Here is a 46,836-nt window from a genome sequence, read left to right as displayed (position 1 = left end):
CGGTCTTGCGTTTCCGACTCTATCAGATCCTCGCGGCTCCGATTTTCACCGGTGCGATCTGGCCTTTCGGCTTTCTCGCGGTTCCAACCTTACCAGATCCGTTTCCGTCTCCGGCCCCCTGTTGGAGCGGGGTCGACCGCTTCGCTTTCGCTTTTCGGCCTTTCCGACTTTAGCAGATCTTCTTTCTCGCCGAGATCGGTTCGAATTCCGTTCTGTTTCCCCGTCGGAGGGGGTTGTTCGCGCCTTTCGGCGTGATCACTACTTTAGCGGAATTCCTCGTTGACGCCTAATCAGGTCGATCGCGCCGAGGGAATCGAATTTCGGCATGCGAAATCGAGCCCCGCGAGGGTCCGTGCAGTAGTGGTGTGCCGCGAAGCGGCGGGATGGCTGCCGCAGAACCGTTCCAGCTCATCGGCAACTCGGAGAACACTACGGATCGGGCAAGGTCGTGTCAACTTGCGTCAGGCAAGGTCACTCAGGCGGCCCTCGGCATCCGGCTGGGTGTCCTCGACGCGGCGCAGCAGGCGCGTCAACACCTCACCGAGGATGCGGCGTTCGTCGCCGTCGAGGTCCTGGAGAAGCTCCTCCTCGAAGACCGTTGCCAGGCGCATCGCCTCCCGCCACTTCTCGCGGCCCTCGTGGGTCAGCTCGACGATGACGCGGACGCGGTTGGCCTCGTCGCGTTCCCGGGTGACCAGCCCCTCGTTCGCCATGCGGTCGATGCGGTGGGTCATGGCGGCCGGCGTGAGACCGAGGTGCTTGGCGAGTTCGCCGGGGCCCATCCGGTAGGGAGCGCCCGAGACGACGAGGGCCTTGAGGACCTCCCATTCCGCGTTGCTCAGGCCGAGAGTGGCGGTCTGCCGTCCGTAGGCGACGTTCATCCGCCGGTTGAGGCGCTGAAGTGCGGAGACGACCTGTTCCACCTGGGGGTCGAGGTCCTGGAACTCGCGCTGGTAGGCCGCGATCTGCGCCTCGAGGCTCGGCTCGGTGGCGTCGGGTGCCGCATCTGAGGGCTCTGGCATGCGGCGCAGTATGGCACGAAAGTCATTGGCGTTGAAGTTCTTCGTCATGTAGTCTTTAGCTTCGAACTTTAGGGTCGAAGTCTTGAGGGTGTGACTGTCCGGTCTTGGACGGAACCTCGGCGACGGCTTGGGGGGTTCCTGCTTCGTATTCGACTTTCGACCTGACCTAGGTAGGTGAGTGTGACCACCGCGATGGGCGCCGCGCTGCGCCGGATCCAGCTGGGGAACGCGCTGAGCGCGTTCGGCAACGGCTTCACGGTTCCGTATCTGTACGTCTACGTGGCGAACGTGCGGAATCTCGGTGCGAGTACGGCCGGTGTGGTGCTGGCGATGCTGGCGGTGTCCGCGCTGGTCGTGCTGCCGCTGACCGGGCGCGCCATCGACCGGCGGGGGCCGCTGCCGGTGGCCGTTGTGGGGACGTTCTCCGCTGCCGCCGGTGCGCTGGGGATCGGGCTGTCGGCGACCGAGCCGATGGTCATCGCGTCGGCGGTCGCGCTGGGTGCCGGTATAGCGGTGATCCAGCCGGCTCTCGCGACGATGATCGTGTGGTGCTCGACGACGGTGACGCGGTCGCGGGCGTTCGCGACGCAGTTCTTCCTGAACAACCTGGGGCTGGGCGTCGGCGGACTGGTCGGCGGGCAGCTGGTCGATCCGGCGCATGCGTCGAGCTTTGTGCGGCTGTTCGCCATAGAGGCCGTGATGTTCCTGGTGCTGGGAGCGGCGATCGCGACCGTACGGCTGCCGAAGGTTCCGAAGGTCGAGGACGCGGTGCCGACCGAGGAGCGGGCCAAGGGGGCCTGGCGGGCGCTGTTCGGCGACCGGCGGATGGTGTGGCTGTGCGTGCTGGGCTTTGTGCTGTTCTTCGCCTGCTACGGGCAGTTCGAGTCGGGGCTGGCGGCGTACGCCACCGAGGTCACGCGGATCGACCCGGCGACGTTGGGCATCGCGCTGGCGGCCAACACGGCGGCGATCGTGGCGGCGCAGTTCGTGGTGCTGAGGCTGGTCGAGCGGCGGCGCCGGAGCCGGGTGATGGCGCTGGTGGGGATGGTCTGGACGGTGGCGTGGATAGCCGCCGGGCTCTCGGGGCTGGTGCACGGTGCCCAGGCGGTGGCGACGACGCTGCTGATATCCACGTACGCGCTGTTCGGTGTCGGTGAGTCGATGCTGGCGCCGACGGTGGCGCCGCTGGTGGCGGATCTGGCGCCGGCCTCGCTGATCGGTCAGTACAACTCGGCGTTCGCGCTGGTCAAGCAGCTGGCGCTGGCGGTCGGTCCGGCCGTGGGAGCACTGATGGTGGGCCACGGGCTCTCTGTGGCGTACATCGCGATGCTCGTGCTGTGCTCCGTGGGGATCACCGGGCTGGCGCTGTGGCTGGGGCGGATGCTCAGCCCGGCGCAGGACCAGCCGCACCGGGCGGCGGCGGCCGTTCCCGCGCCGCGGGCCGAGGCGGAGGCCGTGGGCGCAGCCGCGTAGCTGTGACCCTGCCGCGCCCCTGCTACCCCCGCGGCAGGGCGAATTCGCACCACACCGCTTTCCCTCCTCCTGGGGTTCGGCGCGAACCCCAGGAGGAGGCGATGGTGGCGATGATGGAGATGCCGCGGCCGGCCTCGTCGGCGGGTTCGGCCCGGCGGCGGCGCGGGAGGTGGTCGTCGCCGTCGGTGACCTCGATGATCAGGCGGCGGTCCGTCCGGCGCAGCCGGAGCCGCATGGGCGGGGTGCCGTGCTGGAGGGAGTTGGCGACCAGTTCGCTGGCGGCCAGGACGCCGAGGTCGTGGAGTTCCGGGGAGAAGCGCCAGGAGGCGAGGACGCCGGACGCGAAGGCGCGGGCCCTGGGTGCGGCTTCGGTGCCGCCGTGGAGTTCGAGCGCGGCGTTGTGGAACAGCTCGGCGTCATGGCCCGTACGGGCCGGGTTCTGGATGACGAGGATGGCGACGTCGTCGTCATGGGTGGCGGTGATGCCGAGGGAGCGCAGCAGGCGGTCGCAGACGATGTCGGGGGCGCCGGTGGCGCCGGCGAAGGCGCGCTCCAGGGCCTCGACGCCGTGGTCGATGTCCTTGTCGCGGCGCTCGACGAGGCCGTCCGTATAGAGGACGGCGCTGCTGCCGGGGCCGAGCGCGACCGAGCCGGAGGTGTGCAGCCAGCCGCCGGTGCCCAGGGGCGGGCCGGTCGGTTCGGCGGCGCGCCGGACCGAGCCGTCCGGGTCGCGTACGAGCATCGGCAGATGGCCGGCCGAGGCGTAGACCAGACGGCCTTCGTTGGGGTCGTGGACGGCGTAGACGCAGGTGGCGATCTGGCTGGCGTCGATCTCGGAGGCCAGTCCGTCCAGGAGTTGCAGGACCTCGTGGGGTGGGAGGTCGAGGCGGGCGTAGGCGCGGACCGCGGTGCGGAGCTGGCCCATGACGGCGGCGGCGCGCACCCCGCGGCCCATGACGTCGCCGATGACCAGGGCCGTACGGCCGGCGCCGAGGGTGATGACGTCGTACCAGTCGCCGCCGACCGCGGCGTCCGTGCCGCCGGGCTGGTAGGTGGCGGCGACCCGCAGATCGTCGGGCTGTTCCAGTTCCTGGGGCAGGAGGGAGCGCTGGAGGGTGACCGCGGCGGCGCGCTGGAGGGCTTCGCTGGCGCGCAGCCGTTCGGCGGACTCGATCTGGTCGGTGACCTCGGCGCCGAAGACGAGGACGCCCTTGTGCGGGGCGACGCAGGCGACCTCGGGGTCGGGTGCCGGGCCGCTGGCGGCGACCTCGATGGGGGTGCAGGTGAAGGTGTAGTAGCCGTCGCGGGAGCGGTCGCCGCCGGCGCCGGCCGGGACCTTGCGGGACTTGACCGTACGCGGCCTGCCGCTGCGCAGGACCTGGTCCATCAGCCGGAGCAGGCCCAGTTCCTCAAGCTCGGGGAGGGCTTCGCGGGCGGTCCGGCCGGCCGGGCGGGGGCCGAAGACGCCGGCGTATGCGCCGTTGACGTAGGCGATGCGGTGCTCGGGGCCGTAGACGACGGCGACCAGGGCGGGGATGGTGCCGAGGATGTCGTGGACGGAGAGCGCGTCGACGGTGGGCGGTGCGGCGCCGGGGGCGGCGTCCTCGGAGGAGGGGCCTTCGGCGCGGGCGGCGGGGACGGTGCCGGGCGGTCCCGCGGACGCGTCGGTGCCGTCCGCGGGCGCGGCGGAGTGTGCCGTGGGGCCCGCGGGCGGGGTGGCCGGCGGGGTGGCGCGGTCGGACCGGGCGGCGGCGCGCCGCTGTGTGCCGGGGAGTTTGGCGCTCCAGCGCGTGAAGATCACGGAGGGGTACCTCTTACTTCGCGTCGTCGCGCGGGGTCGGGCCGTCGGTATGGGGGGACGCCCCCTGGCGTGGCGGGGAGCACTGTCGGCACCCTCTGGCGGATTGCAGCAAACGTCCAGAATCCTCGTGATTGTCACTCTTTGCAGATACGAGCCCACCCATGGTCACACGTCCAGTGTGGCCGACCGGACTGTCATCCGTCAGACGCCGGGCGCCGGAGTGGAGTTCCTCGCTCCTCCCCGGTCGTCGCACCCCGGCCGGACGTGAGGTCAATTTCCCTGGTGGGGCGGCTGGTCAGCTGGCTTCGTTGTGCCGGCCGGTGCCCGCGGCGAGTTCGAATTCGGCGCGCGGATTCTCCAGCGAGCCGAGCGAGACGATCTCGCGTTTGAACAGGCCGGCGAGGGTCCATTCGGCGAGGATCCGGGCCTTGCGGTTCAGGGTGGGCACCCGGCTCAGGTGGTAGGCGCGGTGCATCAGCCACGCCGGGTAGCCCTTCAGCTTGCGCCCGTAGACGTGGGCGACGCCCTTGTGCAGACCGAGCGAGGCCACCGAACCGACGTATTTGTGCTCGTAGTTCTTGAGCGGGCCGCCGCGCACGGCCGCCGTGAGGTTCTCGGCGAGCACCTTGGCCTGGCGGAGGGCGTGCTGGGCGTTGGGCGCGCACTCCGCCCGGGGCTCGTCGGGCGAGGCGGGCTGCGGTGCCGTCAGGTCCGGGACGGCGGCGGCGTCCCCGGCGGCCCAGGCGTGTTCGACGCCGTCCACCTGGAGCGTGGCGGTGCACTTGAGGCGCCCGCGGGCGGTCAGCGGCAGCTTGGTCGCGGCCACGATGGGGTGCGGCTTGACGCCCGCGGTCCAGACCAGGGTTCTGGTGGGGAAGCGGGAGCCGTCGCTGAGCTGCGCGATGCGGTTCTCGCAGGACTCCAGCCGGGTCTCCAGCCGTACGTCGATGTTGCGGGCGCGCAGCTCGCGGACGGCGTAGCGGCCCATTTCCGGGCCGACTTCGGGCAGGATCCGGTCGGTCGCCTCGACCAGGATCCACTTCATGTCCTCGGGCCGGACGTTGTGGTAGTAGCGGACGGCGTAGCGGGCCATGTCCTCCAGTTCGGCGAGCGCCTCCACGCCCGCGTAGCCGCCGCCGACGAAGACGAAGGTGAGCGCCGCGTCGCGGACGGCGGGGTCGCGGGTGGAGGAGGCGATGTCGAGCTGTTCGAGGACGTGGTTGCGCAGCCCGATGGCCTCCTCGACGGTCTTGAAGCCGATGCCGATGTCGGCGAGGCCGGGAACGGGAAGGGTGCGCGAGACCGATCCCGGCGCGAGGACCAGTTCGTCGTACGCCACGATCATGGCCTCGGCGCCGGCCTCCTCGGCGGCCAGGGTCGAGATGGTGGCCTTCCGCTCGGCGTGGTCGACGGCGGTGACCTCGCCGATGACGACATCGCAGTCCGGCAGGGCGCGGCGCAGGGGGACGACGACATGGCGCGGGGAGATGGAGCCGGCCGCGGCCTCGGGCAGGAACGGCTGATACGTCATGTACGGCTCGGGGTCGACGACGATGATCTCGGCGGTGTGCTGCCGCAGCTCCGGTTTGAGCGTCCGCTGCAACCGCAGGGCGGTGTACATCCCCACGTATCCGCCGCCGACAACGAGAATCCGCGCCACATCGTCCGAAGACACAGCCTTCACAGAGGTTCTCCTCGCGGTGTCGACCAGGTCCGGGGCGCCACCGATCGGGCGGCCGGCCGGCGGCGCGGTCACCATCGGGCGCTGCACCCCCGGGAAGCGCAGCACTGTTCCATGACGCACCCCCGAGACGCCTTTGTCCACAGGCCGGTCGAAAAGTATGTCCGGCGCGGGCAGCGGTGCGGAGTGGGACATTCCGGCCGACCGGCGCGAAGTACGCTGGTCAGGCGGAGATTGACGCGGAGCGGGAGGGAGCGCAATCAGGGCGGATCGGCCCCGTTGGGCCGATCGGGGGGCGCAGTGTGCGGAACGCCCCCTTCAATCTTGACGCGGGCTCAACTATGTTCGTATCTCGTTGGGGTGCACCCTCTCGTCGGGTGACTCCGACCGTCAGGGCGGGGAGTCTCCGGGGGGAGACGTCATTACCGGGGGATCACTATGCACATTCAGGGCTCTCAATGGCCGGCGGCCGTCGCTGTGACCGCTGCTTCCAACGGTGCCAACGGTGCCAACGGCAGCAGCAGTGACGGCAGCGGTTCGGGCGCGGTGACCGGCGCCAACGGCCGCAGCACGCCGCTGCGGGTGGATGCCCAGCGCAATCTGGAGCATGTACTGCGCGCGGCCCGCGAGGTGTTCGGCGAGCTGGGATACGGCGCGCCGATGGAGGACGTGGCGCGGCGCGCCCGCGTCGGTGTCGGGACGGTATACCGCCGTTTCCCGAGCAAGGACGTACTGGTCCGGCGGATAGCCGAGGAGGAGACCGCGCGGCTGACCGAGCAGGCGCGGGCCGCGCTGGGGCAGGAGGACGATCCCTGGTCGGCGCTGTCGCGGTTCCTGCGGACGTCGGTCGCCTCGGGGGCCGGGCGGCTGCTGCCGCCGGGCATCCTGCGGGTGGGCGCGAGCGAGGAGCGCGGAGCGGAGAACGGGGCGGAGACGCGGGTTCCGGACGGCGGGATCGAGGCGCGGGTGCCGCAGCAGCGGGTCGCCGGCGAGACGGTCGAGCCGCGGACGGCCGCCGTCGAGGGCGGGGCCGGCGCGGTGGAGGAGACGCCCGGCGGGCAGGCGCTGCTGGAGGTCGTCGGACGGCTGGTGGAGCGGGCCCGGGCGGCGGGTGCGCTGCGGGCCGATGTCACGGTCTCCGACGTCCTGCTGGTGATCGCCACGGGCGCGCCCGCGCTGCCCGATCCCGAGCACCAGCGGGCCGCCTCCGCGCGGCTGCTGGAAATCCTGCTGGAGGGGCTGCGATCGCGCCCGGCCGGGTGAGATCCGGCAGCCGGACCCGTCCGGAGGAACCCCGGGAACGGGGTCTCCGGGCGGGGCGGCTGCTCCCGTACGCCGCGGAGGTCCCGGGGCGTGCGGAGTTTCCCGTACACGCAGATTGCCCCGTACGAGTGAACGTCAGTGCGGTCGTCCGAGGGGCTTCCTCGGTCGGGTGGTTGCCCGGGGGGCCTCTGAAGCGTGGGCCATCGGTGTGGCACGCTTACGCGGTGTTGCGGTGCGACGGCGGGTTCGGGGGCCTCGGCGATGGGTGTTGACGGGCGGGACGGGCGGCGCGGCGACGGGAGTGCCGGCACGCCTTCCGGGCAGGTCCCCGGTCAGACCGGGCCGCTGGGGGCGACGCCCCCGGCGAGGGGCCCGGAGGGGCCCAGGCCCGGCGTGCCGCCGCAGCGGGAGCACTCCCACCGGGCGGCAGGGACCTCCGGCCGCGAGCCGGCGGGCGGGTCCGCCGACGGCCCGGACGCCGGACTGCCGCCGTCCGACGGCCAGTTGATCGCCGCCATGCGCGCCGGCGACGACAGCGCGTACGAGGAGATGTACCGCCGGCACGCCGGGGCGGTGCGGCGCTATGCGCGCAGCTGCTGCCGTGACGCGCACACCGCGGAGGATCTGACCGGCGAGGTGTTCGCGCGCACGCTGCAAGCGGTGCGGGGCGGGGCGGGGCCGGATTCGGCGGTCCGCGCCTATCTGCTGACGACCGTCCGGCGGGTCGCCGCGGCCTGGGCGAAGACCACCCGACGCGAGCAGCTGGTCGAGGACTTCGCGGTGTTCGCGGTGTCGGCGGCCGGGTCGTCGCTGGACGACGCCACGCTGGATCTCGGCGCGGATGTCCGGGCGATGCACGAGGCCGAGCAGTCGATGGCGATGCAGGCGTTCCGCAGCCTGCCGGAGCGCTATCAGACGGTGCTGTGGCACACCGCGATCGAGGACGAGTCGCCGAGCGAGGTCGCACCGCTGCTCGGGCTCACCGCGAACGCCACCGCCGTACTGGCGCATCGGGCCCGGGAGGGCCTCAAACAGGCTTATCTACAGGCGCATGTGAGCCAGTCGTTGACCGCGGGCGGCGGCTGCGCCCGGTATGCCGACCGGCTCGGCGCGTACGCCCGGGGCGGGCTGCGGATGCGGGCCGAGCGGGGGCTGCGCAAGCATCTGGAGGAGTGCGCCCGGTGCCGGATGGCGGCGCTGGAGGTCGCGGACGTCAACGAGCGGATCGGGGCGGTGCTGCCCATCGCGGTCATCGGCTGGTTCGCGGCCGGGTACGCCGTCAAGGGGGCCGCCGCCGTGGTGGGGGTCGCCGGGGCGGGTGCGGCGGCGGGGGCCGGTGCGGCTGCCGCCGCGTCCGGCGCGGGGGCCGGCTCCGGCACGGCGAACGGTGCCGGCGGCGCGGCTCTGAGCGAGGGTCTGGGCGCGCCGGTGAAGGTCGCGATCGGCGCCGGGGTCGTCGTCGCGGCGGGCGCGGCGCTGGCGTTCGCACTGGCCGGGTCCCCGCAGCCGACGCCGCACCCGCAGGCGAAGCCGCACCGGCCGGTGCCGGCCGCGCCGCGGTCGCCGTCTCCGGCGCCGTCGCACACGCCGGTGGCGCCGGTGGGCGGGGCGGCGCCCGAACCGACACCCACCCAGACACCCACCCCGACACCCAGCCCTACGCCGGCGCCGCCGAAACCGACGCCGACGCCGCCGGCCAAGCCGACACCGTCCCCCGCGCCGCCGAGGCCGACACCCACCCCGACGCCGACACCCACCCCGACGCCCACACCGACGCCGACCCCGACGCCGCCCCCGCCGTCGACGCCGTACCCACTCAACTCACTTCCGTACGACTTCACGGGCGACGGCAGCACACCGGAGGTGCGCACCTTCGAGAGCGGCTGGATGTGGAAACGGCACCGGCCGAGCATTGACGGCACGGCGTATCCGCACGGCGTGAGTGTGCACGCGTCGTCCTCGGTGGTGATCGCGCTCAACCGGCAGTGCACCGCGTATGACGCCGCGGCCGGCGTCGACGATCTCGGCCTGGGGCTGGGGGCGCTGCGCTTCTCCGTGTACGCGGACGGGGCGCGGCTGTGGCAGTCGGGGGTGGTGCGCGGCGGGCAGCCGGCGGTGCCGGTGCACGTCCCGCTGGCAGGCCGCAAGACGCTGCGGCTGGTGGTCGAGCCGGAGAGCGCCGGCGATCTGGTGGCGCTGGGGGACTGGGCGCGGTCGCAGATCAGCTGCCGGTGAGGCGGGGCCGTCGGCGGTGACGGGGTTGAGGGCGTGGCCGTGGGCGGGGCCGGGCCGCAGTCGGGGCGGACCGCTGTCGGCCCGGTTGTCACGCCGGGCGTGGGGTGGGGCGTGGGCCGAGACGTGAACTGGGCGCTGGGGGCTGGGCGCTGACCGCTGTCTCGCTTTCGCCGTCCCGGCAGGGTCGCTGACCGGGGTCCGTGACGGGTCGTAGCCGCGGTCGCGGGCCGGGTCGGGGACCCGTTCGTCGGAGTCGTGGGGCGCGTCCTCCCTTGTGTCGCAGGCCGGGTCATGCGTCGGATCCCGGGGCGCGGGCTGCGTCGGATGCGGGGGCGGGGTCGGGTGCGGGCGCCGGGGTGGGGGCGGGGTCGGATTCTGGAGCGGGGACCGCGTCGGTTTCCGGGAGGAGGGGGCCGGAGGCCAGTAGGGCGGTGGCGTCCGCCGGCGTGAGGTGTGTGCCCTCGGCGTGCAGCGTCTCGTGCGCGCCGTCGGTCGCGCCGTTCAGCTCGGCGCGCAGCGCGGCGGCCGTGCGCCGGACATCCGCCTCCTCGGGGACGGGGCGCGGCAGTTGGCCGCGCCAGGTGTCCGCCGCGCCCAGCAGCCGGGCCGCGTCGCGCGGGCGGCCCGCGCCGTGCAGCGCCGAAGCCGCGCTCTCGACGACGGCGGCGACCACGGGGCGGGGGCAGTAGCGCGTCAGGCCCGAGCTCAGCGCGTCATGGCACAGGCGCAGGGCATGCGGTGCGTCGCCCGAGGCGGTGGCGATCCGGGCGGCGAGACCGGCGAGCATGAGCGTGAACTGGGGTGGCAGGGTGCCCAGATCGCCGGCGGCCCGCGCGGCCTCGCACTCCTCGTGCGCCGCCCGGGGATCGCCGCGGAGCAGCGCCATCCGGGCGCGCAGCGCGTGGTTGCAGGCCAGCGGGTCCTGTACGTGCCACTCCGCGGCCTGCTCCTCCGCCCGTATCAGCGCCTTCTCCGTGGCCGCCAGGTCCCCGCCGGCGAAGTGGAGTTCGGCGAGCCGGGAGAGGATCCACGGGCTTTCGGTGTACGCCCCCAGCTCCTGGGTCAGCGCCAGCGCCTCCTCGTAGGCCGCACGCGCCTCCTCGTATCGCCCGCAGGTCTGGCGCACCTCGCCGGTGGCCGCGGCGGCCTGGGCGAGCAGCCAGCGGTCGCCGATCCGGCGGGCCAGCGCGGTCAGCTCCCGCCGGGCCGCCTCGGCCGGCTCCAGGCCACCGGGCAGGTCGATGGTGATGTGCGTACGGAACAGCAGGGCGACGCCCAACTCCCAGTCGCCGCCCAGCTCCCGGGTGGTGGCGACCGCGCTCTCCAGCAGGGGCAGGATCTCGGCGTATCCGCCGAGGAAGTACGCGGTGAACGGCCACAGCAGGCCGGGGAACCGGGCGCTGCCCGGATGGGGGCGGGAGTAGACGGTGAGCAGGCGGTCGACCAGCGATCTCTTCTCCGGGGCGGCGAATTCGCGGTCGAGGTCGTGGTCCTGGAGCAGGAAGAGGAGCAGCAGGCGCAGGTCCGTCTGCGCCCGGAACTCCGGATCGGTGTCGCCGAGCTCCTCCAGAGCGGGGCCGAGGGCCATGATCCGCTTGACCCAGGAGGCGCCCTCCGTACGGTAGTTGCGCAGCCACCAGAACCAGCCCATGGCGAGGGCCAGCCGCTGTGCGGTGCCGGCGTCCCGTGCGGCGAGTGCGCGGTGCAGCACCGCCCGTACGTTGTCCAGCTCGGCCTCGATGCGGGCCAGCCACGGCAGCTGGTCGGCGGAGCGGATGCGGGGGCCGGCGTCCGTGACGAAGCGCAGGTAGTGGGCGGTGTGCCGGGCGTGGGTGCGGTCGCGCTCCTCGGGGCGGGCGGCGGCCTGCTCCTTGGCGTAGGCGTGGATGGTCTCCAGCATCCTGTAGCGGGGCTCGGCGCCCCGGTGGTCGACGAGCAGCAGGGACTTGTCCACCAGGGCGCCCAGCAGGTGGAGCACACCCTGGGCTTCTCCGGCTCCCCAGGCGTGATCCGATCCCCCGACGTCATCGGCTCCCTCCTGGTCGCCGCATACCGCCTCGGCCGCGGCGAGGGTGCAGCCGCCGGCGAACGCCGACAGCCGGCGCAGCAGGGCGCGTTCGGGCGCGTCCAGCAGCTCCCAGCTCCAGTCGACGACCGCGCGCAGCGTCTGCTGGCGCGGCAGTGCGGTGCGGCTGCCGCTGGTCAGCAGCCGGAAGCGGTCGTCGAGGCGGTCGGCGATCTGGCGCGCGGACAGCAGCCGCAGCCGGGCCGCGGCCAGCTCGATGGCGAGCGGCAGCCCGTCCAGGCGGCGGCAGATCTCGTCCACCGCCGCGGTCTCGTCGGTGGCGCGGAAGTCGGGGCGGACGGCCGCGGCGCGCTCGGCGAACAGCTGGTGCGCGGGCGCCGGGCGCAGCGGCTCCAGGGGCCGTACGGTCTCACCGGGGACGCCCAGCGGCTCGCGGCTGGTGGCGAGCACGGTCATCTGCGGGCAGTGCCGCAGCAGTTGGTCGGCCAGCGCGGCGGCGGCGCCGATCACATGCTCGCAGTTGTCCAGGACGAGGAGCAGCCGGCGGTCGGCGCAGTGGTCGGCGATCCGGGCCGCCGGGTCGGGGTGCTCGCCGGCCGTACGGGGCTCCAGGGCCTGGCCGAAGACGGCGGTGTCCCGGAGCCCGAGTGCGGACAGGACGGCGCCGGGGACGGCTTCGGGGGCGTCCAGCGGGGCGAGTTCGGCGATCCAGGCGCCGTCGGGGTGGTCGGCCGCCAGGGAGGCGGCCAGCTCTTCGGCGAGGCGGGTCTTGCCGGAGCCTCCGGGGCCGGTGAGGGTGATGAGGCGGGTCCGGCGGCTCCTCAATTGCTGTCGGAGCGTGGTGAGTTCGCTCTCTCGGCCGAGGAAGGAGTTCAGACGGGGGCGGAGATTGCCGCTGCGCGCGGGTGCGCCGGGGGCGGCCGTACGGCGACGGTCCATGGGCGCCCCCTCGGACTGCCCGGCTCTCCCCAGCAACCGGGCGTGCAGGTGGCGGAGTTCGGGGCCGGGGTCGGCGCCCAGCCGGTCCGCGAGTGCCAGGCGGGTGTCCTCGTAGGCGGCCAGGGCGGCGGCGCTCTGGCCGGCGGCGTCCAGGGCGCGGATCAGCTGGGCGCGGAAGGGCTCGTCCAGGGGGTGGTCGGCGGTCAACTGCCGGAGTTCGGGGAGCAGTTCCGTGGCGCGGCCGAGGGCCAGATCCGCATCGATGCGGCGGTGCAGCGCGGTCAGCCGCAGCGCCTCCGGGCCGCGGGCCGCGCTCGCACCGTCGGGGAGATCCGCGAGGGCGGGGCCGCGCCACAGGGCGAGCCCGGCGCGCAGGGTCTCGGCAGCGGCGGCGGGGTCACCGTCCTGCAATGCCCGGGTGCCGTCGGCCACCAGCCGCGCGAAGCGGTGCAGATCGACCTCGTCCGGCGCGGCGGCCAGGCGGTACGCCCCCGGCAGCGAGGCCACGGCCTCCTTGCCCAGCGCCCGCCGCAGCCGCCCGACCAGCGCCTGCAACGCGGCCGGCGCGTCCTGGGGCGGCCCGTCCACCGCCCATACGTCGTCGATCAGTGTCGCCACGTCCACCCCCCGACCGGCCCGCAGCGCCAGCGCCGCCGTCAGCGCCCGCAGCCGCGGGCCGCCCAGCGGCACCGGTCGTCCTTCCTCGCCCAGGACCTCCGTCGTGCCCAGAATCCGAACCTTCACGCGGTCATTGTCGCGGGCCGCGGCACCTCCCCGCGCGTTGTCCACAGCCCGGATCCGCGACCGCGCCGGTTATCCACAGACCGGTCGAGTTCTCCCGAGGCACGCGAACCGGAACCCGGCGCCCCGGACCGTCACCGCGCCGAACCGGCACGACGCCACGCCCGCCCGGCCTCCGACCCGACCCGGCCCGCACCGCGGCCCCGCACCGCCCCCAGCCCGCAGCGCCCAGCCCGCGGCTCAGGCTCCGGAGAGGCGTGCCCGGGGGACCACGCCCCCCGCGACCGCCCGCTGCCGCGGCGCCTCCGCGCCGGTCCAGCACGAGCCGCGCCGGGCGAGCAGCCGCCGCAGCCACAGTTCCGTGGAGACCAGCTCGGCCAGCCCGTCCAGCGGCAGCGCGGCGCCCTCGGCCGCCGCGTGCAGCGCCTTGCGCACCACCCGCGCCTCGACCAGACCCGCGTCGGCGAGCAGCGGCGCGTCGAAGAGCTGCACCAACTGGCCGACGGCGCCGCGCAGTCCGGCTCGTACCGCGGCGGTGTGCGTGAGGTGCGAGGTGGCGCCCCAGCCCGGCGGCAGGTCCCGTACGCCGGCGCCGGCCAGCACCGAGCGCAGTACGGCCGCGCGGGCGCCGGGCTGCACCCGGAGGGTGTCCGGCAGCGCACGGCAGGCGAGCACCACCTGGTTGTCGAGGAAGGGGGCGTGCAGCCGCTGGCTGCGGACCTCGGCGGCCTGCTCAAGAACCCGGTGGTCGGTGGCCTGCCGGGCCAGCGCCGCACGGGCGCGCCGCTCCCCGGGGCGGCCGGCGGCGGGCGACCGGGTCGCCGCGTCCCCGAGGCGCCCCGCCACTTCGGCCAGCGCCTCTCCCGTGAGCCAGCGGGCGGCCGGTCCGGGCCGGCACCAGGCGAGGGCGGCCAGTGAGGCGTCGACCGCCCCGCCGGCCACCGGTTCGTCGGCGAACTGCCGCTCCATGAGGCCGCGCGCCGCCTCGGTGATCCCGGTGGCGTACGGGGTGCGGGCGAGCCGGCGGGCGGCCCGGTAGACGGTGAACGGCACCAGGACGGAGTGCGCGGACGGGCCGTCCGCCTTGGCCAGCGCGGTGACCGGGCGCAGCAGATGGCGCCGCCTGCGGTCCATGAGGAGGTCGGCGAGCCGGGCCGGGTGGGCGTCCAGGACCTGTCGCGCGCCGTTCCCGACGAAGTGGTCGGCGCTGCCGGCCAGCAGCCGCCGGCGGTGGCGGCCGGCGACGGTGAGCGAGGGGCCCGGCTCGTCCGTGAGCGGACCGTTGTCGAGGTCGGCGTACGGGAGCGCCTCTTCGCCGGCGGCGACGACGACATGGTGCAGCCGGGGATTGTCGGCGATGCTGCGGGCGCGCTCCAGTTCGGCCTCGCGGTGGGGCCGGCCGCCGTTGGTGGCGCGGTCGTTGAAGGTGACGGCCAGCAGCCGCTCGCCGTGGCCGTTGAGGGTGCCGGGCTGCCCGGGGAGGCCGGCGGCCAGAAGGGCGAGCGTTCCGGAGGCGCTGCCTCCGGACAGGTCGGCGCCGATGCCGGGAGCCGGTCCGCCGCGGGCCGCGCGCCGCTCCGCGGGGCCCATACCGGGCACCGGGCCGGGGTCCAGCCCCTCCGGCCCGTCCGGGTCGGGGGCGAAGCGGGGGCCGGCCAGCCGGGCGCGCACCGCCTCGACGAGGGCCTCACGGACGCCGTCCACGGCCTGGTCCGGGGCCAGTTGGGGCGCGGCGACGGCCAGTGAGGCGGTCGGCTCGAAGGAGGCGATCTCACTCGTGCCGGCGCGCAGCACCAGGGCGTGGCCGGGCGGGATCCGGCGGACGCCCTCGTAGGGCGTGCCGGCGCCCAGCGCCTCGGGGGCGTCCGGGCAGGCCAGCAGGGCGGCCAGATGGCCGACGTCGAGGCTGGCCTCGACGAGGTCGGCGAGCGGCAGGGCGGCGGTGGCGTACGCGGTGCCGCCGGCCCAGCGGGTGTGGAACACGGGGCGGGCGCCTGCCAGATCGCCGGTGATGGTGATCCGGCGGCCCACCTGGACGACGGCGGTGTAGCTGCCCGACCAGGCGGTGAGGTGGCGCAGCGCGCCCCCTCGGGCGGCGAACAGCCCGACCCGCAGCTGGTCGTCGGTGGCGCCGCACACCCCGAAGACGGCGAGCCGGGTCTCGGGATCGGCCTGTACGACGCGGACTTCGTAGGGCCGCCAGTCGCCGACCGCCCAGAGGGGGTCCGGGTCGCCCCAGAGGAGCTGGGCGCCAACGGGCAGGACCGTGCGGCGCTCCCCGTTGGCGGTCGCGGCACTGCTCCACCCCACCAGCCAGCGCATCGCCGCCTCCACCCGATTCCCCGTCCGCCGCAGGGCCGATGGCCGCCCCGTACAGCGGATTCCCCAGCTGTTGTGCGGTCCATGCTGCCATGACAAGGGGTTTCGGGAGGTGCCAAAGGGGCCCCGTATGCGGCCGGTTAACGGGGCGGGCCGGCGGGCGCGGCGGCGCGCCACCGGGGCGGGCGATGTCCCCAGAGGCGGGCGCGGGCCGCTGCGGCGACCCCGGGTGGCCCCCCGTGTGGCCCCCGGGGCGGGCGGCGACGTGAAAGCATCACCCATCGCTTTTCGGCCAAAGTCCGTACCGTACAACCCAGTTGGAGACCGGCCGACGCGTCGGGTGCCGCGCCGTCCGGTGCGGTGGCCGAGCGGCGACCCGGCCTCCGCGACGGTCCGGGAAGCGGGCTGCGCCTCCCGGACCGGACCGCCACCCGCGGGGAATGAGGTGGCGGTGTCCCCCAGCCCACTGGATCCAGTGCAGCGGGCCGACCCACGCAGAATTCATCGAAGCGCTCCCGCCGACGGGCAGCCAGCGCGCACGGACGGGCGCACGGGCACACGTACCCGGAGCACATGCCAATCCCCGCACCCCTGTTTGAACACGAATCTCGCCATCCGGGACACCGACTCTTAACGGTCGGGATCCGGCGAACTACTCTGGGTGGACGCATGCCCCGGGGTACCGGGGCGGCTGTCGCTGTGTCGAGGGGTGCGCATGTCCAGGGATATACGCGGGCCGAACGAAAAGCTCGGCACCGTTCTCGCCCTCGCGGGGATCAGCAATGCCGGACTGGCGCGCCGGGTCAACGACCTCGGTGCGCAACGCGGCCTGACGCTTCGCTACGACAAGACGTCGGTGGCCCGGTGGGTCTCCAAGGGCATGGTGCCCCAGGGTGCCGCGCCCCATCTGATCGCGTCCGCGATCGGCAGCAAGCTCGGGCGACCGGTGCCGCTGCACGAGATCGGGCTGGCCGACGCCGACCCGGCGCCCGAAGTGGGCCTGGCATTTCCCCGCGATGTGGGCGCCGCGGTGCGCTCCGCGACCGAGCTCTACCGCCTCGATCTGGCCGGGCGGCGGGCCGGCGGGGGCGGCATCTGGCAGAGCCTGGCCGGATCCTTCTCCGTCAGCGCGTACGCCACTCCCGCCTCCCGCTGGCTGATATCCCCGGCCGACAGCTCCGTGGCGCGGGAGGCGGCCGAGGCGCGGGACAAGGACGCCGCGGCGGCCGGCGACGCGGGGATCCCTCAGCACGTCGGCCACAGCGACGTCACCAAGCTGCGCGAGGCCGCCGAGGACGCCCGGCGCTGGGACTCCAAGTACGGTGGCGGGGACTGGCGTTCGTCCATGGTGCCGGAGTGCCTCCGGGTGGACGCGGCGCCCTTGCTCCTCGCCTCGTACAGCGACGAGGTGGGCCGCGCGCTCTTCGGGGCCACGTCCGAACTGACCCGGCTGGCAGGGTGGATGGCCTTCGACACCGGGCAGCAGGAGGCCGCCCAGCGGTACTACATCCAGGCGCTGCGGCTCGCCCGCGCCGCCGCCGATGTCCCCTTGGGCGGGTACGTCCTGGCGTCGATGTCCCTCCAGGCGACCTACCGGGGCTTCGCCGACGAGGGCGTCGACCTCGCCCAGGCCGCCCTGGAGCGCAACCGCGGTCTGGCCACGGCCCGCACCATGAGCTTCTTCCGCCTGGTCGAAGCACGGGCGCAGGCCAAGGCCGGCGAGGCGCGCGCCTGCGAGGTGGCGCTCAAGGCGTCCGAGGGGTGGCTGGAGCGCTCCCGCAGCGGCGACCCGGACCCGTCCTGGCTGGACTTCTACTCGTACGAGCGGTTCGCCGCCGACGCGGCCGAGTGCTACCGGGATCTGCGGCTCCCCCGTCAGGTGCGCCGGTTCACCGAGCAGGCGCTCTCCCGCCCCACGGAGGAGTTCGTCCGCTCGCACGGTCTGCGCCTCGTCGTGTCCGCGGTCGCCGAACTGGAGTCCGGCAATCTGGACGCGGCCTGCGCGGCGGGCACCCGCGCCGTGGAGGTCGCGGGCCGGATCTCCTCCGCCCGCACCACCGAGTACGTCCGCGATCTGCTGCACCGCCTGGAGCCGTACGGGGACGAACCCCGGGTGGTGGAACTCCGCGAGCGGGCACGGCCGTTGCTGGCGGCCCCGGCGTAACGGGCATAACGGGCGGACCGGTCGACGGCAGGACCGACGGGGGTACCGCTCGGCGCGGGGCAGAGGGGGTACCGGTCGGCGGGAGTACCGGTCGGAGAGGTGGCGGCTCAGGGACGGATTGATCGGGTGGGCGTGCGGCGGGGCGGATGGCGCGGCTGCCGGCGGGGTAGCGGTGGCGGCAGGACCGCGTTGTCAGTGCCGCCGGTCATGATGGAGTACGTCGTCGGCGATGATGCGCGGGGCCGCGGCGACGGGCAGGCCCGCGAGCATGCGGTTGGGGAGGTGCAGTGGCGGCGTACGACTGCGATGTGCTGGTGATCGGTGCCGGGATCGTGGGGCTGTCGACGGCCCATGCCCTGACGCGCGCCGTGCCCGGCATACGCGTCGTGGTGCTGGAGAAGGAGCCCGGACCGGCCCGCCATCAGACCGGACGCAACAGCGGCGTGATCCACAGCGGGATCTACTACCCGCCCGGTTCGCTCAAGGCCCGCTTCGCCCTCCAGGGGTCGGCGGAAATGGTCAAATTCTGCGCCGAACACGACATCCCCCATGAGGTCACCGGCAAGCTCATCGTCGCCACGGACCGCAGCGAGCTCCCCCGGCTGCACGGCCTCATCCAGCGCGGCCGGGAGCACGGCCTGCCGGTGCGCGAGCTGGGCCCCGCCCAGATAGCCGAGTACGAGCCCGAGGTGCGCGGACTGGCCGCCATCCATGTGGGCACGACCGGCGTCTGCGACTTCGGCGCGGTGGCCCGGCAGCTCGGCCGCCTCGCCCAGGAGGACGGCGCCCGGATCGCGTACGGCGAGGACGTCACCACCATCGCCCGCCGCCCCGGCCGGGTCGCGGTCCGTACGGCCGCCGGCACGGTCTACCGGGCCCGCGCCCTGGTCAACTGCGCCGGCCTGCACTGCGACCGCATCGCCCGGCTGGCGGGCGACGCCCCCGGGATGCGGATCGTCCCGTTCCGCGGCGAGTACTTCACGCTCGCCCCCGAGCGCGCTGCCCTCGTCCGCGGGCTGGTCTATCCGGTCCCCGACCCGGCCTTCCCGTTCCTGGGCGTCCATCTCACCCGCGGCATCGACGGCGCCGTCCACATCGGCCCGAATGCCGTCCCCGCCCTGGCCCGCGAGGGCTATGACTGGCGCACGGTCCACCCCGCCGACCTGGCCGGCACCCTCGCGTATCCGGGCGCCTGGCGGATAGCCCGCCGCCACTGGCGCTACGGCGCCGGCGAACTGCGCCGGTCGCTGTCCCGGCGCGCCTTCACGGACGCGGTCCGCCGGCTGCTCCCCGCCGCCCGGGAGGAGGACCTGCTGCCCTCCCCGGCCGGTGTCCGCGCCCAGGCCGTCCTCCCTGACGGCACCCTCGTCGACGACTTCCTCTTCGCCGAGACCCCCGGCATGATCCACGTCCTCAACGCACCGTCCCCGGCCGCCACGGCTTCCCTCCCCATCGGCCGGGAGGTGGCCCGCCGGGTGACGGGGGTCTTGCGGGGGTGAGCGGGGGCGCGGCTGGGGCGGCCGGGGGCTGGGACCGGGGGCGCGGCCAGGGTCTGCGGGGTGAGCGTTCGTCGTAGAGCGGCCGGGGACCGGGGGCGTGACCAGGATCCGCGGGGCGAGCGGTAGTCGTAGAGCGGCCGCCAGTCGTAGAGCGACCCGCAGTCGTAGAGGCGACCGGCCGGGGAAGAGGGCAGGTCCTCCCCGAGGCAGGTCCCCCCAGAGCAGGTCCTCCCCCTCGCCAGGGCGGCCCGCTTCCTTCCGGAACGTGCGCCCCGTGCGCCCTCCAGGCGCCCCCGTACAGATGCTCGTCCGCCGGCGCACCCCGGGCGCCGGCGCGCTACGGGCGCCTTCCCGCACAGCCCTCCCGTACGACCATCCCGACAGCCCTCCCGTGGAGACCTCCGGTACGGCCCTCCCCGATAGCGCTCCCGTCCCCTCCCCCGCCCCACCATCCGTAGAATCGACACACTGTGTCCGAGAACCGCACCACCCCCGAGACCACCGCCCCCGAAGCCGACGCCCTGGGCGCCGACGCCGCGGCCACCGCCGTGGCGCATGCTCACGGGCACGCCACGCACGCGGACGGCCGCGCTCCCGGAGAGCGGCCAGCCGCCCCGGCGCCTGAGGCCGGCGAGCCCCGCCCCCTCGGTGCCACCGCCGCCTCCGCCGCCGTGCCCCGGCGCGGCAAGCCGATGTTCCCGGACGGGACCGGCCCGGCGGCCGACCCCGCGGGCTCGCACCACGAGCGCCGGATCCGCTCCTTCCAGCCGCGCCGCAGCCGCGTCTCGCCCTCCCAGGCCGACGCGCTGCGCCGGCTGTGGTCCAAGTGGGGCGTGGACATCGACGGGCTCTCCCGTATCGACCTCGACGCGTTCTTCGGCGGGCTGCCGGTCGTCCTGGAGATCGGGTTCGGCATGGGGGAGGCCACCGCGCAGATGGCCGCCGCCGACCCGGGCACCGGCATTCTCGGCTGCGATGTGCACACTCCCGGCCAGGGCAATCTGCTCGGTCTCGCGGAGCGGAACGGCCTGTCCAACATCCGGGTGGCCAACGGCGACGCGATCATCCTGCTGCGCGAGATGCTGGCCCCCGGCTCGCTCGCCGGCCTGCGCGTGTACTTCCCCGACCCGTGGCCCAAGAAGCGCCACCACAAGCGCCGCCTCGTCCAGCCGGAGTTCATCGCGCTGGCGTCCACCCGGCTCGCGCCCGGCGCCCTGGTGCACTGCGCGACCGACTGGGAGCCGTACGCCGAGCAGATGCTGGAGGTGCTCTCCGCCGAGCCGACGCTGGAAAATCTGCACCCCGATTACGCGCCCCGGCCGGACTTCCGCCCGCTCACCAAGTTCGAGGGCCAGGGCCTGGACAAGGGGCATGTCGTCCACGACCTGCTCTTCCGGCGCCGCGGCTGAGGCCCGCTCGGGCCGCGGGCCGGCCGTATCATCCGGCCCCGTTACCGGCTCCCACCCCCGACCGACCGCCAACCGTCGCCTTCCCGCCATCCGCGCGTAATGCGGGCGCCCCTCGTTAGGGTCTATGGGTGTACCCGTCCCCGCCGCCGCTCCCCGAGCGCTCACCCGGCCCGTCCCCGTACACGTACGCCGAGCCCCCTCCCGGGCCCCGGCCGGGGCGACGGCCCGCGCCGTGGCACAGCAAGACCGTCCGCGCCATCGCGCTGGCCTCGCTGCTCGCGCTCTCCGGCGTGCTCATCATCGGCATCGTCCGCCGCCAGACCGGCACCGAAGGCTTTCTGGTCGGCCTCGGCCTGGCGGTCTTCCCGGTGCCGCTGCTCATCTCGGCGTTCTGCTGGCTCGACCGCATAGAGCCCGAGCCCTGGCGGAACCTGGCCTTCGCCTTCGCCTGGGGTGCCTGTGCCGCCACCCTGGTCGCGGTCCTGGCCAACGGCTTCGCCACCAACTGGCTGGCCACCAACATCGCTTCCGCGTCCCCCACCGAAGCCGAGACATGGGGCTCGACCGTCATCGCGCCGGTCATCGAGGAGGTGGTGAAAGCCGCCGCGATCCTCCTCCTCTACCGCTTCCGGCGCCGCGACTTCGACGGCATCACCGACGGCATCGTCATCGCCGGGATCACCGCCACCGGCTTCGCCTTCACCGAGAACATCCTCTATCTGGGCAGTGCGTTCGGCGAGGACCGGTCCCTGGGACACAGCGGGCTGGGCTCCCTCACGGCCGGCACCTTCTTCGTACGGATCGTGGTCTCCCCCTTCGCCCATCCCCTCTTCACGATCCTCACCGGCCTGGCGTTCGGGATAGCCGCGACCCGCTACCCCCGCCGCCGCGCCGCCCGCGCCGCGCTCGCCGTCCTCGGCCTGACCACCGCGATCCTCCTGCACTCCGTCTGGAACGCCGCCTCCAGCCTCGGCGACAGCGGCTTCCTCACCGTCTACGGCCTGTTCATCGTCCCCGTCCTCCTCGTCGTGACCTGGCTCGCCCTCTGGGCCCGCCACCAGGAACTCCTCTCCCTCCACGCCTACCTCGCCCCGTACATCACCGCCGGCTGGCTCGCCCCCGCCGAACCCACCGCCCTCGCCTCCCTCAAAACCCGCGCCCTGGCCCGCGACATCGCCCGCCGCACCCACGGCCCCACCGCCGCCCGCACCGTCACCGAATACACCGCCCTGGCCACCTCCCTCTCCTTCCACCGCCGCCGCGCCCACCTGACGGGCGCCACCCCGGACTTCGCCGCCCGCGAGCGCGACCTGCTGGACCTCCTGTGGCACTACCGCCCATGGGCCGAACCGGCCCTGATCCAGGCCCTGGCGAACCGGGAGGGAAACAAGGGGAAGGAGACGCCGAAGGTACGGAAGGCGGGGAACACGCGGAAGGGGAGGAAGGCGGGGGAGGACGGGCCGGCCGCCGCCTCACTCGTGGACGAGGCAGACCGATCGCCCGGTTGAGCGCGGAGGCTGGCCCCTTGCGCGGAGGCCGGCCCCTTGCGTGAGGGCCGGCGCACGCGGCCGGCCCAGGAGGTGCAGCGCGAAGAGCACTTGCCTCAAGTGCACTTGAAGGTTCTAGCGTTGTCGGCATGACGGTGATCGACAGCACCCCCGTGACGTCGCCCCCCGTGGACGCCTGCGTGTCCGCGGGAGCGGCGCATCCGCGACCCGACGGCCAGGACCGCTACACGATCAGCGAGGTCGCGGAGTTCACCGGGCTCAGGGCACACACCCTGCGCTGGTACGAACAGATCGGCCTGATGCCGCACGTGGAGCGCTCGCACACCGGCCAACGCCGTTTCGACAACAGGGACCTGGACTGGCTCGCCTTCGTCGGCAAACTACGGCTGACCGGCATGCCCGTCGCCGACATGGTCCGCTTCGCGGAACTGGTCCACCGAGGCGAGGCCACCTACGGCGAACGCCAGGACATCCTGGAACAGACCCGACACGAGGTCGCCACACGCATCGCCGCACTACAGGACACGCTCGCCGTACTCGACGCCAAGATCAACTTTTATGCGGGCGCCCGCCAGGCGCCGGAAAGGGCCTGAGCGCCACCATGGACAACACCACCGCACAGATCCGCAAGGTCGAACTGGGCACCGGCGGCCCCCTCGTCGGCATCCAGGGCTTCGGCGCCATGGGCATCAGCGCCGCCTATGGCCAGACGGACGACAGCGCAGCCCGCGACACCCTCGAAGCCACCGTCGAAGCCGGCGTCACCCTCATCGACACCGCCGACATGTACGGCGTCGGCGCCAACGAGGAATTCCTCGCGCCCTTCATCGCCGCACACCGCCACGACATCACCCTGGCCACCAAGTTCGGCATCGAATACCGCGCCGACGACCCGGGCTACCGGGCCATCCGCAACGACCCCGCCTACATCAAAAAGGCCGTCGAAGCGAGCCTGCGCCGCCTCGACGTCGAGGTCATCGACCTCTACTACATGCACCGCCGCGACCCCGCCATCCCCCTCGCCGACTCCATCGGCGCCATGGCCGAACTCGTCCAGGAAGGCAAGATCAAACACCTCGGCCTCAGCGAGGTCACCGGCGCCGAACTCCGCGAAGCCCACGCCATCCACCCCATCACCGCCCTCCAATCGGAATGGTCGGTCTTCAGCCGGGACGTCGAACACAGCGCAGTAGGCGCAGCCGCCGCACTCGGCGTCGCCTTCGTGCCCTACTCCCCACTCGGCCGGGGCTTCCTGACCGGCGCCTTCGCCGACGCCACCACAGAGCTCTCCGGCAACGACTTCCGGAAGTTGCTGCCGCGCTTCACCGGCGACAACGCCAAGGCGAACGCCGCCCTCCTCGCCCCCCTCCACAAGATCGCAGCCGACCACGGCGCCACCACGGCACAAATCGCCCTGGCCTGGGTGCACCACCGGGCCCGGACACACGGCCTGACCGTCGTCCCCATCCCCGGCACCCGCAAGCGCAGCCGCCTCCTCGAAAACGCCGCGGCCACCCGCATCACCCTCACCCCCCAAGAGCTGACCCTCCTGGAACCGATCGCCCACCAGGTGGCAGGCGACCGCTACGCGGACATGTCCCTCACCTCCGCAGCCCGCGAAACCCAGAACTGACCGGCGAACCACCCACCACCCCATCGCACTGCCGATGTGGACCGAGCGACGTTCACGAGCGCCCGAGCGTAGGCTCCATGGAGTCGACCTTGGCAGAGGACGGATTACGGAGGTTTCTGTGATGGCCGGTGTACCGACGAGCGTGGTCGCGGCGAGTGGGCTGGTGGCCGGTTACGGCGTCGCGCGGTGGACCAAGAAGCGGCCGTTGGGCGGGCTGGCGTTGGCGGCTGCCGGGGCCGTGGCGGCCAAGGGGTGGCAGGAGAAGGCCGGTACGAAGGCGGCGGCTGCGCTGAGCGGGGCCTACGTGGCGGCGTTTGCGGGGTCGCACCCGTTGGCCAAGAAGATCGGGGCGTGGCCTTCGGTGTTCGCGGTCGCGGGTGGCGTGGCGCTGGCGTCGTGGGCGGTGGCGGACCGACGGGGGTAGCGGCGCCCCCAGGGGCCGGGTTGTCGTGTCCGTGGTGCGGGGCGGTGATGGTTGCCGCCCCGCACCGGTGCTGTCGGCCCCGGCCCTCCCGGGTCGGGGAGCGGGCGTCAGGCCGATGCCTCGGTGAGGAGGGCCAGTTCGACGTCGGTGAGGGTGAGGTCGGCGTGGGCCAGGAGGGGCGGGAGCTGGGCGACGTTGCGGGCGCTGGCGATGGGGGCCGCGACGGTGGGCCGGGCGGCGAGCCAGGCCAGGGCGACGGTGGCGAGCTCGGCGCCGTGGGCGGCGGCGACCGTGTCGAGGGCCTGGAGGACGCGCCGGCCCCGATCGGTGGCCAGATACTCGGCGGCCTTCCCGGCGCGGGCGCTGTCGACGCTGCCGCCCGGGCGGTACTTGCCGGTCAGGAAGCCCGAGGCGAGGGCGAAATACGGGACCGCGGCAACGCCGTTGCGGGCGGCCACATCGGCGAGTTCGCCCTCGTAGGTGTCACGGGAGACCAGGTTGTAGTGCGGCTGGATCGCGACATAGCGGGCCAGGCCCTCGCGGTCCGAGAAGGCCAGCGACTCGTCCAGGCGCTGCGCGGAGATGTTGGACGCGCCGATCTCCCGGACCTTGCCGGCGCGGACGAGCTCGTCGAGGACGGTCAGGAACTCCGCCACCTCGACCGATTCGTCGTCGTAGTGGGTGTAGTAGAGGTCGATGTAGTCCGTACGGAGACGGGTCAGGGACTCGTCGACCGCGGTCTTGATCGTGGCGGCGGACAGGCCCTTGAGATCGGGGTGGGCGCCGACCTTGGTGGCGATCACGATCTCGTCGCGGTTGCCCCGGGACGCGAGCCAGTTGCCGATGACGGTCTCGGACTCGCCGCCCTTGTGGCCTGGCACCCACACCGAGTACGCGTCGGCAGTATCGATGAAGTTCCCCCCGCCGGCCACGTACGCGTCGAGCACACGGAAGGACTCCGCCTCGTCGGCGGTCCAGCCGAAGACATTGCCCCCGAGGGAGAGCGGGGAGACGGACAGCGAGCCGATGGTCTTGGGGGTGTGGGTCATACCGCGTTTCAGCGCCGGCGGGCGGGGAGTTATTCCCGCCCGCCGTCGGCCCGTCGCCGCAACGATCGCCTCGTCACCGCGACGATCACCTCGTCACCGCAACGCCTCGCCGGCGCAACGCCCCGGGGTGGCCCGGGCATTCCGCCCCCGCGCATGCCACGGGGGCGTGCGCCCGCACGTCAGACGCCGACCCCCTGATCGCGCAGCCACGGCATCGGGTCTATCGGGGCGCCGGCGTCCGGGCGCACCTCCAGGTGGAGGTGCGGGCCGGTGACATTGCCGGTGGCGCCGACGCGGGCGATCACGTCCCCCGTGGTGACCTTGCCGGAGGTCTTCACCATCGAGGACAGATGGCAGAACCAGAGCTCGGTGCCGTCGTCGAGGGTGAGGACGATGCGGTAGCCGTACGGACCGGCCCAGCCCGCCTTGGTGATGGTGCCGGAGTGAACCGCCTTGACCAGTGAGCCCGTTGGCGCCGCGAAGTCCTGTCCGGTGTGGTTCGCCGCCCAGTGGTCGCCGGCCTGCCCGAAGCTCGCGGTGAGGGTGTACGAGGAGACCGGGACGACAAAGCTCTTCGCCAGTTCGGCGAGGCGGGCGGCCTCGGCCGCCGCCTCCTTCTTGGCGGCAGCGGCCTGCTCCGCCGTCTTCTGGTGCACGGTCGCGTCCTTCGCAGCCTCCTGGATCGCCGAGTGCTCCGCGGTCTGGCGCGCTTCCCGGTCCGCGGCGCCCTGCCGGGCATCGGCCTGCTGGAGGATCCGGCTGCGCAGCGCCTCGGCCGCGTCCGCGCCCCGGGCGGCTTCGTGGTGGGTCACACCCGCTCGGGAGAGGGGGCCGGAGGTGCCGGCGGACGAGGTGGCCGGGTCCGCTCCGGGGGCGGACGGGGCGTCCGTACCGGCGGCCGACGACGCTTTCGCGCCCCCGCCGTCGGAGAGGAGCGAGCCGATGCCGGGCAGCGATGCGGCGTCCGGGAGCTTGCCGGCGAGGTCGTCGGCCATCCCGCCGAGGTCGGGCATCGAGATCGGCACCGGCGGCCGGCCCTCGGCCGTGGCCATCCCTCCGGCGCCGACCGCCGCGATGACGCCGACGCCCAGGACCGTTCCGCCGCGGGCGAGTCCGCCGCTGCGCTGCTTGGCCACCCGGTGCTTGCCGCGGACGGGGCGGACGGACTCCTCGGTGGGGTTCCACTCCTCCCAGGGGCCGTCGCCCTCGAAGTCGCCGGACACGCCGTCCTGGGCTGCGGCGAATCCCGGGGCGGTGGCGGGGTCTTCGTAGGCGCCTCGCCCGTCGCCCGCTTCGGGGAGATCAGCGGCGAAGCCATCAATGCCGTGGGCGCCGTCGCGGGGCCCCGGACCGGCGAAGTCGTAGGCGGACGGGGCGTGTGGGGCGGGCCTGTTGGACGCCACGGGGGCGCACTCCTTTCCTTCCTTCTCGCCTACCGGGTTAGCTGACGGGTTCGGAGCAGGAAGGTCTCCTACGGGCGCCCCCTGGCGAGAGGCGTCCGATTCACCCCAAGGTGGTGGTTCCCCGGTTCCCTTGGCACGGTGCTGCGCAATTCCAGGCAGATACGGCGGATTCAGGTGCGCCCCGTCGGGCGACCCTGTGCAGTGACGTGCATTTCCGTACGGCTCTTCACGGCTCCTTACGGCCCTGTAGACGGGCGCGCGCGAGCAGTTCGGAGTGATGCGGAACGGTGCTGGACATACGGAAACAGCGCATACGGGATTCGGCGTCGGCGCGCGGTGCCGCCACTGGCGACGGCTGGGACAACCGCGCTCCGTTATCGGACAGTAATAGAGACGGCGGCGGAATACCAAGCGTTCCCGCGAATCCGCACGGGTTTTGCCTGCGCTCCGTACGAGCTGTGGCATGGACTTTTGCCACCAGCGCAGGCGCAAGCAGGGCGAGTCGCCGGCACCGCGCCACATGATCTTGCGGTGATGGTGTGTCAGTTGTTATGCGGAGGGATGCCCCGCGAACACGGAGCGTGAGAGCAGTACCGTCGGATCATGGTCGTCAACGTCGTGAACACCGGGAACGCCGGGAACACCGTCAACAGCGCTCGGGCAGTGGCGAATCGGCACGGGGAGTTCTCCCGGCACGAGGCGCGGGGACGCTCCGCCCCCCACGAAGAGTTGACCGCACGGATCAGCCAGGACGCCGAATTCTGCGGCCTGCTGTCGGGCTCGCTGCCCGCCGGCGACAAGCAGCAGCCGAGTCTGCTGCTCGCCGCGGTCCGCTATCTCGACGGCCCGCACGCGGAGTTGGGCCCGCGCGGCGAGGCGGCCTACGGGCGCTGGCGCGAGTGGACGATCCGGCACTGGGACGAGGTCCGCGCGGTGATCATGCGCCGCGCCGCCCAGACCGACGAACCGGCCCGTTGCGCCACCCTGCTGCCGCTGCTCGCCCGCCTGCCGCAGCCGCTGGCCCTCCTGGAGGTCGGCGCCTCGGCCGGGTTGTGCCTGCACCCGGACCGCTACCGCTACCGCTACGTCGGACAGGAAGCGGAAGGTTCCGGCCCCTCTTCCGGTACCGGCCCCTCTTCCGGTTCGGGTCCCTCTTCCGGTTCCGGGCCGGACGCCGCCGGCCCCCACGGGACGCCGTACAGGGAGGCCGGCGCCCCGGACAGCCCCGTGACCTTCACCTGCCGTACGAGCGGGGCGGCGGGCGCCGGGAACGACGGCGCGGTCCCGCCCGGTGCGCTCCCCGACATCGTCTGGCGCGCCGGTATCGGCCTGAACCCGCTCGACCCGGTCGGGGAGCCGGACGACCTCCGCTGGCTCCAGGCCCTCGTATGGCCGGGGGACGCGGACCGCACGGCGCGGCTGTCGGCGGCCGTCGAGGCGGTACGGCCGGTGCCCCGCCCCCGTATCGTGCGCGGCGACCTGGTCGACGAACTGCCGGCGCTGGCCGCCCAGGCGCCGCCGGAGGCCACGCTCGTCGTCTTCCACAGCACCGTACTGGCCTGCCTTCCTCCCGCCCGGCGCGAGGAGTTCGCGCGGCAGGTGCGGTCGCTGCTCGCCGAGCGGGACGGCGGCGGGCACTGGATCTCCCAGGAGCACCACAGCGTGCTGCCCTGGATTACCGCACCGGAACACGCATCCCTCGGCCCACAGGACGCGCTGCCGCTGACGCTCGCGCTGGACGAGCGCCCGGTCGCCCTCACCGGACCGCACGGCCGGAGCCTGCACTGGCTCCGGCCCCCGCTCCGGTGAATCGGGAGTCCGCAGGACGCGCGGCGGCGGCCCTATCCCCCCAGGGGCCGCTGCACCGCCAGGAGTGCCATGTCGTCCGCCGGCGCCCCGCCCGCGTGCCGGGCGACATCCTCAAGAACCAGTTCCAGGAGGTCGTCGGGCCCGGCGAAGTGCCGGCCGCGCAACCGGCAGCAGGGGTCGTAGAACCGGCCCAGCAGGTCCCGGGCCTCGGTCACCCCGTCGGTGAACAGGAGCAGCAGCGCCCCGGCCGGGAAGAACGTCTCGTCCGAGCGGTCCGGCCAGCCGGCCACATCGCTCAACCCCAGCGGCAGCGCGGGCGAGGTGGGCATCAGCTCCCGTAGGCCGCCGTCCGGGGTGAGAAGCAGAGGGGCCGGGTGGCCGCGGTTCAGGACGCGCACCACGGCCCGGTCGTCGGCGGGGATCTCCGCCAGTACGGCGGTGGTGAAGCCCTCGTGCCGGTCGGGCCCGTCGCGGCGCCCGCCCTCCCGTTTGAGCGCGCGTTCCAGCCGGCCCGCCACCGCCTCCAGGGTGGCCTCCTGCTCCGCCGCCTCCCGGAAGGCACCGATGACGACCGCCGCCGCCTCCACCGCCTCCAGGCCCTTGCCCCGCACATCGCCGACGATCATCCGCACCCCGTACGGGGTGTCCTGCACCGCGTAGAGATCGCCGCCGATCCGGGCATCGGCCCGCGCGCCCACGTAGCGCGCGGCGACCGAGAACCCGGCCAACTGTTCCGGCGGCGCGGGCAGCACGGCCCGCTGGGCGGCCTCCGAGACATCCCGTACGGAGGCCAGCCGGGCGTCGCTCAACCGCACGACCCGGTTGATACCCAGCGCCAGCAGCGCCACCACGACGACCGTGACCGCCTCGGTCACCGACTCGTAGTAGTCCTTCTCGCCGTGGTACGTCACGACCCAGATCTCGCTGAGGACGGCGGCCACGACGGTGACGGCGGTGGCCCGCAGGGTGTAGAGGGGGGCCGCCACCAGGGGAGCCGCGGAGAGGAACGGAGCCGCGGTGTACTGGGGCGGCGTGACGAAGTCGAAGACCACGCCGCCGACGATCAGCGCGGCGGGCAGCCAGCGCGCCAGGCGTCGACCGAGCGGGGACATCTGTTCCCGGCGCGCCCGCCTCTCCCGGTCGCCCGTGCGGTTTCTGCCGCCTCGACGCATCCGCACCGGCCTCTTCCCACTCCGTCCGCCCGGCCGCGCCCCGTACAGGCTCCCCCTCCGCGGGGCACCCTCTCGTGCCGACGAACGAACACCGTCCCCCAAGGCTTGCCGGTACGGAAGCCGAGCGGCGAGTCCTCGGCGGCCGGACGGGTCAATACGGGGGCGCCGCCGCGCACCGCATTCGCCGCGCCCGCCCGGTATCTGACGCGGCGCCTGCCACGCCGTCCGCTCGCGCATCGCGCACGCATGGGACAGGAAAAGCGAAGCGCCCCGGCCGGTGATGTCCGGTCGGGGCACTGAACCGCAGGTCAGGCGGCCTGTCCTGCGAGGGATGCGGTGGGCCATCAGGGGCTCGAACCCTGAACCAATGGATTAAAAGTCCACTGCTCTGCCAATTGAGCTAATGGCCCGCACCGAGCAGCATAGCCCGAGGACGTCCCGCAGCCCGAAGGCATGGGCTATCCGGCCAATCAGCGGCGCGCCGCCGTCGGCCGAGCCGCGGTGTCCCGCGTGCCGCGAGAGGCCCGAAACAGCCGTCCCGCACGCTTCCCGTACGGGCTCGCCGGAGCCGGCCCGGGCGAGCGCGCGGGCCGTCACCGAGCTGCCGCACCCGCCCGCCCCTACGCCGCCACCTGCGCCAACGCGCAGGGCCCGTACGGCACTTGCGCACCGTACGGGCCCTGCGGGAGCTATGGCCGAATATCGGCCGTCGCGCTTCGGGGATCAGCCGTTGCGCTTCCAGCGCGGCTTGTCCTCGCGGCGGCCGAAGGAGCCGGCCGCGCTGCCCGAGCCGCGGTGGTCGTCACGCCGGCCGTACGGACGGTCGCCGCGGTCGCCGCCGGAAGACGGACGGCCGCCGGAGCGGTCGTCGCGGTTGAAGGGGCGGTCGCCGCCACCGGAGCGGTAACCGCCGGAGGCGCGCCCGCCGGAGCGGTCGTCGCGGTTGAACGGGCGGGCCGGACGGTCGCCGCGGTCGCCGCGGTCGCGGTTGAAGCCCCGGTCGTCGCGGCGCTCGAACGACCGCCCACCGGAGCGCTCGTCGCGGCGGTCGCGGTCCCGGCCGAAGCCGCCGCGGTCGTCACGGCGCTCGAAGGAACGGCCGCCGAAGCGGTCGTCGCGACGGTCCCGGTCGCGGTCCCGGCCGAAGCCACCGCGGTCGTCACGGCGCTCGTCACGGCGGTCGCGCTGGAAGCCGCCCCGGTCGTCGCGGCGGTCGTCGCGGCGCTCGAAGGAACGGCCGCCGGAACGCTCGTCGCGACGGTCCCGGTCACGGTCCCGGCCGAAGCCACCGCGGTCGTCACGGCGCTCGAAGGAACGGCCACCGGAACGCTCGTCACGACGGTCGTCGCGCCGGTCGTCACGGCGCTCCCGGCGCTCGAAGTTGCCCCGCTCGTCGCGGCGGTCGGCGGACCGGCGCTCGCCCGTCGCCTGCTCGGGCACCGCCGCCGCGGCCTCGGCCACCGCCTCCGCGGCGGCCTGGGCGGTCGCCGCCAGCGCCTCCGCCGGGTCCTCACCGCGCTCGCGGGCGGCGCGGGCGGTCAGCCGGTCCGCCTCCTCGCGCAGTTCGGCGGCGCGGCGCTGCAGCCGCTCCAGCTCGCGGGTGAGCTCGCCGACCTCGCGCTCCGCCTGCTTGGCGGAGTTGTTGGCCGACTCGGCCTGGACCTCGGTGAGCGAGCGCGCGCCGGTGATCTGGGCGACGTCGTCGTCGAAGGTACCGGCGCCGCCGACGATGTGGCGCGAGGCGTCCACGCCCGCGTCCTCCATCAGGCGGAAGATCTGCCGGCGCTGGTGCGGCAGCGACAGGGAGACGACGGTGCCGGACTGGCCGGCGCGGGCGGTACGGCCCGAGCGGTGCAGGTAGTCCTTGTGGTCGCCGGCCGGGTCGACGTTCAGGACCAGGTCGATGCCGTCGACGTGGATACCGCGGGCGGCGACGTCGGTGGCGACCAGCGCGTTGACGTAGCCGTCCTTGAAGTCGGCGAGGACGCGGGTGCGCGCGCCCTGGGTCATCCCGCCGTGCAGCGCGTCCGCCTTCACGCCCGCCTCGACGAGCTGCTCGGCGATCCGGTCGGCGCCCAGCTGGGTGCGGACGAAGATGATCGTGCGGCCCTTGCGGGCGGCGATGGCGGCGGTGACCGGTGCCTTGTCCTTCGGCTTCACGACGAGGACGTGGTGGGTCATGGTGGTGACGTTGCCCTGGGCGCTGTCGACCTCGTGGCTGACCGGGTCGGTCAGGTAGCGCTTCACGAGCGTGGAGATCTCGTTCTCCATCGTGGCCGAGAACAGCATCCGCTGGCCGCCCTCGGGCACCTGGTCCAGCAGCTCGGTGACCTCGGGCAGGAAGCCCAGGTCGGACATCTGGTCGGCCTCGTCGAGGACGGCGACCTGGACGTCCTCCAGGGAGCAGGCACCGCGGTTGATGATGTCGCGCAGCCGGCCCGGGGTGGCGACGAGGATGTCGACGCCGCGCTCCAGGGCGTAGATCTGGTTGCCCATGGACGTACCGCCGCAGACGACCTTCATCTTCAGGCCGAGGACGTCGCCGTACGGCTGGAGGGCGTCCGCGACCTGCATCGCGAGCTCACGGGTCGGGGTGAGGATGACCGCGCGCGGCTTCTTCTTGTCGGTGTGGCCACCGGCCAGCCGGGCCAGGGTCGGCAGACCGAAGGAGAGGGTCTTGCCGGAGCCGGTGCGGCCCCGGCCGAGGATGTCCTTGCCGGCCAGCGCGTCCGGGATGGTCGCGGCCTGGATCGGGAACGGGGTGGTGACACCGTTCTGCGCGAGCTTGCGGACGACGCCCTCGGGCAGCCCGAGGTCCGCGAACGTCACGGTGTCGGCGCCGGCAGCGGCCGTCTCGGGCTCTGCCGCCTCGGCCACGTCGGGAGCGGGCTGCTCGTCGAACGCGGGCAGGACGGAGTGATCAGTGGAAATGGACATGCGAAATGCGAAACCTTCCGGAGTCTCGGCACGCGCCCACAACTCCGTGTGATTTCGCAAAGACCGCCTCTATGCGGTCAGCCACGGCAAGGGAGAGAACGCGCCACGCGGCGCGCTTCTTTTCTGGCGCCGGGCAAATGGGATCAAACGATCTACCACCATACGCACCCTGCCCCCCGGAAGGCAAATGGCCTCCCGGCCACCCGCTCCCCGCGCCCTCTCCTGCCCCCGCACCGAGGCCCCCGTACGACCCCATGAGCCCCGGTCGTCCCCTCAGGCGTCCCACTCCATCGGCGGCGCCGGAAGCGACGACAGCGACGGCGAAGAGGCCGCCGACGAGGACGAGTGCGCACCACGCGAGGCCATCGGCGACGCGGGCGACGGCCCGGAGGCCTGCGAACTGCCGGACGGCTGGGGTCCGCGCGACGGCCCGGACGGCTGCCCGCTCGGCACGCCGGCGCTCGGCGAGGCCGGGGCGGACGGCCGGTCGGGCCGGGAGGGCGACGGCTGCGGGGGCACCGAGGCGCCGCCCCGGCCACCGGACCCGCCGCGCCCCGCACCGGGCTGGGGGCCGGACGGCTTGGCCGGCTGCTCGGGCTCCGCCGGCGCGGCCGGCGACGACGAGGGCGGCGCACCCGCCGACGGCCCGCTCTCGCCCGCGCGGCCCGCGCCCGCGTCGCCGCCCGCCGGACGCCCGGGGCCGTGCCCCGTCCGCCGTGGCCCGTTGCCGCGCCCGTCGGCGGCGAGCCCGCCGGGGCTGGGCGCCGCGCCCTTCCCGTCGCCGTGCCGCGCGGCACTGCCCGACGGCTTCGGGGGACCGGGTTCGCTGACGCTCATGCAGCCGGCCAGTGAGGCGGCGAGCACGGAGACGGTCGCCGCCGCGGCGGCGGCCCGCGCCAGCGGACGCCCGGACGACAGCGTGGACCGCGGCGCGGCCGGCCGGTCGGGGGGATCCGCGGCCGGCCGGTCGGGGGGCGATGAAGGGCGGGCGGGCATCGGGCGCAAGGCAGGGGACCTCCGGATCCGGAGCGCAGGGACGGCGGCGACGGACGCCCTGCCCAACTCCCGCCCCCCGCTTGAGGACACGCGCACCGCCCGCCCGATCGCGCCGGCCCGGCCGCCGGCTCCCGTCAGCCGTACCCGAGCGCGTGCAGCCGCTCGTCGTCGATCCCGAAGTGGTGCGCCACCTCGTGAACAACCGTCACTTCCGTCTCGGCGACCACATCCTCCTTCGTGGCGCACATCCGCAGCGTCGGCCCGCGGTAGATGGTGATCCGGTCCGGCAGGACGCCCGCGTACCACTCCCCGCGCTCGGTCAGCGGCGTCCCCTCGTACAGGCCGAGCAACTCGGGGTCGTCGGCCGGGGGCTCGTCCTCGACGAAGACCGCCACGTTGTCCATCAGCCGGGTCAGCTCCGGCGGGATCCGGTCCAGCGCCTCGGCGACCAGTCCCTCGAACTCCTCGCGCGTCATTTCCAGCACACCACCATTCTCCGCCCGCGGGCCCCGCGACCCGCTCCCCAACCGATCGTCGGGGACCGGCCGCCGGCCCGCAGCCCAAGCGGACCGGGTATGTCCCGCATAACGGGCGGCACGGCGGGCATATGGGGCCAATGGCCCGCGCAGCGCGCTCCCGGACACCGCATCCCGACCCGCCAGGCCGCCCGCACCCCCGGCTACCGAGACCCCGTCGCCCCGGCATCCGCACCCCGTCCGTACGGGACCTGCCCACCGCCGTACGGGGCCTGCCCGCAGCCGTCCGCCGCCACTACCGCTCACGCCGTACGCCACCCGCTGCCACGCTCGCCCCGCCGGCGCGCCCGTACGCCCGCGCCCTCGGCCTCGCGGCCGTCGCCGTGCTCGGGGCGTGGCTGGGGCTGCTCGTCATCGGGAGCGTCCAGGCCCCGGTCGGCCCGATGGACACCACCATGGCGCTGCGGCCGTCCCTGACCGGCGGCACCCGGATCACCGTCCCGCCCCTGGGCGACCTGGAACTGGACAGCCACTACGCCCCCGTCCGCCTCGATGTCGACGTCGACCGTCTGGACCCGGCCCGCTCCGCGGAGCTGGTCGACCACCCCGAGCGGTTCGCCGGCCTCCAGGACCAGGTCACCCACGACGTCCTCCGCGGCGCCGCGGGCCTGGCCGTGGCCTCCTGCGTGGCGGTGGCCTCCGGCGCCGCCGCACTGGGCCTGGTCGTCTACCGCCGTCCGCGTCGCGCGCTGGCCGCCGGCGGCCTGGCGCTCACCCTGCTCACCGCCTCCGGAGCCGCCGCCTACGCCACCTGGAACCCCGAGTCCGTACTGGAGCCGCGCTTCTCCGGACTGCTCTCCTCGGCGCCGTCCGTCGTCGGCAACGCCCGCAGCATCGTCAGCGAATTCAACGTCTACCAAAAGGAGTTGGCGCGCCTGGTCGCCAACGTCACCAAGCTCTACGACGCCGCCTCGACGCTGCCCGCGTACCGGCCGGACCCCACCACCATCCGCGTCCTGCACGTCTCCGACATCCACCTCAACCCCGCCGGCTGGCACATCATCGCCTCCCTGGTGAAGCAGTACCGGATCAACGTGATCATCGACACCGGCGACACCATGGACCACGGCTCGGCCGCCGAGAACCACTTCCTGGACCCCGTCTCCACCCTGGGCGCGCCGTACGTGTGGGTGCGCGGCAACCACGACTCGCGCGGCACCCAGCGGTACCTGACCGGCCGCAAGCACGTCATCGTCCTCGACGACGGGCGGGTGACCCAGGTGGCCGGAGTGCGCATCGCGGGCGTCGGCGACCCGCAGTTCACCCCGGACCGCTCGATAGTGGCGGCCGGCGACGCCGCCGAACGCACCGCCGGCGGCCGGCTCGCCGACGCGCTGCGCGCCCAGCGGCGGGCCGGCACGCCCGTCGACATCGCGCTCGCACACAATCCGGCCGCGGCGGCCGAGGCGGACGGCCTGGCCCCGCTGGCGCTCGCGGGCCACATCCACCAGCGCGTGATCAGCACACTCCCCCAGGGCACCCGGCTGATGGTCGAGGGCTCCACGGGCGGCGGCGGGCTGCGCGCCGTGCAGAACCGGCAGCCCGCTCCCGTGCAGGCGTCGGTGCTCTACCTGGACCGCACCACCAGGCGGCTCCAGGCGTGGGACGAGATCACGCTGGGCGGCCTGGGCCTGGCCCGCGCCGAGGTCAGCCGCCACCTCCCGAGCGAGAACCAGCCCGGCGCCACGCCCGCTCCGGGCCGCCCGCCCACCCCGTCGTCCAGCCGCCCCGCCGGCCCCTCCTCGGGCTCGGCCGGCACCCCTTCCGGGAGGCCCGGGTAAACCGTTTTGGCGAACGGTCCTCCCATCCCATATGCTTCTCACGTCCCCGACGGCGCCGGTAACGACGCCAAGGTGGGCCATCAGCCCTCATCGTCTAGTGGCCCAGGACGCCGCCCTTTCAAGGCGGTAGCACGGGTTCGAATCCCGTTGGGGGCACGCATTACCGTGTGCGAGACTGGTTCACGCCGCTCGCACAATGCAAGGTCCTGTGGAGCAGTTTGGAGTGCTCGCCACCCTGTCAAGGTGGAGGCCGCGGGTTCAAATCCCGTCAGGACCGCTGCGGCTGGGTAGCTCAGTTGGTACGAGCGATCGCCTGAAAAGCGATAGGTCGCCGGTTCGACCCCGGCCCCAGCCACACCCATGGGAAGAAGGCCCCGGTTCACTGAACCGGGGCCTTCTTCGTGTCCGGGGACGGACCCCGCGTCAGCCGTCCGCCGCATAGGCCGGGGCGCTCTCGCGGCCACCCGGGTGACGGTGCCGCCAGACCCAGAAGACCGTGCCGGCGAGCGCCGCCCAGCCGGCCAGCACCAGGAACGGGAAGACGTGCTGGTGGCCGCGGAAGTAGACCGCGGTGTGCTGGGCGTTGACCGACGCGCCCGGGGGCAGCCAGCGGCCGATGGAGCCGAGCACGGACGGGAGCAGCGGCCACGAGACGGCGCCGCCGGAGGAGGGGTTGCCCAGCAGGACCATCAGGCCCCAGGTGGGGATCATCGCCCAGCGCCCCATCAGGGTGTTGAACATCGTGAAGACCATGCCGGACGTGAACATGGTCAGCGCCAGGATCAGCCAGGACTCGACGAACGGGAGCCGCAGCGCGCCCAGCCACCAGTCGGCCACCGCCCCGATGGCGAAGGCGCCGAGCAGCGCGTAGGCGAGAGTGCAGCCGATCCGCTCGGCCGGGTTGAGGGCGCGGGCGTGCACGCTGAGCTGGATGGCCCCGACGAAGCCGATGATCACGGCGGCCAGGGAGACGTAGAAGAGCGCGAGCCCGCGCGGATCGCCTTTCTGGAGCGGCTTGATGTCCCGGACGAGGACCTCCACGCCGGTCGCCGGGCCGACCTTGGTGCCCGCCTGGCTCAGCAGCTGCGCCACCGACGCGCCCGAGGCGCCGGACACATCGAGTTCCATCCCGCGGCCGTGGGCCCGCAGGACGGCGAACTCGCGCTGCTCGTCGACGGCGTCGCGCGCCTCCTCGTAGGTGGCGTACCGGGTCAGCCGGAGCGAGGCGTTGAGAGCCTTCTCCATGCCGAGGACGAACGCCTCCTCCTGCGGGGCATCTGCGGTGGCGACCACGGCGGTGGGGATGTGCCGCGGGGTCGGGTTGGCCATCGTGTAGGTGTACGAGCCGGCGAAGAGGCCGGCCGCCACGGCGAGGATGAAGATCAGGACGACCGCCGGGAAGAACGGCGATCTCTTGAAGGCGGTCCATCGCTCCGCGGGGGTCGGGCGCCTTCCGTGTGCGCCGTGCGGAACGGAAGCACCTTCATGATCAAACATATGAACACGCTAAGGCAGCGATGTCGGACATACCCTCCCGGACCCCCTCGCCCTGCCGCCGTCCCGTCCGCGATCCGGTCGCCACCGTCAAATGGTTCGCCAGTCGTTTGCGCGAGGTGAGATCCTGGGGGACGTATGTCCAGTCAGCCTGCCTCCGCCCTGCCCGACGGCACCGCTCCCACGCTGCCCGCGCTGCTGAAGCGACTGCCCGAGCTGATGCTGCGCGATCAGCAGCGGCTGGGGCGCCGGATCGACGGCGCGCGCCGCATCCGCAAGCCCGAGGCCCGTGCGTCCGTGCTCGCCGAGATCGCCGGCGGCATCGACGAGGCGGAGCTGCGGGTCGCCTCGCGGCGCGCCGCGACGCCGGAGGTCAGCTATCCGGCAGAGCTCCCGGTCAGCCAGAAGAAGGACGAGATCCTCGCCGCGATCCGCGACCACCAGGTCGTGATCGTCGCGGGCGAGACCGGTTCCGGGAAGACGACCCAGATCCCCAAGATCTGCCTGGAGCTCGGCCGCGGCGTCCAGGGGCTCATCGGGCACACCCAGCCGCGCCGGATCGCGGCCCGTACGGTCGCCGAGCGGGTGGCCGAGGAGCTGAAGACCCCGCTGGGCGAGAGCGTCGGCTGGAAGGTCCGCTTCACCGACCAGGTCGGCGACGACACCCTCGTCAAGCTGATGACGGACGGCATCCTGCTCGCCGAGATCCAGACGGACCGCGAGCTGCGCCAGTACGACACGATCATCATCGACGAGGCGCACGAGCGCAGCCTCAACATCGACTTCATCCTCGGGTATCTGGCGCAGCTGCTGCCCAGACGCCCGGACCTGAAGGTGGTCATCACCTCCGCGACCATCGACCCCGAGCGGTTCTCCCGGCATTTCGGGGACGCGCCGATCGTCGAGGTCTCCGGGCGCACGTATCCGGTGGAGGTGCGCTACCGCCCCCTGCTGGAAGAGGGCGGCCAGACTGCATCTGATTTCAGGGACGCCGACCGCGACCAGATCACCGCGATCTGCGACGCGGTGGACGAGCTGCGGGCCGAGGGCCCCGGCGACGTCCTGGTCTTCCTCTCCGGCGAGCGCGAGATCCGGGACACCGCGGACGCGCTCAACAAGAAGAACCTGCCGGCGACGGAGGTGCTGCCCCTGTATGCCCGGCTGTCGCACGCCGAGCAGCACCGCGTCTTCCAGCGCCACACGGGCAGACGGATCGTGCTGGCCACGAACGTCGCCGAGACCTCGCTGACCGTCCCGGGCATCAAGTACGTCATCGACCCCGGTATGGCCCGCATCTCCCGCTACAGCTTCCGTACGAAGGTGCAGCGGCTGCCCATCGAGCCGGTCTCCCAGGCCAGCGCCAATCAGCGCAAGGGCCGCTGCGGCCGGACCAGCGACGGCATCTGCATCCGCCTCTATTCCGAGGACGACTTCCTCACCCGCCCGGAGTTCACCGACGCCGAGATCCTCCGGACGAATCTGGCCTCCGTCATCCTCCAGATGACCGCGGCCGGCCTCGGCGACATCGAGAAGTTCCCGTTCATCGACCCGCCGGACCGCCGCAACATCAAGGACGGCGTGGATCTGCTGAGCGAGCTGGGCGCGCTCGACATCAAGCAGAAGGACCTCAGGAAGCGGCTGACCCCACTGGGCCGCAAGCTCTCCCAGCTGCCGGTGGACCCGCGGCTGGCCCGCATGGTGCTGGAGGCGGACCGCAACGGCTGCGTCCGCGAGGTCATGGTCATCGCGGCGGCGCTGTCCATCCAGGACCCGCGCGAGCGGCCGTCGGACAAGCAGCAGCAGGCCGACCAGCAGCACGCCCGCTTCAAGGACGAGACGTCCGACTTCCTGGCGTTCCTCAACCTCTGGCGCTATGTGCGCGAACAGCAGAAGGCGCTGTCGTCGTCCGCGTTCCGCCGGATGTGCCGCACGGAGTTCCTGAACTACCTCCGCATACGCGAGTGGCAGGACATCTACTCCCAGCTCCGTACGGTCGCCAAGGGCATGGACATCCACCTGTCCGAGCAGGACGCGGCGCCGGATCACATCCACGTCTCCCTGCTGTCCGGTTTGCTTTCGCATATCGGACTCAAGGACACGGACGCCAAGAACGAATACCTGGGCGCCCGCAGCGCCAAGTTCGCGGTCTTCCCCGGCTCCGCCCTCTTCAAGAAGCCCCCGCGCTGGGTGATGTCCGCGGAGCTGGTCGAGACCTCCCGGCTGTGGGCACGGGTGAACGCCCGGATCGAGCCGGAATGGCTCGAACCGCTCGCCCAGCACCTGGTCAAGCGCAACTACAGCGAGCCCCACTGGGAACAGAAGATGGCCGCGGTGATGGCGTACGAGCGGGTGACGCTCTACGGCGTCCCGATCGTCGCCCAGCGCAAGGTCAACTACGGGCGGATCGACCCCGAGGTCTCCCGCGACCTGTTCATCCGGCACGCCCTGGTGGAGGGCGACTGGCGCACCCACCACCAGTTCTTCCATGACAACCGCAAACTGCTCGGCGAGGTCGAGGAGTTGGAGCACCGCGCCCGGCGCCGCGACATCCTCGTGGACGACGAGACGCTCTTCGACTTCTACGACCAGCGGATCCCGGCGGACGTGGTCTCCGGCGCGCACTTCGACTCCTGGTGGAAGAAGAGGCGCGGCGAAGAGCCCGAGTTGCTCAACTTCGAGCACTCGATGCTCATCAACGAATCCGCCGAGGCCGTCACCAAGGACGACTACCCGGATTCCTGGCGCCAGGGGAAGCTGAAGTTCAAGGTCACCTACCAGTTCGAGCCGGGCGCGGACGCGGACGGCGTGACCGTCCACATCCCGCTCCAGGTCCTCAACCAGGTCTCCTCCGAGGGCTTCGACTGGCAGATCCCGGGCCTGCGCGAGCAGTTGGTGACGGAGCTGATCCGCTCGCTGCCCAAGCCGATCCGCCGCAACTACGTCCCGGCACCGAACTTCGCCGCCCGCTTCCTGGACACCACCGTCCCGCTCCAGGGCGCCCTGACGGCCTCGCTGGCGGCCGGGTTGCAGCGGATGGTCGGCGTCCCCGTCGAGGCGGCGGACTTCGACACCGCCAAGGTCCCCGACCACCTCAAGATCACCTTCCGGGTGGTCGACGAGCGGCGCCGCAAGCTCGCCGAGGCCAAGGACCTCGAAGCGCTGCGGCTCCAGCTCAAGCCGAAGACCCGGGCGGCGATCTCCAAAGCCTTCGAGCAGGCCGCCGAGCGGCCCGCCAAGGACGGCAGGGGCGGCCGGGGCGAGAGCCCGCTGGCCGGCCTGGAGCAGCGCACCGGCCTGACGTCCTGGACGATCGGCACCCTGCCGCGCACCTTCGAGACCCGGCGTGCGGGCCAGCCCCTGAAGGCGTACCCGGCACTGGTCGACGAGGGCAGCAGCGTCGCCGTGCGGCTCTACGACACCGAGGCCGAGCAACTGACGGCCATGTGGGCGGGCACCCGCCGGCTCATCCTGCTCAACATCCCGTCCAACCCCGCCAAGTTCGCCCAGGACAAGCTGAGCAACCAGCAGAAGCTCGCGCTGTCCCGTAATCCGCACGGTTCCATCGCGGCGCTCTTCGAGGACTGCGTGACCGCCGCCGCGGACCGGTTGATCGCGGCCCGGGGCGGCCCGGCGTGGGACGAGGAGTCCTTCCGCAAGCTGTACGACGCGGTGCGCGCCGACCTGGTCGACGCGACGCTGAAGACCATCCAGCAGGCCCAGGAGGTGCTGGCCGCCTGGCAGGCGTGCGAGCGCCGGCTGAAGGCGACCACGTTCCCGTCCCTGCTGACGTCGCTGGCGGACATCAAGGAGCAGTTGGCGGAGCTGATCAAGCCGGGCTTCGTGACCGCGCACGGCGCCAAGCGGCTGCCGGACCTGATGCGCTATCTGGTGGCCGCCGACCGCCGCCTGGCGCAGCTGCCCACCAACGCCGAGCGGGACCGCACCCGCATGGCGAAGGTGAAGGAGATGCAGGACGAATACGCCTGGCTGCTGGAGCAGTTCCCCAAGGGCCGCCCGGTGCCGGCCGCGGCCCTGGAGATCCGCTGGATGATCGAGGAGCTCCGGGTCAGCTACTTCGCGCACGCCCTCGGGACCGCGTACCCGGTCTCCGACAAGCGCATCGTGAAGGCGGTGGACGCGGCGGCGCCGTAGCCCCGGACGGGGTGCCGGGATCGAGTTCGACCGCACCCCCTGAGCTGCTGTACAGTCTTGTTTCGCAGCCCGCCGCAAGCGGAAAGCGAAACGCAAGGTCCTGTGGAGCAGTTTGGAGTGCTCGCCACCCTGTCAAGGTGGAGGCCGCGGGTTCAAATCCCGTCAGGACCGCTTTTCACGGCCCGCATCCTTCTCGGATGCGGGCCGTTGTGCTGTCCGGGCAGGCCCCGGCGCGGTACGGTGCGCCGCGCACCGCACCCGCAGCACGCCCCGACGGGCCCCGCGAACCTTCCGGCTGCCCCGTATTCCTCCTCCGCCCCACGCCGTCCGCCTCGTGGCCCGAAGGTCCCCTCCGATCCGGTCGGCGGTGACGGGGCGTCTTGACGACGGCACCTGCCGCCGGTACTCACAGAGGAGGCGTGGGGGCCGGGGAGGTGGCGTGCGATGACTGCTGCGGTACGGCACGAGACCAGGGCGCTGTTGCGTGCCCATCTGTCGGCGGCTCTCGCCTACGGCTCCCGCCATCTGACCCGGCAGTGCCCGGTCTGCCATCAGCTGCTGCGGCTCGCCATGGAGCCGCACGGAGCCCTCTCCGGGCCCGCCGCGCCCTCGTCCGCCTCCGCCCCCTCTCCGGCCGCCTGCGAGCCGCCGGCGGAGGACGAAAGTCCCGCCGCCCGGTGACCAAGGACGCCTGCGCCACCGGTGGCGCGGTGGAAGGCTGTTGACGTGACGACGGCGAAGCGTCCTCTACCGCAGGGCCCTACGGCCTTCAAGGACTGCACCGTGTGACGGGAGTCACCGAACAAGTTTCGCGAGACGGGGAACTTACCACCCACCTACAACCGGTCAATTTAATATGTGCAATTGCACCCCCCGTTGAGCGTCTCGAAACAAGACCGCCAGGTCCGCACTGACGTGGCCCCTCAGGGCTCCTGAATGGGTCGTGACGCCCCCGCCGGAGTCGACCGGCGCCAGGGCGGCCCGAGCGCCGCGAGCGGCCCGGGAGCGGGCGCACACAAAAAGAGATCGCGCTGGACCCGGCGGAGTCCAGCGCGATCGGTGACGTACCCAGACGAAGCGGGTGTGGGCCTGTTGGGGCAGGCGCCGCGTCATGAAGAGCTCTATGGAGCGGGGTGGAACAGGTGAAGCATGTGGTGCCAAAGCGGGCGATTCCGGGTTGGGGGGCCCGAAAACAGCCTGGTTATGCGGTTATTCAGGACTCGCTACGCTGCTGCGGGATACCCGCGAGCAGCGCGCGGACCTCAGCCTCGCGGTAACGCCGGTGCCCTCCGAGCGTACGGATGGACGTGAGCTTGCCTGCCTTGGCCCAGCGGGTCACCGTCTTCGGGTCCACGCGGAACATCGTGGCGACCTCGGCGGGGGTAAGCAGCGGCTCGGCGTCAGGGGTGCGAGCGGTCATGAGCGGCCTCCTCGGGAGAACCGAACCATCACGGTTCTTTCCTCTAAATTCTGCACCTTGACCCACGTTGCCCGAAATGGCAGACGCGGGCCGAGTCGGTTATAGGACGAACGGCTTGTCCTCGGCACTACAACTACACCATCTGTCCAGCCACGTCGGCCAAACCGATGGAATTGCCCTCTCAGGTGTTCAACCTTGGCGGATGCCGATGGACCGTGCCATAGCGGACAGTCACACCCCCGTGACGATCAGTCACAACGTGACCAGCCACCACGAGACCCCTCAAGGAGCGCAATACCGATCTATCCGCCCTTAGTTGGACGGAAGGAGCCCGAGTCAGGCTCCTTGTCCTATTTTGGCACGAGGGTACGCCTTGGGAGCAAGACCCGAAGTCAGTGCTTTAGGTCACGCTTGAGGCAATAGCCCGGATCAGGACCTACGTCCCGTACGTCCTGACCACCGGGATGCCGCACCCGGCAACTCCGTGCCGGACGCCGGGCATTCAGCTGGAGAACTGACGTTCGCGCACCGCGCGCCACCGCTGCGAGAGCTTCTCGTACGCGGCGCCGGCCCGCTCGCCGTCCCCCTCGCGCAGCGCCGCCAGTCCCTCCGCCACCTCCGCGGCGGAGCGGTCCTCGGCGAGCTGCCCTCCGGGCACCGTGTGCACCAGCCCTCCGTAGTCCAGCTCCACGAGCGAACGCGGATGGAATTCTTCGAGCCAGCGCCCCACATCTACCAGGCCGTCGATCAGCGGCCCCTCTTCCAGGGCGTCCCGAAGCGTACGCAACCCGCGCGCCACGCGGCGCCGCGCCTGCACCATCGGCGTCCGGTAACGCAACAGGGGCGCCTGCTCACTCTCCGCGTACTCCCGCTCGCCGTCATCGAAGAGGACGAACCAGCGCACCGGGACGTGCCAGGTCGCCGCCCGGATCCACGGCCGGGCGTCCGGATTGCGCTCGCGCCACCGCTCGTAGTCGGTGGCCGCCTGGCGGCGCACCACCGGGGGCAGCGCGGCGTCCAGCACCGCGGCCGGCAACAGCTCCTCCAAGGCCTCCAGGGCCTGCCAGGCGCGCAGCCTGGTGCGCCAGGGGCACACACAGGTCACCTCGTTCACCACGGCGACGAACGCATCGGCGCTCTCGTGGACCGGCACCGGGACCGGCGGGGTCGGCAGCAGATCGGCCAGCGCCCGGCGCTGCTCGTAGACGGCCGTCGGCGTGTCGTCGCGCTTGGCGTAGCGCGCCCAGTAGGAGCGCTCCGGCTCGGGGAACGCGGCCAGCGGTTCGTAGACCCGCAGATACGCCACATACGGGACCCGTACCGACGACGCCAAGGCCACGCCCGCTCCTTCAAAGGAAAGTCCACCGCCCGGAGTTGCCTACCCCCGCCCGGCCTGGATACGGCAGATCGTCCCATGCCCGTCCCCCGGGAGAGGGTGATCCCCGTTACCTGGCGGATCAACGCGCCCTCCAGGTCTTACGCTCGTCTCAACCGGCCCTCCCCACCCGCAGGAGGGCGCCCTCCGCGACATATGGGAGTCACCACAGTGACTGACGTACGTCCTGCCTCCGCAGGCGCCGAGAGCGGCGTGCTGCACACCCTGTTCCGCACGGAGCAGGGCGGCCACGAGCAAGTCGTTCTCTGCCAGGACCGGGCGAGCGGCTTGAAAGCCGTGATCGCCATCCACAGCACCGCCCTGGGCCCCGCCCTCGGCGGCACCCGCTTCCACGCCTACGCCTCCGAGGAGGAGGCCGTGCTGGACGCCCTGAACCTGTCGCGCGGCATGTCCTACAAGAACGCCCTGGCCGGGCTGGACCACGGCGGCGGCAAAGCCGTGATCATCGGTGACCCCGACCTGATCAAAACCGAAGAACTCCTGCTCGCCTACGGCCGGTTCGTGGCTTCCCTCGGGGGCCGCTACGTCACCGCGTGCGACGTCGGCACGTACGTGGCCGATATGGACGTGGTCGCCCGTACGAACAAGTGGACCACCGGCCGCTCCCCCGAGAACGGCGGCGCCGGCGACTCCTCCGTGCTGACCGCCTACGGCGTCTTCCAGGGCATGCGGGCCTCGGCCCAGCACCTGTGGGGCGATCCGACGCTGCGGGACCGCAAGGTCGGCATCGCGGGCGTCGGCAAGGTGGGCCACCATCTGGTCGAGCACCTCCTCCAGGACGGCGCCGAGGTCGTGATCACGGACGTCCGCGCCGAGTCGGTGGACCGGATCCTCGCCCGGCACCCCCGGGTGACCGCCGTCGCGGACACCGAGGCGCTGATCCGCACCGAGGGCCTGGACGTGTACGCGCCCTGTGCGCTGGGCGGCGCGCTCAGCGACGACTCGGTGCCGGTGCTGACCGCCAAGGTGGTCTGCGGCGCGGCCAACAACCAGCTTGCGCACCCGGGCGTGGAGAAGGACCTGTCGGACCGCGGGATCCTCTACGCGCCGGACTACGTCGTGAACGCCGGCGGCGTCATCCAGGTGGCCGACGAGCTGCACGGCTTCGACTTCGACCGCTGCAAGGCCAAGGCCGCGAAGATCTTCGACACCACGCTGTCAATATTCGCTCGTGCGAAGTCCGAGGGCATCCCCCCGGCCGAGGCGGCCGACCGCATCGCCGAGCAGCGGATGGCCGAAGCGCGGGCGGCGGGGGGCCTGCGCGCCTGACAGCCGTGACCGCGGTCCAGGTGGCCGAAAACACACCTTGCGCGGCCCGTCACGGGCGGCGGGGGAGACATCCCTCACCACCCGTCGGCGGGTCGCCGTACAGGACAGGTTAAAATCGCAGTTGACCAGCGTGGACGGGGCGCCTCGCCGGTCGTGCGGAGCGGTGGGTGATGCGGGCGACGTACCGTATGGCCGCGGAAGCAGGTACCGTTAAAGCCCTACGGGCCGGTCTCTCTGTCGAGAGTCCGCTCTGAATCATGAACGCGTGTCAAGACTCTGGGGCCATCGAGCCCCGTCATTGAGGGGGTCGACCCATGGGGCGCGGCCGGGCCAAGGCCAAGCAGACAAAGGTCGCCCGCCAGCTGAAGTACAGCAGCGGTGGGACGGATCTCTCACGACTGGCCGACGAGCTGGGTGCAACGCAGTCGAACCAGCAGCCTCCGAACGGGGAGCCGTTCGAGGATGACGAGGACGACGACCCGTACGCACGGTACGCAGACCGGTACAACACCGATGACGACGAGGACGAGGGCAACTCGACCAACCAACGTCGTCGCGCTTGACGCTCTGCGCGCTCGCGGCACTCATAACACCATCGCGGACCCGGTCCTGGGCATTGCCCGGACCGGGTTCTGTGCTGCCCTGGTGACCGCCGGTGCGGCGGCCCCAGGGCTCAGCTGACTCAGGCCGCGTAGTCACCGGTGAGGGTCACTGCCTCGGTGTGCTCGCCGCGTTCGGTGATCTCACCGCTGACCCAGGCGTCCACGCCGCGGTCGGTGAGGGTGGTCAGGGCGGCGTCCACGGACTCCTGGGGCACGACGGCGATCATGCCGACGCCCATGTTCAGGGTCTTCTCCAGCTCCAGGCGCTCCACCGAGCCGGCCGAGCCGACCAGGTCGAAGATCGCGCCCGGGGTCCAGGTGGCGCGGTCGACGGTGGCGTGCAGCCCGTCCGGGATCACCCGGGCCAGGTTGTTGGCCAGCCCGCCGCCGGTGATGTGCGAGAACGCATGCACCTCGGTCGTCCGGGTCAGCGCCAGGCAGTCCAGCGAGTAGATCCTGGTGGGCTCCAGCAGCTCCTCGCCGAGGGTGCGGCCGAGCTCCGGAATCTCCCGCTCCAGAGCCAGACCGGCCCGGTCGAAGAGCACGTGGCGGACCAGTGAGTACCCGTTCGAGTGAAGTCCGGAGGAGGCCATCGCGATGACCGCGTCGCCCGTCCGGATACGATCCGCGCCCAGCAGCCGGTCGGCCTCCACGACGCCCGTGCCGGCACCGGCGATGTCGAA

31 protein-coding genes, 5 tRNA genes and 1 riboswitch are annotated in these 46,836 nt (G+C 72.9%); of the genes, 20 read left to right on the top strand and 16 right to left on the bottom strand.

Features of this window, described 5'->3' with window-relative positions:
• Positions 1–461: 461 nt before the first annotated feature.
• Positions 462–1,022, bottom strand: coding sequence for a MarR family winged helix-turn-helix transcriptional regulator (locus tag IEZ17_RS35405; protein ID WP_189307504.1), 561 nt, complete (start codon positions 1,020–1,022; stop codon positions 462–464).
• 180 nt (positions 1,023–1,202) lie between these two features.
• Between IEZ17_RS35405 and IEZ17_RS35400 the strand changes: the two genes are divergently transcribed.
• Positions 1,203–2,495, top strand: a complete 1,293-nt coding sequence (locus IEZ17_RS35400; RefSeq protein WP_189307510.1) for an MFS transporter — start codon at positions 1,203–1,205, stop codon at positions 2,493–2,495.
• A gap of 22 nt (positions 2,496–2,517) precedes the next feature.
• Here IEZ17_RS35400 and IEZ17_RS35395 read toward each other — a convergent pair whose 3' ends face one another.
• Both IEZ17_RS35395 and IEZ17_RS35390 read right to left on the bottom strand, forming a co-directional pair.
• Positions 2,518–4,296, bottom strand: coding sequence for an ATP-binding SpoIIE family protein phosphatase (locus IEZ17_RS35395; protein WP_189307502.1), 1,779 nt, complete (start codon positions 4,294–4,296; stop codon positions 2,518–2,520).
• A 295-nt stretch (positions 4,297–4,591) separates the two neighbouring features.
• A complete protein-coding gene (locus tag IEZ17_RS35390) occupies positions 4,592–5,980 on the bottom strand; it encodes an NAD(P)/FAD-dependent oxidoreductase (protein WP_373300042.1) in 1,389 nt (462 codons plus the stop codon).
• Between the two features lie 435 nt (positions 5,981–6,415).
• Between IEZ17_RS35390 and IEZ17_RS35385 the strand changes: the two genes are divergently transcribed.
• Together IEZ17_RS35385 and IEZ17_RS35380 are read left to right on the top strand one after the other, a co-directional pair.
• The gene (locus IEZ17_RS35385; protein WP_189307500.1) at positions 6,416–7,240 is read left to right on the top strand and encodes a TetR/AcrR family transcriptional regulator; all 825 of its coding nucleotides are present in this window, start codon (positions 6,416–6,418) and stop codon (positions 7,238–7,240) included.
• A gap of 261 nt (positions 7,241–7,501) precedes the next feature.
• Positions 7,502–9,475, top strand: coding sequence for a sigma-70 family RNA polymerase sigma factor (locus IEZ17_RS35380; RefSeq protein WP_189307498.1), 1,974 nt, complete (start codon positions 7,502–7,504; stop codon positions 9,473–9,475).
• Between the two features lie 289 nt (positions 9,476–9,764).
• Here the strand turns inward: IEZ17_RS35380 and IEZ17_RS35375 are convergent, their stop codons facing one another.
• A complete protein-coding gene (locus tag IEZ17_RS35375; protein WP_189307496.1) occupies positions 9,765–13,184 on the bottom strand; it encodes an ATP-binding protein in 3,420 nt (1,139 codons plus the stop codon).
• A 237-nt stretch (positions 13,185–13,421) separates the two neighbouring features.
• Positions 13,422–15,503, bottom strand: a complete 2,082-nt coding sequence (locus IEZ17_RS35370) for an asparagine synthase-related protein (RefSeq protein WP_189307494.1) — start codon at positions 15,501–15,503, stop codon at positions 13,422–13,424.
• Positions 15,504–16,215: 712 nt separating this feature from the next.
• On the opposite strand from IEZ17_RS35370, the gene IEZ17_RS35365 reads away from it, so the two are divergent.
• The 7 genes from IEZ17_RS35365 to IEZ17_RS35335 all read left to right on the top strand — a co-directional run bounded on the left by IEZ17_RS35365 (position 16,216) and on the right by IEZ17_RS35335 (position 24,137).
• Entirely contained in the window at positions 16,216–17,664 is a 1,449-nt protein-coding gene (locus IEZ17_RS35365) for an NsdA family TPR-like regulatory protein (RefSeq protein ID WP_189307492.1), read from the top strand.
• A gap of 287 nt (positions 17,665–17,951) precedes the next feature.
• Complete coding sequence (gene lhgD, locus IEZ17_RS35360; RefSeq protein WP_189307490.1) at positions 17,952–19,163, top strand: L-2-hydroxyglutarate dehydrogenase; 1,212 nt, start codon at positions 17,952–17,954, stop codon at positions 19,161–19,163.
• 470 nt (positions 19,164–19,633) lie between these two features.
• Entirely contained in the window at positions 19,634–20,572 is a 939-nt protein-coding gene (gene trmB, locus IEZ17_RS35355) for a tRNA (guanosine(46)-N7)-methyltransferase TrmB (protein ID WP_189307488.1), read from the top strand.
• A 128-nt stretch (positions 20,573–20,700) separates the two neighbouring features.
• Positions 20,701–22,080 (top strand): PrsW family glutamic-type intramembrane protease, encoded by a 1,380-nt coding sequence (locus IEZ17_RS35350; RefSeq protein ID WP_189307486.1) that lies wholly within the window; start codon positions 20,701–20,703, stop codon positions 22,078–22,080.
• Positions 22,081–22,208: 128 nt separating this feature from the next.
• Positions 22,209–22,673, top strand: a complete 465-nt coding sequence (locus IEZ17_RS35345) for a MerR family transcriptional regulator (RefSeq protein ID WP_189307484.1) — start codon at positions 22,209–22,211, stop codon at positions 22,671–22,673.
• Positions 22,674–22,681: 8 nt separating this feature from the next.
• The gene (locus IEZ17_RS35340) at positions 22,682–23,713 is read left to right on the top strand and encodes an aldo/keto reductase (RefSeq protein ID WP_189307483.1); all 1,032 of its coding nucleotides are present in this window, start codon (positions 22,682–22,684) and stop codon (positions 23,711–23,713) included.
• A gap of 121 nt (positions 23,714–23,834) precedes the next feature.
• Complete coding sequence (locus tag IEZ17_RS35335; protein WP_189307481.1) at positions 23,835–24,137, top strand: hypothetical protein; 303 nt, start codon at positions 23,835–23,837, stop codon at positions 24,135–24,137.
• 107 nt (positions 24,138–24,244) lie between these two features.
• Here IEZ17_RS35335 and IEZ17_RS35330 read toward each other — a convergent pair whose 3' ends face one another.
• Both IEZ17_RS35330 and IEZ17_RS35325 read right to left on the bottom strand, forming a co-directional pair.
• Complete coding sequence (locus tag IEZ17_RS35330; RefSeq protein ID WP_189307479.1) at positions 24,245–25,186, bottom strand: aldo/keto reductase; 942 nt, start codon at positions 25,184–25,186, stop codon at positions 24,245–24,247.
• A gap of 179 nt (positions 25,187–25,365) precedes the next feature.
• Positions 25,366–26,589 carry a M23 family metallopeptidase gene (locus tag IEZ17_RS35325; RefSeq protein ID WP_229852955.1) on the bottom strand — a complete coding sequence of 408 codons (1,224 nt, stop codon included), beginning with the start codon at positions 26,587–26,589 and terminating at the stop codon, positions 25,366–25,368.
• Between the two features lie 11 nt (positions 26,590–26,600).
• Positions 26,601–26,740, bottom strand: a riboswitch (cyclic di-AMP (ydaO/yuaA leader).
• A gap of 452 nt (positions 26,741–27,192) precedes the next feature.
• On the opposite strand from IEZ17_RS35325, the gene IEZ17_RS35320 reads away from it, so the two are divergent.
• A complete protein-coding gene (locus IEZ17_RS35320; protein ID WP_189307475.1) occupies positions 27,193–28,398 on the top strand; it encodes a DUF2332 domain-containing protein in 1,206 nt (401 codons plus the stop codon).
• Between the two features lie 32 nt (positions 28,399–28,430).
• On the opposite strand, the gene IEZ17_RS35315 is transcribed toward IEZ17_RS35320, so the two are convergent.
• The 5 genes from IEZ17_RS35315 to IEZ17_RS35295 all read right to left on the bottom strand — a co-directional run bounded on the left by IEZ17_RS35315 (position 28,431) and on the right by IEZ17_RS35295 (position 33,988).
• The gene (locus IEZ17_RS35315) at positions 28,431–29,510 is read right to left on the bottom strand and encodes a PP2C family protein-serine/threonine phosphatase (RefSeq protein ID WP_229852954.1); all 1,080 of its coding nucleotides are present in this window, start codon (positions 29,508–29,510) and stop codon (positions 28,431–28,433) included.
• A gap of 397 nt (positions 29,511–29,907) precedes the next feature.
• Positions 29,908–29,980 (bottom strand) — tRNA-Lys (locus tag IEZ17_RS35310).
• 313 nt (positions 29,981–30,293) lie between these two features.
• Entirely contained in the window at positions 30,294–32,507 is a 2,214-nt protein-coding gene (locus IEZ17_RS35305; protein WP_189307473.1) for a DEAD/DEAH box helicase, read from the bottom strand.
• A 273-nt stretch (positions 32,508–32,780) separates the two neighbouring features.
• Positions 32,781–33,503: a hypothetical protein gene (locus IEZ17_RS35300; protein WP_189307471.1), complete on the bottom strand. Its 723-nt coding sequence runs from the start codon at positions 33,501–33,503 to the stop codon at positions 32,781–32,783.
• Positions 33,504–33,637: 134 nt separating this feature from the next.
• Positions 33,638–33,988, bottom strand: a complete 351-nt coding sequence (locus IEZ17_RS35295; RefSeq protein WP_189307469.1) for a metallopeptidase family protein — start codon at positions 33,986–33,988, stop codon at positions 33,638–33,640.
• 131 nt (positions 33,989–34,119) lie between these two features.
• Here IEZ17_RS35295 and IEZ17_RS35290 point away from each other — a divergent pair, with 131 nt between their 5' ends.
• The 4 genes from IEZ17_RS35290 (at position 34,120) to IEZ17_RS35275 (ending at position 36,175) form a co-directional block, all read left to right on the top strand.
• Complete coding sequence (locus IEZ17_RS35290) at positions 34,120–35,820, top strand: metallophosphoesterase (protein ID WP_189307467.1); 1,701 nt, start codon at positions 34,120–34,122, stop codon at positions 35,818–35,820.
• An 83-nt stretch (positions 35,821–35,903) separates the two neighbouring features.
• A tRNA-Glu gene (locus IEZ17_RS35285) sits at positions 35,904–35,976 on the top strand.
• Between the two features lie 46 nt (positions 35,977–36,022).
• Positions 36,023–36,097: transfer RNA gene (locus IEZ17_RS35280), tRNA-Asp, on the top strand.
• Positions 36,098–36,101: 4 nt separating this feature from the next.
• Positions 36,102–36,175, top strand: a tRNA-Phe gene (locus IEZ17_RS35275).
• A 68-nt stretch (positions 36,176–36,243) separates the two neighbouring features.
• Here the strand turns inward: IEZ17_RS35275 and IEZ17_RS35270 are convergent.
• Entirely contained in the window at positions 36,244–37,317 is a 1,074-nt protein-coding gene (locus IEZ17_RS35270; protein WP_189307465.1) for an ABC-2 transporter permease, read from the bottom strand.
• Positions 37,318–37,452: 135 nt separating this feature from the next.
• Between IEZ17_RS35270 and hrpA the strand changes: the two genes are divergently transcribed.
• From hrpA to IEZ17_RS35255, 3 genes are all read left to right on the top strand, one after another.
• Complete coding sequence (gene hrpA, locus IEZ17_RS35265; protein ID WP_189307463.1) at positions 37,453–41,466, top strand: ATP-dependent RNA helicase HrpA; 4,014 nt, start codon at positions 37,453–37,455, stop codon at positions 41,464–41,466.
• A gap of 96 nt (positions 41,467–41,562) precedes the next feature.
• Positions 41,563–41,637 (top strand) — tRNA-Asp (locus IEZ17_RS35260).
• Between the two features lie 273 nt (positions 41,638–41,910).
• Positions 41,911–42,147, top strand: coding sequence for a DUF6274 family protein (locus tag IEZ17_RS35255; protein ID WP_189307461.1), 237 nt, complete (start codon positions 41,911–41,913; stop codon positions 42,145–42,147).
• Between the two features lie 532 nt (positions 42,148–42,679).
• On the opposite strand, the gene bldC is transcribed toward IEZ17_RS35255, so the two are convergent.
• Positions 42,680–42,886, bottom strand: coding sequence for a developmental transcriptional regulator BldC (gene bldC, locus IEZ17_RS35250; protein ID WP_003980577.1), 207 nt, complete (start codon positions 42,884–42,886; stop codon positions 42,680–42,682).
• A 502-nt stretch (positions 42,887–43,388) separates the two neighbouring features.
• Positions 43,389–44,225: a DUF8083 family protein gene (locus IEZ17_RS35245; RefSeq protein WP_189307459.1), complete on the bottom strand. Its 837-nt coding sequence runs from the start codon at positions 44,223–44,225 to the stop codon at positions 43,389–43,391.
• A gap of 192 nt (positions 44,226–44,417) precedes the next feature.
• Between IEZ17_RS35245 and IEZ17_RS35240 the strand changes: the two genes are divergently transcribed.
• Entirely contained in the window at positions 44,418–45,551 is a 1,134-nt protein-coding gene (locus IEZ17_RS35240) for a Leu/Phe/Val dehydrogenase (protein ID WP_189307457.1), read from the top strand.
• 314 nt (positions 45,552–45,865) lie between these two features.
• Entirely contained in the window at positions 45,866–46,114 is a 249-nt protein-coding gene (locus IEZ17_RS35235; RefSeq protein ID WP_043262599.1) for a DUF3073 domain-containing protein, read from the top strand.
• A gap of 119 nt (positions 46,115–46,233) precedes the next feature.
• On the opposite strand, the gene IEZ17_RS35230 is transcribed toward IEZ17_RS35235, so the two are convergent.
• A partial coding sequence (locus IEZ17_RS35230; protein WP_268249882.1) for a phosphoribosylformylglycinamidine cyclo-ligase occupies positions 46,234–46,836 on the bottom strand: 603 nt, incomplete at its 5' end.

It is taken from the genome of Streptomyces albospinus, assembly GCF_014648695.1.
In the GTDB taxonomy this organism is placed as follows: domain Bacteria; phylum Actinomycetota; class Actinomycetes; order Streptomycetales; family Streptomycetaceae; genus Streptomyces; species Streptomyces albospinus.
Note: the sequence above shows the minus strand (reverse complement) of the source record. Positions and strands in the feature narration are given on the sequence as shown.

Coding starts and splice junctions, on each gene's coding strand:
- IEZ17_RS35290 (WP_189307467.1), top strand. CDS start 34,120: ATGGCCCGCGCAGCGCGCTCCCGGACACCGCATCCCGACCCGCCAGGC.
- IEZ17_RS35385 (WP_189307500.1), top strand. CDS start 6,416: ATGCACATTCAGGGCTCTCAATGGCCGGCGGCCGTCGCTGTGACCGCT.
- IEZ17_RS35330 (WP_189307479.1), bottom strand. CDS start 25,186: ATGACCCACACCCCCAAGACCATCGGCTCGCTGTCCGTCTCCCCGCTC.
- IEZ17_RS35335 (WP_189307481.1), top strand. CDS start 23,835: ATGGCCGGTGTACCGACGAGCGTGGTCGCGGCGAGTGGGCTGGTGGCC.
- IEZ17_RS35365 (WP_189307492.1), top strand. CDS start 16,216: ATGTCCAGGGATATACGCGGGCCGAACGAAAAGCTCGGCACCGTTCTC.
- IEZ17_RS35305 (WP_189307473.1), bottom strand. CDS start 32,507: ATGTCCATTTCCACTGATCACTCCGTCCTGCCCGCGTTCGACGAGCAG.
- IEZ17_RS35240 (WP_189307457.1), top strand. CDS start 44,418: ATGGGAGTCACCACAGTGACTGACGTACGTCCTGCCTCCGCAGGCGCC.
- IEZ17_RS35300 (WP_189307471.1), bottom strand. CDS start 33,503: ATGCCCGCCCGCCCTTCATCGCCCCCCGACCGGCCGGCCGCGGATCCC.
- IEZ17_RS35235 (WP_043262599.1), top strand. CDS start 45,866: ATGGGGCGCGGCCGGGCCAAGGCCAAGCAGACAAAGGTCGCCCGCCAG.
- IEZ17_RS35370 (WP_189307494.1), bottom strand. CDS start 15,503: ATGCGCTGGCTGGTGGGGTGGAGCAGTGCCGCGACCGCCAACGGGGAG.
- IEZ17_RS35405 (WP_189307504.1), bottom strand. CDS start 1,022: ATGCCAGAGCCCTCAGATGCGGCACCCGACGCCACCGAGCCGAGCCTC.
- IEZ17_RS35270 (WP_189307465.1), bottom strand. CDS start 37,317: ATGTTTGATCATGAAGGTGCTTCCGTTCCGCACGGCGCACACGGAAGG.
- IEZ17_RS35320 (WP_189307475.1), top strand. CDS start 27,193: ATGGTCGTCAACGTCGTGAACACCGGGAACGCCGGGAACACCGTCAAC.
- IEZ17_RS35345 (WP_189307484.1), top strand. CDS start 22,209: ATGACGGTGATCGACAGCACCCCCGTGACGTCGCCCCCCGTGGACGCC.
- bldC (WP_003980577.1), bottom strand. CDS start 42,886: ATGACCGCTCGCACCCCTGACGCCGAGCCGCTGCTTACCCCCGCCGAG.
- IEZ17_RS35315 (WP_229852954.1), bottom strand. CDS start 29,510: ATGTCCCCGCTCGGTCGACGCCTGGCGCGCTGGCTGCCCGCCGCGCTG.
- IEZ17_RS35255 (WP_189307461.1), top strand. CDS start 41,911: ATGACTGCTGCGGTACGGCACGAGACCAGGGCGCTGTTGCGTGCCCAT.
- hrpA (WP_189307463.1), top strand. CDS start 37,453: ATGTCCAGTCAGCCTGCCTCCGCCCTGCCCGACGGCACCGCTCCCACG.
- IEZ17_RS35340 (WP_189307483.1), top strand. CDS start 22,682: ATGGACAACACCACCGCACAGATCCGCAAGGTCGAACTGGGCACCGGC.
- IEZ17_RS35380 (WP_189307498.1), top strand. CDS start 7,502: ATGGGTGTTGACGGGCGGGACGGGCGGCGCGGCGACGGGAGTGCCGGC.